At 68.8% G+C, this 57,174-nt stretch carries 52 protein-coding genes (1 of these 52 only partly in view); 23 read left to right on the top strand and 29 right to left on the bottom strand.

The window, feature by feature from the left end; genetic code table 11:
* Window positions 1–391, bottom strand: partial view of a histidine phosphatase family protein gene (locus tag NF4_RS26240; protein WP_063130055.1) — the 5' portion only. It extends 113 nt beyond the left edge of the window; the window shows 391 of its 504 coding nt (coding positions 1–391); the start codon lies at window positions 389–391; the stop codon falls past the left edge of the window.
* Window positions 392–735: 344 nt separating this feature from the next.
* Here NF4_RS26240 and NF4_RS26235 point away from each other — a divergent pair, with 344 nt between their 5' ends.
* Complete coding sequence (locus tag NF4_RS26235; protein ID WP_063130054.1) at window positions 736–3,117, top strand: LuxR C-terminal-related transcriptional regulator; 2,382 nt, start codon at window positions 736–738, stop codon at window positions 3,115–3,117.
* Window positions 3,118–3,671: 554 nt separating this feature from the next.
* A complete protein-coding gene (locus NF4_RS36890; protein WP_198165491.1) occupies window positions 3,672–4,859 on the top strand; it encodes a threonine ammonia-lyase in 1,188 nt (395 codons plus the stop codon).
* A 95-nt stretch (window positions 4,860–4,954) separates the two neighbouring features.
* Here NF4_RS36890 and NF4_RS26225 read toward each other — a convergent pair whose 3' ends face one another.
* From NF4_RS26225 to NF4_RS26215, 3 genes are read right to left on the bottom strand one after another with little or no spacing between them, the layout of a single operon-like run.
* Complete coding sequence (locus NF4_RS26225) at window positions 4,955–5,863, bottom strand: polysaccharide deacetylase family protein (RefSeq protein ID WP_063130052.1); 909 nt, start codon at window positions 5,861–5,863, stop codon at window positions 4,955–4,957.
* A 4-nt stretch (window positions 5,864–5,867) separates the two neighbouring features.
* Complete coding sequence (locus NF4_RS26220; RefSeq protein WP_084533472.1) at window positions 5,868–6,632, bottom strand: sensor histidine kinase; 765 nt, start codon at window positions 6,630–6,632, stop codon at window positions 5,868–5,870.
* 7 nt (window positions 6,633–6,639) lie between these two features.
* A complete protein-coding gene (locus tag NF4_RS26215) occupies window positions 6,640–8,055 on the bottom strand; it encodes a hypothetical protein (RefSeq protein ID WP_232330662.1) in 1,416 nt (471 codons plus the stop codon).
* Window positions 8,056–8,178: 123 nt separating this feature from the next.
* Here NF4_RS26215 and NF4_RS26210 point away from each other — a divergent pair, with 123 nt between their 5' ends.
* The 3 genes from NF4_RS26210 to NF4_RS26200 all read left to right on the top strand — a co-directional run bounded on the left by NF4_RS26210 (window position 8,179) and on the right by NF4_RS26200 (window position 10,222).
* Entirely contained in the window at window positions 8,179–8,850 is a 672-nt protein-coding gene (locus tag NF4_RS26210) for a glycosyltransferase family 2 protein (RefSeq protein ID WP_063130049.1), read from the top strand.
* A 62-nt stretch (window positions 8,851–8,912) separates the two neighbouring features.
* Complete coding sequence (locus tag NF4_RS26205; RefSeq protein ID WP_063130165.1) at window positions 8,913–9,581, top strand: TIGR04282 family arsenosugar biosynthesis glycosyltransferase; 669 nt, start codon at window positions 8,913–8,915, stop codon at window positions 9,579–9,581.
* Window positions 9,578–10,222: a methyltransferase domain-containing protein gene (locus tag NF4_RS26200; RefSeq protein ID WP_063130048.1), complete on the top strand. Its 645-nt coding sequence runs from the start codon at window positions 9,578–9,580 to the stop codon at window positions 10,220–10,222. Before NF4_RS26205 ends, NF4_RS26200 begins: the two co-directional genes overlap by 4 nt.
* A 13-nt stretch (window positions 10,223–10,235) precedes the next feature.
* On the opposite strand, the gene NF4_RS26195 is transcribed toward NF4_RS26200, so the two are convergent.
* The 3 genes from NF4_RS26195 to NF4_RS26185 all read right to left on the bottom strand — a co-directional run bounded on the left by NF4_RS26195 (window position 10,236) and on the right by NF4_RS26185 (window position 14,540).
* Window positions 10,236–10,733 (bottom strand): nucleoside deaminase, encoded by a 498-nt coding sequence (locus tag NF4_RS26195; RefSeq protein ID WP_063130047.1) that lies wholly within the window; start codon window positions 10,731–10,733, stop codon window positions 10,236–10,238.
* Between the two features lie 273 nt (window positions 10,734–11,006).
* On the bottom strand, window positions 11,007–12,845 hold the full coding sequence (locus NF4_RS26190; protein WP_084533471.1) for a cutinase family protein: 1,839 nt from the start codon (window positions 12,843–12,845) through the stop codon (window positions 11,007–11,009).
* Window positions 12,846–12,947: 102 nt separating this feature from the next.
* Window positions 12,948–14,540 carry a putative glycoside hydrolase gene (locus NF4_RS26185; RefSeq protein WP_084533470.1) on the bottom strand — a complete coding sequence of 531 codons (1,593 nt, stop codon included), beginning with the start codon at window positions 14,538–14,540 and terminating at the stop codon, window positions 12,948–12,950.
* Window positions 14,541–14,658: 118 nt separating this feature from the next.
* Here NF4_RS26185 and NF4_RS26180 point away from each other — a divergent pair, with 118 nt between their 5' ends.
* Window positions 14,659–15,678, top strand: a complete 1,020-nt coding sequence (locus tag NF4_RS26180) for a polysaccharide deacetylase family protein (RefSeq protein ID WP_063130046.1) — start codon at window positions 14,659–14,661, stop codon at window positions 15,676–15,678.
* A gap of 192 nt (window positions 15,679–15,870) precedes the next feature.
* On the opposite strand, the gene NF4_RS26175 is transcribed toward NF4_RS26180, so the two are convergent.
* The 3 genes from NF4_RS26175 to NF4_RS26165 all read right to left on the bottom strand — a co-directional run bounded on the left by NF4_RS26175 (window position 15,871) and on the right by NF4_RS26165 (window position 19,861).
* Complete coding sequence (locus NF4_RS26175) at window positions 15,871–16,743, bottom strand: aldo/keto reductase family oxidoreductase (protein ID WP_063130045.1); 873 nt, start codon at window positions 16,741–16,743, stop codon at window positions 15,871–15,873.
* A 173-nt stretch (window positions 16,744–16,916) separates the two neighbouring features.
* Window positions 16,917–17,114, bottom strand: a complete 198-nt coding sequence (locus NF4_RS26170; protein ID WP_063130044.1) for a DUF8691 family protein — start codon at window positions 17,112–17,114, stop codon at window positions 16,917–16,919.
* 113 nt (window positions 17,115–17,227) lie between these two features.
* A complete protein-coding gene (locus tag NF4_RS26165; RefSeq protein WP_157120604.1) occupies window positions 17,228–19,861 on the bottom strand; it encodes a winged helix-turn-helix domain-containing protein in 2,634 nt (877 codons plus the stop codon).
* Between the two features lie 225 nt (window positions 19,862–20,086).
* Here NF4_RS26165 and NF4_RS26160 point away from each other — a divergent pair, with 225 nt between their 5' ends.
* From NF4_RS26160 to NF4_RS26150, 3 genes are all read left to right on the top strand, one after another.
* Window positions 20,087–20,461 carry an SHOCT domain-containing protein gene (locus NF4_RS26160; protein WP_063130042.1) on the top strand — a complete coding sequence of 125 codons (375 nt, stop codon included), beginning with the start codon at window positions 20,087–20,089 and terminating at the stop codon, window positions 20,459–20,461.
* Entirely contained in the window at window positions 20,458–21,693 is a 1,236-nt protein-coding gene (locus tag NF4_RS26155; protein WP_084533469.1) for an AI-2E family transporter, read from the top strand. Before NF4_RS26160 ends, NF4_RS26155 begins: the two co-directional genes overlap by 4 nt.
* 85 nt (window positions 21,694–21,778) lie before the next feature.
* Window positions 21,779–22,204 carry a DUF7144 family membrane protein gene (locus NF4_RS26150; protein ID WP_063130162.1) on the top strand — a complete coding sequence of 142 codons (426 nt, stop codon included), beginning with the start codon at window positions 21,779–21,781 and terminating at the stop codon, window positions 22,202–22,204.
* A 409-nt stretch (window positions 22,205–22,613) separates the two neighbouring features.
* Here NF4_RS26150 and NF4_RS26145 read toward each other — a convergent pair whose 3' ends face one another.
* A complete protein-coding gene (locus tag NF4_RS26145; protein ID WP_063130041.1) occupies window positions 22,614–23,516 on the bottom strand; it encodes a LysR family transcriptional regulator in 903 nt (300 codons plus the stop codon).
* Window positions 23,517–23,704: 188 nt separating this feature from the next.
* On the opposite strand from NF4_RS26145, the gene NF4_RS26140 reads away from it, so the two are divergent.
* The gene (locus tag NF4_RS26140; protein ID WP_063130040.1) at window positions 23,705–24,010 is read left to right on the top strand and encodes a DUF1330 domain-containing protein; all 306 of its coding nucleotides are present in this window, start codon (window positions 23,705–23,707) and stop codon (window positions 24,008–24,010) included.
* 169 nt (window positions 24,011–24,179) lie between these two features.
* Window positions 24,180–25,064 (top strand): CPBP family intramembrane glutamic endopeptidase, encoded by an 885-nt coding sequence (locus NF4_RS26135; protein ID WP_157120603.1) that lies wholly within the window; start codon window positions 24,180–24,182, stop codon window positions 25,062–25,064.
* A 126-nt stretch (window positions 25,065–25,190) separates the two neighbouring features.
* Here NF4_RS26135 and NF4_RS26130 read toward each other — a convergent pair whose 3' ends face one another.
* Entirely contained in the window at window positions 25,191–26,204 is a 1,014-nt protein-coding gene (locus NF4_RS26130) for a sigma-70 family RNA polymerase sigma factor (protein ID WP_063130039.1), read from the bottom strand.
* Between the two features lie 159 nt (window positions 26,205–26,363).
* Here NF4_RS26130 and NF4_RS26125 point away from each other — a divergent pair, with 159 nt between their 5' ends.
* From NF4_RS26125 to NF4_RS26100, 6 genes are all read left to right on the top strand, one after another.
* Window positions 26,364–27,086: an SDR family NAD(P)-dependent oxidoreductase gene (locus NF4_RS26125; protein WP_063130038.1), complete on the top strand. Its 723-nt coding sequence runs from the start codon at window positions 26,364–26,366 to the stop codon at window positions 27,084–27,086.
* A gap of 21 nt (window positions 27,087–27,107) precedes the next feature.
* On the top strand, window positions 27,108–27,911 hold the full coding sequence (locus NF4_RS26120) for an SDR family NAD(P)-dependent oxidoreductase (RefSeq protein ID WP_063130037.1): 804 nt from the start codon (window positions 27,108–27,110) through the stop codon (window positions 27,909–27,911).
* A gap of 267 nt (window positions 27,912–28,178) precedes the next feature.
* On the top strand, window positions 28,179–28,436 hold the full coding sequence (locus NF4_RS26115; RefSeq protein ID WP_157120602.1) for a hypothetical protein: 258 nt from the start codon (window positions 28,179–28,181) through the stop codon (window positions 28,434–28,436).
* Entirely contained in the window at window positions 28,433–28,633 is a 201-nt protein-coding gene (locus NF4_RS26110; protein ID WP_063130035.1) for a DUF6186 family protein, read from the top strand. The genes NF4_RS26115 and NF4_RS26110 overlap by 4 nt, the downstream gene beginning before the upstream one ends.
* 398 nt (window positions 28,634–29,031) lie before the next feature.
* Window positions 29,032–30,855 carry an alkyl/aryl-sulfatase gene (locus NF4_RS26105; protein WP_063130034.1) on the top strand — a complete coding sequence of 608 codons (1,824 nt, stop codon included), beginning with the start codon at window positions 29,032–29,034 and terminating at the stop codon, window positions 30,853–30,855.
* A gap of 80 nt (window positions 30,856–30,935) precedes the next feature.
* Complete coding sequence (locus tag NF4_RS26100; RefSeq protein WP_063814719.1) at window positions 30,936–31,337, top strand: DUF7144 family membrane protein; 402 nt, start codon at window positions 30,936–30,938, stop codon at window positions 31,335–31,337.
* Window positions 31,338–31,344: 7 nt separating this feature from the next.
* Here the strand turns inward: NF4_RS26100 and NF4_RS26095 are convergent, their stop codons facing one another.
* The 10 genes from NF4_RS26095 to NF4_RS26050 all read right to left on the bottom strand — a co-directional run bounded on the left by NF4_RS26095 (window position 31,345) and on the right by NF4_RS26050 (window position 42,697).
* Entirely contained in the window at window positions 31,345–32,064 is a 720-nt protein-coding gene (locus NF4_RS26095; RefSeq protein WP_063130032.1) for a response regulator, read from the bottom strand.
* Window positions 32,064–34,607 carry a sensor histidine kinase gene (locus NF4_RS26090; protein WP_063130031.1) on the bottom strand — a complete coding sequence of 848 codons (2,544 nt, stop codon included), beginning with the start codon at window positions 34,605–34,607 and terminating at the stop codon, window positions 32,064–32,066. Before NF4_RS26090 ends, NF4_RS26095 begins: the two co-directional genes overlap by 1 nt.
* 28 nt (window positions 34,608–34,635) lie before the next feature.
* Window positions 34,636–35,580 carry a potassium-transporting ATPase subunit C gene (locus NF4_RS26085; protein ID WP_063130030.1) on the bottom strand — a complete coding sequence of 315 codons (945 nt, stop codon included), beginning with the start codon at window positions 35,578–35,580 and terminating at the stop codon, window positions 34,636–34,638.
* A 1-nt stretch (window position 35,581) separates the two neighbouring features.
* Window positions 35,582–37,729: a potassium-transporting ATPase subunit KdpB gene (kdpB, locus tag NF4_RS26080; RefSeq protein ID WP_063130029.1), complete on the bottom strand. Its 2,148-nt coding sequence runs from the start codon at window positions 37,727–37,729 to the stop codon at window positions 35,582–35,584.
* The gene (gene kdpA, locus NF4_RS26075; RefSeq protein ID WP_063130028.1) at window positions 37,729–39,399 is read right to left on the bottom strand and encodes a potassium-transporting ATPase subunit KdpA; all 1,671 of its coding nucleotides are present in this window, start codon (window positions 39,397–39,399) and stop codon (window positions 37,729–37,731) included. Before kdpA ends, kdpB begins: the two co-directional genes overlap by 1 nt.
* Complete coding sequence (locus tag NF4_RS26070; RefSeq protein ID WP_063130027.1) at window positions 39,400–39,489, bottom strand: potassium-transporting ATPase subunit F; 90 nt, start codon at window positions 39,487–39,489, stop codon at window positions 39,400–39,402.
* A complete protein-coding gene (locus NF4_RS39485) occupies window positions 39,486–39,671 on the bottom strand; it encodes a hypothetical protein (RefSeq protein WP_063130026.1) in 186 nt (61 codons plus the stop codon). Before NF4_RS39485 ends, NF4_RS26070 begins: the two co-directional genes overlap by 4 nt.
* 527 nt (window positions 39,672–40,198) lie before the next feature.
* Window positions 40,199–40,630 (bottom strand): PASTA domain-containing protein, encoded by a 432-nt coding sequence (locus NF4_RS26060; RefSeq protein ID WP_232330655.1) that lies wholly within the window; start codon window positions 40,628–40,630, stop codon window positions 40,199–40,201.
* 172 nt (window positions 40,631–40,802) lie between these two features.
* Complete coding sequence (locus tag NF4_RS26055) at window positions 40,803–42,128, bottom strand: bifunctional o-acetylhomoserine/o-acetylserine sulfhydrylase (RefSeq protein WP_063130160.1); 1,326 nt, start codon at window positions 42,126–42,128, stop codon at window positions 40,803–40,805.
* 224 nt (window positions 42,129–42,352) lie between these two features.
* Complete coding sequence (locus tag NF4_RS26050) at window positions 42,353–42,697, bottom strand: YnfA family protein (protein WP_063130025.1); 345 nt, start codon at window positions 42,695–42,697, stop codon at window positions 42,353–42,355.
* Window positions 42,698–42,809: 112 nt separating this feature from the next.
* Here NF4_RS26050 and NF4_RS26045 point away from each other — a divergent pair, with 112 nt between their 5' ends.
* The 3 genes from NF4_RS26045 (at window position 42,810) to NF4_RS26035 (ending at window position 45,515) form a co-directional block, all read left to right on the top strand.
* Window positions 42,810–44,030, top strand: a complete 1,221-nt coding sequence (locus tag NF4_RS26045) for a cytochrome P450 (RefSeq protein ID WP_063130159.1) — start codon at window positions 42,810–42,812, stop codon at window positions 44,028–44,030.
* A gap of 103 nt (window positions 44,031–44,133) precedes the next feature.
* Window positions 44,134–44,757: a TetR/AcrR family transcriptional regulator gene (locus NF4_RS26040; protein WP_063130024.1), complete on the top strand. Its 624-nt coding sequence runs from the start codon at window positions 44,134–44,136 to the stop codon at window positions 44,755–44,757.
* A gap of 23 nt (window positions 44,758–44,780) precedes the next feature.
* Entirely contained in the window at window positions 44,781–45,515 is a 735-nt protein-coding gene (locus NF4_RS26035) for a maleylpyruvate isomerase family mycothiol-dependent enzyme (protein ID WP_063130023.1), read from the top strand.
* 162 nt (window positions 45,516–45,677) lie between these two features.
* On the opposite strand, the gene NF4_RS26030 is transcribed toward NF4_RS26035, so the two are convergent.
* From NF4_RS26030 to NF4_RS26010, 5 genes are all read right to left on the bottom strand, one after another.
* A complete protein-coding gene (locus NF4_RS26030; protein WP_063130022.1) occupies window positions 45,678–47,318 on the bottom strand; it encodes an FUSC family protein in 1,641 nt (546 codons plus the stop codon).
* A 74-nt stretch (window positions 47,319–47,392) separates the two neighbouring features.
* Window positions 47,393–48,370: a glycine betaine ABC transporter substrate-binding protein gene (locus tag NF4_RS26025; RefSeq protein WP_063130021.1), complete on the bottom strand. Its 978-nt coding sequence runs from the start codon at window positions 48,368–48,370 to the stop codon at window positions 47,393–47,395.
* Entirely contained in the window at window positions 48,367–49,146 is a 780-nt protein-coding gene (locus NF4_RS26020) for an ABC transporter permease (protein ID WP_063130020.1), read from the bottom strand. The genes NF4_RS26025 and NF4_RS26020 overlap by 4 nt, the downstream gene beginning before the upstream one ends.
* Window positions 49,143–50,324 carry an ABC transporter ATP-binding protein gene (locus tag NF4_RS26015; RefSeq protein ID WP_063130019.1) on the bottom strand — a complete coding sequence of 394 codons (1,182 nt, stop codon included), beginning with the start codon at window positions 50,322–50,324 and terminating at the stop codon, window positions 49,143–49,145. The genes NF4_RS26020 and NF4_RS26015 overlap by 4 nt, the downstream gene beginning before the upstream one ends.
* On the bottom strand, window positions 50,317–50,967 hold the full coding sequence (locus NF4_RS26010) for an ABC transporter permease (RefSeq protein ID WP_063130158.1): 651 nt from the start codon (window positions 50,965–50,967) through the stop codon (window positions 50,317–50,319). The genes NF4_RS26015 and NF4_RS26010 overlap by 8 nt, the downstream gene beginning before the upstream one ends.
* 981 nt (window positions 50,968–51,948) lie before the next feature.
* On the opposite strand from NF4_RS26010, the gene NF4_RS26005 reads away from it, so the two are divergent.
* Window positions 51,949–53,172 carry an FAD-dependent monooxygenase gene (locus tag NF4_RS26005; RefSeq protein ID WP_232330654.1) on the top strand — a complete coding sequence of 408 codons (1,224 nt, stop codon included), beginning with the start codon at window positions 51,949–51,951 and terminating at the stop codon, window positions 53,170–53,172.
* 105 nt (window positions 53,173–53,277) lie between these two features.
* A complete protein-coding gene (locus NF4_RS26000; RefSeq protein ID WP_063130017.1) occupies window positions 53,278–54,084 on the top strand; it encodes an aminoglycoside 3'-phosphotransferase in 807 nt (268 codons plus the stop codon).
* A 55-nt stretch (window positions 54,085–54,139) separates the two neighbouring features.
* Here NF4_RS26000 and NF4_RS25995 read toward each other — a convergent pair whose 3' ends face one another.
* Window positions 54,140–54,958 carry an APH(3'') family aminoglycoside O-phosphotransferase gene (locus tag NF4_RS25995; RefSeq protein WP_063130016.1) on the bottom strand — a complete coding sequence of 273 codons (819 nt, stop codon included), beginning with the start codon at window positions 54,956–54,958 and terminating at the stop codon, window positions 54,140–54,142.
* Between the two features lie 499 nt (window positions 54,959–55,457).
* Here NF4_RS25995 and NF4_RS25990 point away from each other — a divergent pair, with 499 nt between their 5' ends.
* Complete coding sequence (locus NF4_RS25990; RefSeq protein ID WP_157120600.1) at window positions 55,458–55,868, top strand: hypothetical protein; 411 nt, start codon at window positions 55,458–55,460, stop codon at window positions 55,866–55,868.
* 493 nt (window positions 55,869–56,361) lie between these two features.
* Here NF4_RS25990 and NF4_RS25985 read toward each other — a convergent pair whose 3' ends face one another.
* A complete protein-coding gene (locus NF4_RS25985; RefSeq protein ID WP_063130014.1) occupies window positions 56,362–56,949 on the bottom strand; it encodes a TetR/AcrR family transcriptional regulator in 588 nt (195 codons plus the stop codon).
* Window positions 56,950–57,174: the final 225 nt, after the last annotated feature.

The following is a 57,174-nucleotide window of genomic DNA, read 5'->3' as shown; positions in this document are numbered from 1 at the left end:
AGCCAGGCGTGAGACCGGCACAGTCCAAGGAAACCCTTTTGTGGACAGAGCCGGGGAGAGTCCGGTCCGCCAGGCCGAGGCGCGCGCTGCATCCGTCTCCAGCTCCGTTGTTGTGGGTCAGAGGCCTGGCCGCGTAAACGGTTGGGCGGCCGAACCAGAGCCGGTAGACCGCAGGCATCGGCATCGCCTGCTGGAAAGCCCAGCTGGGGCCAGAGCATCCGAGCCCGATCAGCGCTCGCGCGATGAACGTGCCGTGACCGGCGATGATGACGGGTCGACTCCGAAGGCCGTCGACGATATCGGTCAGGGTGCGGACCGCACGCTCGGTGAGTTCGTGCAGGATTTCGGCACCCGGGCGCGCCCACGGTGGGTGGGGGCCGGCTCTGCGCATAATGGCGCCGCGAGGGGATCGAATCCTGCCGGTTCTGGAGGCAGTAGCGGAGCTGGCCGAGCATCATTGTGGTTGTGAGGAGGTCTCCTCCGGCAGGCGACAGGCTTCATATGCCGGGGCTATTCTCACCTCTCGTGGAAGTACCACCCCCCGGCCGCCCGCCCGCTCCCGATTCGGCATTCATAGGTCGAGAGCGGGAGGTGCAACTGGTGCGGACGCTGCTACGGGGAACAGCTCGGTTGGTAACCCTTACGGGTCCGGGTGGTATCGGAAAGACCCGGTTGGCTGTCGAGGCCGTCCGGGGCCGCCCATGTCGGCGCCCTGGGCACCTATGTGTTTTCTGGGTGCGGTTGGCTCGTCTGCCCAGGGGGTGCGAGATCGCCGCACTGGAAGAGGAAATCGCTCATTCGGTGATCGGTGGGGACTTTTCCGGGCGATCGACCTGGACTGCCCTCTTCGATGCCCTCACCCGTACCGGACCGGGCCCTCGTATCCCGCGCACCGTGTTGGTGCTCGACAACTGTGAGCATGTGCTCACCGCCGTGGCAAGCGTGATCACCCGGCTGCTCGAGAGCGCCCCGGAGCTGGCCGTACTCGCCACCAGCCGTGAGCCGATCGGTTGGGTCGACGAGCACCTCGTCAGGGTTCCGCCTCTGTCGCGTCGGCACGCGTTGACTCTGTTCCGGCAGCGGGCCGAGCTCACCGGCTACCCCATTACCGGTCCGGATCAGGCCGATACCGCCGCCACCATCTGCCACCGTGTACACAACTACCCGCTGTACATCCAGTTGGCGGCCGCACGCCTCACCCATCGGCCGCCGACGATGATCTTGCACGGCCTCACCGGTCGTATCGACGATGCTCGCCTGCGCTGGTCGCACGGCTACCGATCCGGTGCCGACTCTCGGCATCGAGGGGTCGGCGACGTTATCACCTGGTCCTATGAGTTGTGTACCGACAAAGAGCGTCTGTTGTTCGACCGCCTGTCGGTCTTTGCGGCGGGCTACGACACGCACCCCGATGACGCCGTCGATCCTCTTGTGGACGTGGGTGCGGATCTGGATGCAATCCGAACTATCTGCAGCGACGACAACGACGCGGTCGATAGCGATGCCACAGACGTGACCCTGACCCCGGACGAAATCGAGCATCTGCTCGAACGACTCGTCGATCACGCGCTCGTATGGGTACACCGAACATCGACCACGGTCCGCTACGCCCTGGTGGAAACCCTACGGGTATACGCCCAGGACCGCCTACACCGACGCAGTCGCATCGGGATCGACGAGCCCGGGATGCTGGCCGACCGGCATCTACGCTACTACCGGGACCGAATCTGTTACGCGGCGGCGCACTGGCCCGCATCGGAGGGACAGCATCTGCTCGGCTCTATTCGAACCGACCGGGCGAACACCCTGATCGCGCTCGAGACCGGCGTCACCACCCCCGATCGAGCCACCCTGGGCTTGGAAATCTGTATCGGCCTGTTCACCATGCAGAACTATGTCGACGGGTCGATCCGAGAGATGCGCAGCTGGACCCAACGCAGCCTGGACGCTACTCGGGCACTGGAGGTCCAGCCCATCGCTCTTCAGGTCGCAGGCTCGGCGGCCATCGCCGGGCTCGCCCTCAATCAGGGCAGGTCGGAGGACACCGTCCGGATACTCGAGGACTGCGTCACCGCCTGTATCGATCACGCGGAGATCAGGACCGCCTGGAGGGACACCGCCGAGACGGATATCGGACTCCCCGCCGCTGTCGAATACGCATGGGGATATGAGCTGCTGTTCGCCCAGCGCGATGTCCGCGCCGTCGACGTGTTCTTGCGTGCCCGGGACAAATTTCTCGCCGTGCACAACTACGGCTCGGCAGCCCTGAGCGAACTGCATGCCACCCTTGCCGCAAGCCTGCTGGGAACCGCCGCTCGAGCGCAGGAGATCACCCGACGCTACTTCGACCGTGTCGACACCCCCGCAACACCGTGGGAGAAATCCTGGGCGGGGCTCATCAGAGCGATCGCGCTGACTCGGTTCGGTGACCCCGGCGAGGCCCTGAAGCTCGAGCGGACCGCGTCGGCCTTTCTGCTCAGTGCCGGTGACCGGTGGGCCGGGATGTGGGCGGTGCAGGTTCGTATCTGGATACTGGCGCGCCTGATCACCGATCAGCTCGCTGCCGACGGCTCCGCGCACAACAGGCTGGTAGCGCTTGCCGCCGAACTCGCTCAGCTGGCGGGGGGTGCGGCAACCGTGGCCGATGGTTTCGGTGTTGTCGGCGATGCGATGGGACCGTTGACGGATAGGTCCGCCAACGCGGTGGCGGTCGCCCGTAGAGTGTTGGGCCCTGCGGCATACGCCGCGGCGGAAGCCCGCGGCAGGCGCCGGCGTCTCGAGGGCGAGGAGACACAGCAGCCAGCGCAGACTACTTCGACCGTCGGAGCCTTCGCGAGCACTCGGCCGGCTGAGCGCGAACCCTTCTCCCACTGGAGGGATCTGAGCCGGGCCGAACGTGAGGTGGCCGTTCTGGCCGCGGCCGGTTGGACCAATACCGCCATCGCCGATCGCCGGGGGAAGTCCACCAGAACCATTGACGCTCAGGTAAGCGCTATCCTTCGAAAACTGGCGATCGTGTCGCGCGAGGACATCATCGAACATATCCCACGGGAGATTATCGACGACGTGCGCATCGAAGCCGCCCACGGTCCCGGCGGAAGAAGCCGCAAGACATAGCGTTGTTCTGCTGTTCCGAACTGAGGTGCCTGGGGCACCTCTCGCGTTGCAGGAAACCGATCAGGCCGGTTCCGTTCACGGGCAGAGTGGACGGTATCGGTTATGCAGTAGGTAGGCATATAGGTATGCCCTACGACTATACGGATGCCGGATCATCTCGATTAGCAGACGATTACTGTTTGTGAGGGCCGAAAGATCTAGGGCCGGAAAGTTTTCTTATAGAGGGTGCCCGCTCCGCACACGTAGCGAATCTTTGCCGCATCGGCGTTATATCTTTCGCCCCCTTCACGCCGCTCGGACTCCTGAGGGGAATGTCGATCGCGGTGACCGATGTGTCGGCACGCAGGGGAGCGATCAGCGGGATACCACTATCCAAGAAATAGGATGAACCAGAATTTGAACGAGCTCGCGCAACGTATCGAAAGAATGTGTTATTCGACCACGAAACGGAATTCTTGCTCCCCGTTCGGCCCTCCGAGCAGAGTTTTCGGTGGTATGTTCGGCTGTCCCCGGGTGGCAGGTATCATTCGCTCACGGGGCGTGATATGGCGCCGATGAGCGACGGCATAGTTCGAGCGGTTCTGGAGGCTGCCACCCGAATGCGCGAAGCTGCGACCGGAGCGGCGAGTATCCTCGGGTCCCGCATCAGAAGGGGGACAGCCGATCCGCTGAGCGTTGCTGCTGCCTCGCATCGGGAGACCGAGGCCGTTGCCCGCGAGAAGATACCATCGGTGCAATTGCTCGCCCCGACGATCGGTCAGCGTTGGGAGGCGCTGAGACTCGTTGCCGAATCCGGTCTTCCACTGACTCGAATAGTCAGTCTGAGTAGGGATCTCGACTGGCGGACTCCGGTGGATCTGCACCTCGCGCTGGAAAACTTTTCTCCGGACACGGGCTCGATCAAGGATCGGGCCGCACGTCTGCTGCGTCATCAAGTGGCGGGCCTGGCACCGGGGACGCGATGTGTTATCGCATCTTCCGGTAACCATGGCATTGCTTATGCCAGATCCTGTCAGCAGTCCGGGACGCCGTTGACTGTGGTAGTACCACGCGGCACTTCTCAACTCAAGGTCACCAAGCTCGAACACTACGGTGCGACCGTTCTGCGGCACGGCGAGACTTGGGACGAAGCCTACGATCATGCCAAACAGTTCGTCCGCGAAACCGATTCACATCTCTTGGATGTCGACGCACCGGATTCGGTCGCCGCCTTGGGAACCGTTGTGCACGAAATGCTGACTCAGCACCCCGATGCCCACGCAATCGTGTTGCCCGGCGGGGGTGGAACCATCATGACCGGCGCGCAGGTCGTCCGCGAGTTCGAGCAATTGTCGGGTCGTCGATATCTGGTACTGGGCGCTTGCCCCGCCGACTCGGCCACCCTCGCGAGGTCGCTACAGGCGGGTGCGCCGCGCACCGCCGAAGCCACCACAATCGCCGAGGCCATGAAAGTCGAGACCGTACCCGCTCACCTGTTCGACCAGATAAGGACCGGGATCGACGACATCATCACGGTTTCGGATTCCGATATCGCACGCGGGGTGGTCCTACTCTCCGATGCCATGGGTCACCCGGTGGAAGCAGCCGGCGCCGTGGGACCGATGGCAATTCTGCACAACGACGGAACGGTACGAGGAGTTTTCGACGACTACGACCTCCGTGGCAAGAAAGTTCTCACGGTCGTCACCGGTGGCAACATCTCGCACAAAGCGATCGATTCCTACCTTCACGAGCACTTTTGACACCATGCGGTGCGACCCCGGCCAACGACATCTCGTGCGCGAGCTCGCCACCTCCGGTGCCCGGTTGCAGACGACCGGACCCATGACCGACGCGTTCACCGGCCGACACATTCCGGCCGGTCCGGGCGCTCGAATGGATAGCGCGCGCGGAATTCAGCCGCCGCCTCGGCCATCGTGACGAACTCGACGCCGTCGAAGCCCGCCCAGCGGTCCAGCAGGCGTTCCAGCACGAGCAGTACCTGCGGCCGCCCGGAAACGTCGGGATGCAGAGTGACCGGGATGACGGCGTAGTCCAGTTCCCGGTACACCCAGTCGAACTGGTCGTTCCACATCTGCTCGATCGCGCGCGGCGCGACGAATCCGTGCGAGTTGGGATGTGCCTTGATGAACATCATCGGCGGCAGGTCGTCGACGTACCAGTTGCCGCAGAACTCGACCAGGTCGATCTCGTGTCCGTGCACGAGCGGTTTCATCCAGGCCGCGGCGGGACCGGAGGTGTCGATGGGCGTCCAGGTGTCACCGACGCGGGCGTAGAAGGGAACGAAATCGTTGTAGTTCTGCGAATGGTCGTAGGAGAACCCGTAGTCGGCGAGGATGGACGCGGTGTGCTCGCTCATCTCCCACCACGGCGCGACATAGCCCAGCGGCCGGCGGCCACTGAGTTGTTCGATGAGCTCCACACATCTGGACATGACATCGCGTTCCTGCTGGGGCGTGAGCGCCCGCGGGTTCTCGTGGCTGTACCCGTGGGCGCCGATCTCGTGTCCCGCCTCGACACACCGGCGTGCCTGCGCGGGAAAGGTCTCGAGGGAATGCCCGGGCCAGAACCAGGTGGTCCGGAGACCGCGTCGCTCGAACAGCCGCAGCATGCGCGGCACACCGACTTCGCCGGCGAACACGCCCCGCTGCATATCGTTGGGCGAATCCTGGCCCCCGTAGGAACCGAGCCAGCCGGCGCAGGAATCGACATCGATGCCGAGGGCCACCTGAATCTTCTTGTCCATGCGATCAACTCCATCCGGTGGTCGGTGCCACGCCGTCGTACGGTTCCGGCCGGACCCGCCGGTTGCCTCCCGGGGGCGGGTCGTCGGCGGCGGCGGGCCGTGGCGGGGCGGGCCGGCTCGCGGGGGAACCGATTCCGGCGCGATCGGCGGTGGCGCGCTGGGCGGGGTAGATCTCGTCGATGAGTTCGTGCAGGTCCAGCGGTTCGAGGTCGCGGCGCGGGACGCTCGACGAGCTCTTCGATATCTCGAACAGATCGTCGGCCATCCGGGACAGCCGCTGGATCTCCCGGCCGATCCGCTCGGCGTACCGGGCGATATCGGCCGGGTCGGCGACCGCCTCGTGGTCGAGGGCCTCGGCCACGGCCCGGATCGTGCCGAGTGGGGTCCGCAGATCGTGGCTCACCCAGGCCAGCAGGGCGCGCCGCGACTGTTCGGCCGCGTGGGCTTGTTCGCGAATCAGATTCTCCCGCGCTCTCTTCCGAGACCAATCCCGGCCCAGTAGCACGGCGGCCGGTACGGTGACCGCGGCGACCAGCAGCAATACGATGGAGGTGCGCCGGAACTCGGCGGTGACCGTCAGCCCGCTCGCCCCGGTGATACCGGCCAGCGCGGCCAGGGTCGGGAGGAGCGCCAGTACCGCCGTACTCGCGGTGAGCGAACGATCGCGGAGCACGCGTAGCGCCAGGACGCCCGCTGCCACCACGGGTAGTGCGCAGGCCAGTGTGGAGCCGATGGTCTCCGGCAGGTCATCGAGCACGGGTATGCACATGGATGCCTCACCAATTCGTCAGCAGCAGATGGATCAGCAGCAGGGCCCCGGCGGCCTGGACGGCGAGCCAGGGGCGGACGTGCTCGCGCGGCAGGAACGCCGTCGCCGCGAGCAGCCATATATCGAACGGCAGCCAGATCCGTTCGGTCTCCGCCTTGCTCAACCCGCTGAGGTCGGCGGCGGCGACAGCGCAGACGGCGGCGGCGACCAGCAGTGCGGCCGGATCGAGTGTCCGTAGCCGGGAGGGCGACAGCGCCCGCGCGAGCGCCGCCGCCGTCGCGAGCCCGACCGCGCAGACCGTGGCGGCGAGATTGCCCCACCACCAGTACCCGTACGGGCGAGTGGTGGCGATCCCCTGGTAGTAGCGTTCGACCACCAGGTGATAGCCGTCGAGCCACCAGAATCCGGCGGCCGTGAAACCGGTCACCACGACCAGCGCGCCCAGTACGGCGGGCAGCAGCGGCCGCGCCGTGCGGGCGCCGAGCAGCACCGCGACGGCGAGCAGGCCCATCAGGATCAGGCCGTAGTTCAGGTAGATCCCGAAGCCGAACAGCACCCCGGCCGCGAACGCGACCGGTATCGCGGTCCGGCGGGCCGTAAGGGGAGCGGGCCCCGGAACGGGCGGCCGGTCGATCCCGGGCGCCGGTGCGCTCCCGGCGAAGTGGGCGCATCGCGTGCCCGCGGCGACGGCGAGCAGCGCCACCGCCCACGCCGTGACCCCGGCGAAGAGGGCGTCGGCGGATACCGCGATCCAGATGGCCGCCGGCGCGAGCACCAGGAACGGCAGTGCCCGGCGGGCGCGGTCCTCGGCGCCCAGAGCGCGCAACGCGACCGCCACCGCGATCGGCGCGCTGCATCCCGCCAGGACACAGACGATCCCCGCCCAGGTGGGTCCACCCAGGCCTATCCGGTCGAGCACGACGAAGAACAGCAGCGCGCCGGGCGGATGGCCGGAGACGTGCGTGGTCCAGGAGTCCGGTTGTCCGTCGACGATCCGGCCGGCGAACGAGTCCAGCATCGCCGGGATATCGGTCACTCCGGGCACCTCGGCCGGATACTCGTGGCCGTCGGCGAGCCGCGCGGTGAAACCCCGCCGCCACCCATCCACCAGGGCGAGTGCGAACGCCCACCCCACCGCGGTGAGATAACCGACGGTGAGCAGCCGCCGCCAGGGGAGCCGGCCGGCCAGCGCCGGGCCCTGGGCGACCACCACCGCCGACAGCATCAGTGCGGGGAGGGTGCCCCAGCCGATATGCGGCGACCAGTGGCCGAAAATGGGCGCGGCGGCGGCGAACAGACTGCGGCGCCACGATTCGCCGGCCAGTTGCGGAACGGTGAACGCGATTGCCACCAACAGCGCCGCGCTCACGGCGCCGAGCAGCTCGCCCCGGAATCGGGTGCGGTGGTCGGCGATGTCGATCAGCTCCGGCACAGAGGTCACCCTAGGCCGGTCCGGTCCGGGGTCAGCGTATTGACCAGCAAATTCGGAGACGACGTCATGGTTTTGTCACCGGATTTCCGCCGCTGTGGGCTTAGCGTGGCACCCATGCCGACAGAGCATCGCGAACCGGCCGGTGTCACCGTGGTCATCCCGTGCCGCAACGAAGCCGAGGCGTTGCCGGCGGTGCTGGCGGCGCTTCCGGCCGGGTATCAGCCGATCGTCGTCGACAACGGGTCGACCGACGACACCGCCGCCGTCGCGATCGGATACGGCGCCCGGGTGATCACCGAACCGCGCCCCGGTTACGGGGCCGCGGTGCAGGCCGGTATCGCCGCGGCCCGCACCGAACTGGTCGCCGTCCTCGACGGTGACGGATCGATGGATCCCGGGGAGCTACCCCGGCTGGTGGCCGAGATCCGCGCCGGCGCCGATCTCGCGGTGGGCCGCCGCCGTCCGGTGCGCGGCGGGGTCTGGCCGTGGCACACCCGGCTCGGCAACCGTGTCGTCGCCGGTCGGCTGCGCCGCCGCTACGGGCTGCCGGTGCACGATATAGGCGCCATGCGGGTCGCGGGCCGGGAGCGGCTGGAATCACTGGGCCGGTTGCACGATCGCTTCGGATATCCCCTGGAACTGCTCGTCCGCGCCGCCGCGGCGCAGTGGGACGTGCGCGAGGTCGATATCAGCTACCGGGCGCGCGCCGGTGGGCGGTCGAAGATATCGGGGACGGCGCGGGGATCACTGCGGGCGACCCGTGATTTCCTGGCGGTCCTGCGGTGAACCGGGCCGCCCGGCCGCCCGCGCCGGTGCCGGACGGCGACGGCCGCCCCGGTGGTGCGCCCGTGCCGGTGGCAGTGCTGGTGGTGGCCAAGGCACCGGTCGCCGGATACGCCAAGACCCGGCTGACCCCGCCGCTGACGCCGGTGCAGGCGGCCCGGCTGGCGGCCGCCGCACTGCTGGACACCCTCGACGCGGTGCGCGCCTGCCCGGTCACCCACCGGGTGGTCGCGTTCACCGGCGACCTCGACGCCGCGGAGTTCGGCGGCGAGATAGCGCGCAGCCTGGCCGATTTCGAGGTGGTTCCGCAGCGTGGCCCGGGTTTCGCGGTGCGGCTGGCCAACGCCCACGCCGACACCGCGCGGGCGGGCCTGCCGGTGTTGCAGATCGGGATGGATACGCCCCAGCTCGGCCCGCGAGTGCTCACCCACGCGGTCCGCACCCTGGCCGCCGGGGCCGACGCGCTGCTGGGCCCCGCCACCGACGGCGGCTGGTGGGGGCTGGGGCTGTCCGATCCGCGGGCCGCCCGGCTGCTCGCGGAGGTGCCCATGTCCACGGCGGCTACTGGCGACCGCACCCGGGGCGTCCTGTGCGCCCACGGATATCGGGTCGGGTTACTGCCCGCCTTCACCGATGTCGACCACTACGCCGACGTCCTGCGGGTCGCCGCCGGCTGTTCCGGGCGGTTCGCCGCGGAGGTGGCGGCACTCGGCGCGGCGCGGGCCGCCCGGTGATCGGCCGGTTCGATCCGGCCCTGACCGGCCGCGACTGCTGGATCCGTTCCACCGACGGCGCGCGCACCCGGCTGCCGACCCGCCGCTGGCTCGGCGGTGCCCGGATCACCGCCGCCGACCGGTATGTGGATTCGGCCCTGGTCGGGTGTTGTGACGGACCGACGGTCGATCTCGGCTGCGGGCCGGGACGGTTGGTGGAGGCGCTGTGCCACCGCGGTGTCATCGCGCTCGGCGTCGATATCTCGCCCACCGCGGTCGCGGTCACCCGCCACCGGGGCGCCCCGGCCGTGGCCCGCGATATCTTCGGCCCGCTGCCCGGCGACGGCCGGTGGCACTACGCGCTACTGGCCGACGGGAACATCGGGATCGGCGGCGACCCGCATCGCATCCTGCGCCGTGTCGCCGGCCTGCTCCGTCCGGGCGGCCTGGCCGTTGTCGAATTCTCCGGTCCCGGCACCGGTATCGGTATCCGGCAGATCCGGCTGGAAACCCGCACCGAGGCCGGGGACTGGTTTCCCTGGGCGGTGGTGGGTATCGATCACGCCGCCGGGCTGGCGGGGGAGACCGGGTTCGATCTGCTCACCACGGCCGATATCTCGGGACGTCATATCGCCTGGTTGCGCAGCGGCGCGCGCCGCTGAGCCGGACGGCGGATCACCGCGCGGCGGGCTCGTCCGGGGCGAAACACCGCTGATAGAGAGCACGCATCTCCGGCTCGAACTCGGGGGCCGGACCCTCGGCGACCACACCGGGAGCCACCTCCGCGATCGGCAGGGCGGCCACCGGTGCCGCCGGGGCGCCCCACTCGCGCAACCATTCGGCGAGCCGACCGCTCGAGGTGGCGAACACAATGCGGCCGAGTCCGACCCAGCCGTGGGCGGCCGAACACATCGGGCAGTGTTCGCCCGAGGTGTACACCGTGGCCGCCGCGCGGTCGGCCGGGGTGAGGTGGGTGGCCGCCCAGCGGCAGATCTCGAATTCCGGATGCCGGGTGTGGTCACCGCCGGCCACGCGGTTGCGATCCTCGAACAGCACCTCGCCGGTGGCGGCGACCAGGAGCGACCCGAACGGCTCGTCCCCGGCGGCCAGCGCCTCGCGGGCGAGGTCGACACAACGGCGCAGGTACGCCTTGTCGTGCGCGGAAATCGTCATGGGCTTCATCCTCGCCGATGACGCCACATCACGGCAGTAGCGGTGGGCCGGACACAGGTATCCAGCCCTCCGCTCCCCGTTCGGCCGCCTGGGCACTGCGGTCGAGGACCGGCCGGCAAATCTCGACCACCGAACGGCGGCCCTGCCCGGAACGTGTGTGGCCATGGGTCGTCGTCCAGGGCCCGGCTTCCCTGCCCGGGTCAGCGCAGCGTGACGGCCGGCTGTCCGGTGCCGGACGGCATCGCACCGGGGCCCGGCCGGTGCGCCGACGAATCAAGGCGCCGGTACGGCCGTGGTGGTGGTCTCCTGCGGGGTCGTGCTCGACGGGGATGCCTCCGAGCTGCTGTTCACCGCGACCTGCGGGGGCGTGGGACGGGTCGTCGCCACCGGCGGAGTCGCCGCTTCGGGGGTGGCCACAACGGTGCCGGTCTCCGTCGCCTCCGGCGTGGTGCTGGGTGCCTCGGTGGTGGTCCCGGTGGCCGACGGCGCCGTGGTCGCGGGATCGGTCGTGGTCGTGGTCGTGGTCGTGGTCGTGGTAGCGGGGGCGGTGGTGGTCGTGGTAATGGGGGCGGTGGTGGTCGGGCCGGTGGTGGTCGGGGTACCGGTCGCCGATTGCGTGGTCACCGGGGCGGTTCCGCTCGTCGTCGGCGCGGCCGTGGTGCCGGTGACCGCCGCGCTGGTCGTGGGATCGGTGGTGGTCTCCGCTGCCGCCCGGTAGGCGTCGTCGAGGTCCTCGGCTGTCGGGGCCGACTTCGTGTCCACCGGTTCGCCGGCCTGCGCCTGCTTCGCCAGATGGGTGAGCCAGGCCGCCGCGTATTCGGCGGAGGTCAGCGTTTTGCCGTTCCCCGGGTCGGCATCGCGCCAGTAGTCGAAGTGGTGACCGGTGGCGTTGGGGCCGAGCGTGAGCTGGTAGGGATCGGACAGGATCACCGGGATCGTGTTCTGGTTCGTGACGATCAGGCCGACGATCTCGTTGAGGACCTTCTGCGGCAGATAGGCCAGCGGGGACATCTGATCGGTCGAGATGGAATCGGCCGGGGTCGCCGGTGCGGTCGGCGCACCGGGTTCGTAGGCCGGATCCGAGACCCGCAGCAGCACCTCGAGGAAGGTTTCGTCACTGGCCATCCAGTTGGGCTGCGACTGGATATCGGCCAGCGCCAGCAGCGTGACCCGGCTGAGGACCACCGCGACATCCTGCCCGGTGGCGGGCGTGAGGCCCTCGCGTTCGAGGGCGTCGACGTTCACCTGCCGCGCCACATTGACCACCAGTTGCAGCAGCGCGATATTGTCCGGCGCCGCGCAGGTGAGGTCGCCGTCGGAGCAGAAGGAGGCGATCTTGCCGTTCAGCGCGCCGAAATCGCCACCGGTCCCGGCCACCGCGCCCTGGCCGGGGACCGGCGTGCCGCCGTTCTGGTAGAGCTGATCGAAATTGTCCGGGTTGCCGTGCGGGTTCTGGGCGCCGGGGAACGGCCCGTCGCCCGCCGAGCGGCCGGAGTCGGCGAGGATGACCACACCGGTGACCTTGCCGGGGTCGACGATGGCGTAGCCGCCGTCCTGCTGCTCCTGGTGACCGATCTCCATCGCCACCCGCCGGACCACATCGGCGCCCTCGCTGTACCCGACGATCGCGAATCGGGTATCCGGGCAGGCCTGGGCGATCTCCCGCATCACCTGCTGGGTGTTGGCGACACCGGTGGTGACGGCGTCCTCGTAGGTGGCCATATTCGCGGGGTAGGCGATGTAGACGGCGGCATACGAGCCGGGGTCCACGTCATCGGCGGGCGCGTTGACCACCGGGTCGACCCATTCGCTGCTGTGGTCGCCGGACAGCGCCGCGGGCAGCGGGTTGCCGTTGGCGTCCACCAGCAGTTTCGTGGTGCCCTGGGCAGGTGTGTCGCCGCGGCCGGCGACCGAGATGGTGACCATATCGTGGCATTCGGTGACCGACGCCTTCAGCTGCGTCTCGGCCTGCTGGGCCGGTGTGGTCACCGAGTAGGTCGCGGCCACCGCCGCCACCACACCGAGAGTGGCGGGGGCCGCGATCGCCGCGGCGAGCCGGTGCTGCGTCAGGTAGGTGCGGGCGCGCACCAGGTGATCACTTCGGAAAGCCATGTCCCGAGCTCCATTCGACTACTGGTAAATGGACGGACAGGCCCCCCGACGGGCCATTGCGTCACCGGAGAAGTCGCGGCCCGGGTGCGCGGCGTTACGGTCTCACTTCGGGTCCAGTGCCCCCTCGTGATAGGACACCGACGGACTCCACAGGAAGAAGCTGTCGATACCGGTCCGGTAGGTCGCATCGATCTGCGCTCTGACCTGGGCGTCTCCGTAGTCCGCCCCGAGGCTGAAGTCCTGTAGCCACGGGATAACCTTCGCGTTCGTGCCCTTGGTCACGGCTTGGAAGTCGCGGAGCGCGGCCGCCACTATGTCGTAGGGCTGGTTGTTCGGATCGGCGACTCCGTACTCCCCGGTGTTCCAGTGCGAGGGGTAGATCATCGGCGCCACGAAATCCACCTGTTCGGCGATGAGCGGAATGTCCTGGGCGATCTGGTCGGGCCGGGAGGCGGCGATACCGTAGACCGCCGCGCTGAGATGGGCACCGGCGATGTGCACCGGTTCCCGGGCCTGCCCCAGGAATCCGGCGACGGCGCGGGTCGCCGGTCCGGTGAGCCCGGGGAATCTCATACTCGAGAGGCTGCCGTCGGGCCGGCGGACGTAGTCGTACATGATTCCGTCGAAGCCCAGATCGGCGGCCTCGACGGCGAGCGCGATGTTGTAGGCGCGCACCTCGGGATGGGCGAAATTGGTGAACGCGATGGCGCCGTAGTGGCTGGAATAGGGTTGACCGGCCGGGTTCTGGACCACCCAGTCGGGCCGCTGGTTGCGCCAGGCCCAGCCGGCCAGGGTGGGGTCGCGGAAGGCCACGATCCGGCCGACCACCTGCACCCCCATATCGTGCAGCTCCCGCAGCGCGTCGCGGGCCCGGTAGATCGGGGTGGCGGCGCCGGTGGTGCGTGCCAGCGGGACCTGCGAGTCGTAGCCGACGACGCCGTCCTCGTCCTTGATATCGAGCTGGACGGTATCGATCCGGCCCTGCCGGGCCATGTCCAGCACCGCTTCGCGCATCCCGTCGTGTGACCAGGCATGGGCGGTGACGTGCACCGCGCGCATCCGTGGCAGATCGATCCCCGCGGCCAGCGGCCGGGTCGTCTCGTTACCCGCCGCGTCGACGGCGACCACCGCGGCACCGGAGGGATGATGCGGCAGCTCGGTCTCGAAGCTGCCGTCGGGTCCGGGGGTGACCTGCCGGGTGCCGATCGAGACGCGCACGGCGTCGGGCGCCCGCCCCCGCACCGTGACGGGGTCGCGGTAGGAGGCCACGGCCGGCGGTGGCGCCACCTCCAGTGCCGGGGCGGTGGTGTCGACGGTGAAGGTCGCCGACGCGGCGGGTTCGCGGCGCAACCACCCGAACGCCCCACCGGCCGGGATCCGCGCGGTGAAGGTGTGCTCGCCGTCGGTCGCTCCCTCCGGGCGGTAGAGCACCGTGTCGCCCTCCACCCGGCCGGTGACCGTCTCGCCGTCCATGGCGAGTTCCACCGCCTGCGGGTCGTACCCGGCAGCATCCACCCGCAGCACCAGATCCTTCAGGGTGGCGGCACCGACCGGACCCGGTGGTAGGCCGCTCAGCGGCAGGGCGGGTGCCGGCGAGCGACCGGCTCCGACGCCGACCGCGACCAGCAGGACTGCCAGGACAACACCGAAGGCCGAGACCACCAACCGTTTACGATCGGCGGCCCGGAACCGCATGAGCACAACGCATCAACTCCCACGAACACTGTCCCGTCAATATGGACAGATGGCGCCCCGCTCAATCGCTTTCCCGGAGACAGAACGTAAATCGTTGTCGGCACGTAACATTCGGGTGATGGTGCGGTTCCCCCGAGCAGTTGTACGGGCGGTCGTGGCGGCGGCGGTGTGCGCGGCGGCCACGGCCTGCGGGGGCTCACCCGGTGCGCAACCGCCGCAGACCACCCCGGCGGCCCCGCCGCCGCCGGCGGTGACCACCCCACCCGCGCCGGACCCGGCGGCCGTCGGCGCCGACGAACTCGGCATGGTCCCGATCCTGATGTATCACCAGCTCTCGCCACAGCCGGGCGGCGAATACGACCAGACGCCCGCCGAGTTCCGCGCCGAGCTCGACCGGCTCTACCGGGAGGGGTACCGGCCGATCACCGCCGCGCAGTACGCCGCGGGAACAGTGGACATCCCGGCGGGAACCCACCCCGTGGTGCTCACCTTCGACGACTCCACCACCAGCCAGCTGCGATTCACCCCCGACGGTGTACCCGCTCCGGACTGCGCGGTGGCCGTCCTGGAGGAATTCGCGGCCCGGCATCCGGATTTCCCCGCCCGCGCCACCTTCTACGTCACCGACGATCCCTTCGGCGGTGATCCGCGCGCCCTGCCGTGGCTGGCCCGCCACGGCTACGAGATCGGCGCGCACACCGCGACCCACCAGGACCTCGGCTCGCTGGACGCCGCGGGTGTGCAGCGGGAACTGGCGCAGAACGTGCGGACGATCGGCGCCGCCGCCCCGGGCACCGAGGTGCGCACCATGGCTTTGCCGCTGGGCTCGTCCCCGGCCGATCCCGCTCTCGCGCTGGCCGGGAGCTGGGGCGGTATCGGCTACCGGTTCGAGGCCGTGATGCTGGTCGGTGCGAATCCCGCGCCCTCACCGTTCGGCACGGTCGACCCCGCCGCGGTCCCGCGGATCCGGTCCGGTCTCGGGCGGGTACCGTTCGACTCCGCCTACTGGCTCGACGAACTCGCGGCGAACCCCGAGACACGTTTCACCTCCGACGGCGACCCGCAGCGGATCTCGTTCCCCCGCGGTTCGGCCGGTGACCTCGCCCCGCGCTGGGCCGAGCGGGCCGCCCCGTACTGACGTGCGGCGAGTGCACCCGCCCCGACCGGGCAACCCCGGGCGCAGTTTCCTGTTGCTGTGATCGGCGTCCGTGTTCGCCGTCGGTCGTCGCCGCCGCGTGATGCCGATTCGCCCCCACCGCGCCGGTATCGGTGGTTGCGACCAGTTGCGGTAATTCGGCGGGTCGGTGTTACCGGGGACCAGTCGCGTTGTTCAGCGGCCGATGGTGTCCAATTCGGCCACGTCTTCGTCGGAGAGCACGAGCCCCGCGCCGGTGACGTTCTCGCGCAGATGCGCTGTCGACGATGTGCCGGGAATGAGCAGGATGTTCGGTGAGCGCCGCAGCAACCAGGCCAGCGCGACCGACATCGGTGTGGCGCCCCGCCGGGTGGCGACCCTCGAGAGCGTTTCGGACTGTAGCGGTGTGAAGCCGCCGAGCGGGAAGAACGGCACGTAGGCGATATCGTCGGCGGCGAGGCGGTCGATCAGGTCGTCGTCGTGCCGGTGGGCGAGGTTGTACATGTTCTGCACGCAGACGATCGGAGCGACGGCCCGCGCCTCGGCGACCTGTTCCTCGGTGACGTTGCTGACCCCGAGGTGCCGGATCAGGCCCTGCTGCTGGAGATCGGCGAGTGTTCCGAATGCTTCGGCCAGCGACCCGGGCCGGGGACCTTCGGCGTCGCCCATGCGCATGTTGACCAGGTCGAGTACTTCGACACCGAGGCGCTGGAGGTTCTGGTGGACCTGCTTGCGTAGGTCTTCGGGTCGCCGGGCCGGGGGCCAGCCGCCCCGGGCGTCCCGGTTCGCGCCGACCTTGGTGGCGATGAACAGCGACTCCGGGTAGGGGTGCAGTGCTTCGCGGATCAGCTCGTTGGTGAGGTACGGCCCGTAGGCGTCGCTGGTGTCGATATGGGTGATGCGGAGGTCGACGGCCGCGCGCAGCACGGCCAGGGCTTCGTCGTGGTCGGCGGGCGGTCCCATCACCCCGGGCCCCGCGAGTTGCATCGCGCCGTAACCGAATCGGGTGACGGTGGAGTCGCCCAGAGCCCAGGTACCGCCGGGGAGGGAGGTGGTGGGTGTGTTCACGGTGGTGCCCTTTCATCGTGTAGCGGGGTGGCGCCGCCGGCCTCCCCGCACGATTATCGGAGGGCTACTTCCTTTCGGGGAGTAGGCACTTGAAAGTGCGTATGCCACCTACGGGTGCGATGGGAAATCACTGCCGACGACGAAGGGCGCCGAGAGGGCGGTCGGCCGGCCCCTCAGTCCGGAAGCCGGCGCATTTCGAGCACGGTGAGTCCGAGATTGTCGATCCGGGCCAGGATGGCGCGGACCCCGGTCGGATCGGTGACCGCGCCCGACAGCACCGTGGTGCCGTGGTCCCGGTCGCCGTCGAGTTCCGGGAAGGCGGCCAGCGCGCGTTCGGAGAGTTCGCCGTCGATGGTGAACTGATATCGCATCGCCGTCTCCTGACTTCCGGACCGGTCCGACGGCGGTGCCGTCGTCGCGGATTCGAGTGTGCGCCGGTCGCGCGGTGTGGCGCATCGTCCGCACCGGGTGAACCCGGCCCGCGTCAGAGCAGACCGGTGCGGCGCGCCTCCTGCAGGGTTTCCATCCGGGAACTGGTGCCGAGTTTCGCGTAGATGCCGCGCATATGGGTTTTCACGGTGTTGATGGAAACGCCGAGGTCGTCGGCGATGTGCTGAGTGGTCCGGCCGGAGGGCAGCTGGCGCAGGACCGTCAGCTCCGTCGCGGTGAGCGCGGGATGGTCGGCCCGCCGGCGGACCTGATGTCCGGCGCGCACCGAATCGGCGAACGCGCTGCGATGCCCGAAGCAGCCCGCGTAGTAGTCGAGCAGTTCGATGGTGCCCGGAACGTCGAAGAACGGACGGGTGATCCGGTGGGTGGCGGCGATGCACAGGCCGTTGTCCACGGCTTCGCGGGTCTTGGAATCATTGCCCAGCTGGTGGTGGGCGCGGGCGTAGAGCAGCCAGCCGGTCAGCTGGGTGACCGGGTGCAGGTTCGGGGTGGCCGTCAGCAGCGGTTCGACCTGAAGCACGACACCGTGATGGTTACCGGAGGCGGCGGTGAGGGCGGCGCCGGACAGGACGGTATCGGGGGTGCGGCCCAGCACGGTGCGGGCGCGTTCGGTGAGATGCTGCGCGGTGGCGGTTTCACCCGCCTCCAGCAGTGCCCATACCGCGGCGCCGACCAGGCCCCCGCTGAGCGCGGGCGGCGGGTCGGCGTCGAGCAGCCGGCCGATACTGCGGCGCAGCCGTTCCGCGGCGGCGCCCCGGTCTGCCGAACGCCGGCAGTCCAGCAGACTGCCCACCACATGCGGGAGCCAGCCGGCCACCGGCCCCGGCGTACCGTCGCGCCGGATGTGCTCTGCGCACAGAATCCGGATGTGCCCGGGCTGCGGTTCGGTGCCCTGCAGATAGGCGCCGTAGGCCTCCAGAGCGGTGGCGTGCACGGTTTCCGGCAGGTCCAGCAGATCGTGGTCGCGGGCGATGGCGCAGGCCCGTTCGGCGCGCTGGCGCATGGTCGTGATCGATCCGGCCAGGCCCGCGGTGACCGCGAGCCTGGTCACCGCGATGAGCCGGAGCCGGGGATGGCAGCGGGACCTGGTGCGGCTCAGCGCGATCCGTAATCGTTCCTCGCCGCGGGCCAGCTCGCCGCGCAACGCCAGCGCCGTGCCGGTGGTCACCGCGAGGTAGCCGTCGAGATCGGGCCGGTCGGCGGGCGGCATCCGGTCGGGGAACACACCGGTTTCGGTGGAGCTCCCCGTCGCCACCGCAAGTTCGGCGTCCACCGCGGTGGTCAGCGCCTCGAGCCGGTGCGGTCCGGCCAGCGAGAGCGGGTCGTCGTCGGCGAGCCGCCGGGCACTGTCGCGGTAGGCCTGTGCCGAACCGCTGTCCCCGTGCAGCAGCGCATCGGTGACCTGCAGCAACCGCAGATACGGGTCGGCCAGGACATCGGGGGCGGTATCGGCCAGCGAATCGAACAGTGCCGCACCGTCGCCCGCGAACACCAGGGCCAGCGCGTGCTCGGCGAGGAAACCGGCCAGCGGCCGGTGATCGGCCACCGTGAGCAGATGGGGCAGCGCGGCGCGCAGTTCCCCGGCCGACATCAGCTGACGCGCGGCGCGCAGCCGCAGATCCGAGCACAGGTCGGTGCCGAGCCGGTTCGCTTCGGCGAGGAAGTACGCGCGCAACATCGGATGGTAGGTGTGCCAGACCTTGCCGCCCCGCGTCAGCGAGGTCATCGGGAAGTTGATCCGGTCCAGTTCGTAGAGGCAGTGCGCGGAACCGCCGCCCACCATGGCGTCGGCGAGTTCCTCGGTGAACTCCTCCACGATGCTGGTGCAGGTCAGGAACTGGCGCAGCGCCGGGGAGAGGGTGTCGATGAGTTCGCCCACCAGCAGGTCGGTGAACGCGTGCGGCGGCCGGGCGAGCGCGGTCAGGGCGTCGCGGTGCGCGCCGTCGTGGGCGGCGAGATAGATCGCCGCGATCCGGACCAGCGCGGCCCAGCCCCGCGTGAGCGACATCAGCGCGTCCAGCGACTCCGGGTCCAGCGCGCAACCGTGCTCGGCGCACAGGCCGGCGGCCTCCTCCGGCGACAACGCCAGGTCCGGGCCGCTCCACCGGGTCAGCCGGGAGTGCAGTTCCAGCAGATGCCACCGGATCGGGGGCTCGAACCGGGCGCACACCACGGTCGTCACTGTCGGCGGCGCGTACTGCAGGAAGTATTCGAGCCCGGCCAGCGCGAGCGGGTCGGTGATCAGGTGGGCGTCGTCGATCACCAGGACGGTGGGCGCGTCCTCGTCGGCGAGTGCGGCGATCACCGCCTCGGCCTCACCGACTCCCGCCGCGGGATGTCCGGCGCCCGGCCCGGAACTGCCCAGCCGGGCGCGCAGCTCGGCCCACAGCCCGGTCTGCTCGCGGATCGTGACCCACGCGATCCGCGTGTCGTGATGGGAGCGGGGCAGCCGGCGTGCGGCCCAGTCCGCGACGGCCACGGTTTTGCCTATCCCCACCGCGCCGCAGATCAGCAGGACCCCGCCGTTGCCGCCGTCGGCCACCGCGTCCAGCGCCGAGTGCAATCGTGGCCGGGACACCGGGGTGAAGGGCAGCACCGGGATGGGCGAGTGGGCCCGGGCCCGCGATACCGGGCGACCCGTCAGATCCAGTGTTGGCGAAGTGGTCACGGTGCCTCCCGAAGACGTCGTCCGAAACAGCACTAGCACGCACTCGGCCAAAGGCTACCGGAGCCGCGAGGGCTTCCAGCCGGTCGTGAACCAACCTGTTACCAGGGCGTATCCGGGTGAAATCATCCGCATCGGGTGAGCCGGGCGGCTCGGCGGCAGCCATAGCGTGGACAGGTCCCCGGTGCTTGGCGGGGACTCTGTCTCCGACAGCGAACGAGGTGCACGATGTCCTTCTGGGAAGTGCTCTGGCTGATCGTGGTGAGTTTCGCGTTCGTCGCCTATCTGCTGCTGCTTTTCTACATCATCGGCGATCTGTTCCGGGACAAGCACACCTCGGGCTGGGTCAAGGCGATCTGGGTGGTGCTGCTGATCGTGCTGCCGCTGCTGACCTCCCTGGTGTACCTGATCGTGCGCGGCCGGGGCATGACGGAGCGCTCGGCCGCGGAAGCCGAGCAGATCGAGGCGGCGCAGAAGAAGTACATCCAGCAGACCGCCGGTACCAGTCCGGCCGCCCAGATCGCCGAGGCGAAGCGGCTGCTGGCCGAGGGCACGATCACCGAGAGCGAATTCGAACGGCTCAAGGCCAAGGCCATGTCGTGACCGGACCCGCTCCGGGCTCCGGCGATCCTGTATCGAAGGGCGCCGGGCCGGGGCCGGAGGATGCAGGCTCGGGACCCGAGGGGCCGGGGCCGGCACCGGAGGCCGCGGGGCCCGGACCGGAAGGCGCCGGGCACGGACCGGAGAGTGCCCGCCCGGCGCAGTGGGCGATCCCCCGCGGCCTGATCGTGCTGCTCGTCGCGGCGGCCACGGTGGTGGCCGTCACCGGAGCGAAGGCGTTCTCCGGTGTGCTCGGCCCGGTGTTCCTGGCATTGATGTTCGCGATCGCGGCGCAGCCCATCCAGACCCGGCTGCAGCGCCGCGGCAAACCGGCCTGGATGGGGATGATCGCGGCCCTGGCGGTGGTGTATTCGGTGCTCCTGGGGCTGGTCGCGGCGCTGGCGTTGTCGGCCGCCCAGCTGGCGACCGCGCTCCCGGACTATTCCGACCAGTTCTCCGCACTGTTCGATCAGTTCCGCTCGCTGCTGGAACGGTTCGATGTGGACCAGGACCGGATCCAGCAGGCATTGAGCGGTTTCGACTTCGGCAAACTGGTCGAGGTGCTCGAGGGCGCGCTGCGCGAACTCGCCGGGGTTTTCTCCAACCTGCTGTTCGTGCTGGCCCTGCTGCTGTTCATGGCATTCGACGGAACGACCATCGGACGCCGGATGGCCGTGGTGGCCGGAATGCGGCCCGATATCTCGCACGCGCTGGGCACCTTCGCCGCCGGTACCCGCAAATACCTGATCGTCTCGACGGTGTTCGGGCTCATCGTGGCGGTACTCGACGGTGTGGCGCTGTGGTTGCTCGCGGTCCCGTTCCCGGTGCTGTGGGGACTGCTGTCGTTCATCACCAACTACATCCCGAACATCGGATTCGTGATCGGGCTGATCCCGCCCGCGCTGCTGGCCCTGCTCGACGGCGGTTTCTCGCGGATGGTGTGGGTGATCGTGCTCTACTGCGTGTTCAACGTGGTGGTGCAGTCGGTGATCCAGCCGAAGTTCGTGGGCGACGCGGTCGGTCTGAGTGTCACGGTCACCTTCCTCTCCCTGGTGTTCTGGTCCTGGGTGCTGGGCGCGCTCGGGGCGCTGCTGGCCATTCCGCTCACGCTGCTGGCGAAGGCGCTGCTGTTCGATATCGATCCGTCGACCCGTTGGATGGACGTTCTCATCAGTGACCGGGCACCCGACACCGAACCGGACGATGAGGCGCCGGCCGCCGGACCGGCGTCCTGAACCCGGTTTTCACCCGCGACGGGTGAGGTGAACCCCGCGCGCCCACGCGAGAGTCGACGCACACCTGCGCTCGGAAGGAGTGGAGATGACAACTGCACGGGAGCCGATGACCAGCACCTCCGGCCCGTCCCCGGTCCGGCAGGGCGTCGCGGCCGGTACCTCGATCGCCGCGGCGATTCTGCTGCTGACCGTCGGCGCGCTGTCGGTACTGGAAGGAATCGCCGCCGTCGCCGAGGACGAATTGTTCGTCGTCGGCGTGAACTACGCCTACGAATTCGATATCACGACCTGGGGTTGGATCCATCTCGTCCTCGGGATCGTGCTGATCATCAGCGCGCTCGGGCTCCTCACGGGAACGACCTGGGGTCGCGGCCTGGCGATCGGTATCGCCGCGCTCTCGATCCTGGCGAATTTCCTGTGGCTGCCCTACTACCCGTGGTGGTCGGTTCTGATCATCGCCCTGAACATCGTCGTGATCTGGGCGATCGCGACCTGGCAGCCGCAGACCTGAGACCGGTGCGTGGTGGTCCTGGGTGATCTGCTTCCGTTGGCGGTGGGAGTGGCGATCTCACCGATCCCGATCGTGGTGGCCATATAGGTATCCCCCCGGGATGAAGCCGCCGCAGAAGGCGCTGATCTCGCAGCCGGCGACGAATACCACCTCGGCGCCCGCTTGCCGCAGTTCCTCGGCGCGCCGGGCGCAGTCGGCGAAGAACGGGAGCATCTGGTCGGCGGGGAAGTCGGCCGCGGTGTACGACTCGGACCGGACCCGGGGCCATCATCGGATGCTGATCCGCCGGTGTAGCGAGGTCGTGTCGGATATTCAGCAAGACCGCCGTCGTCATCACCGCGAAGTCCGCCGGGTGCAAGGTCTTCGGCCTCGCCACCGCAGACGTCCGTCTCGCTTGACCTCTCGCGCGTCAGTCCGGCAGCCAGTGCAGCTCGTGCGCCAGGGTTTTGGCGACGGCACGGATGCGGCGGTGTAGTGGCGACTGCTCGCGTGGGAGGACCAGGTGGAACGTCAGGCTGGGCGCGCCCCGCAGCGGTCGCCAGGTGAGACCGGCCGGTTGTGCCGTGGCCGCGGTTTCTCCGGCCGGGGCGAGGGTGACCCCGTCGCGCAGGTCGCGCTGAGACATGTCGAAAGATACTGCGGGCGTGTGGAATCGGGGGTGTGGTCGAGTGTCGCGGAACAGTGCGGATAGCTGATCGTGGATCACGGGGTTTGCCGCACGGCCCGGGAGTCGCAGCGGATACGCGGCCGCGTCGGCGATCTCGATCTCCGGGTGTTCGGCCAGCGGATGGTGCTGCGCCAGCTGGACCCCGACGCGCTCACTCCGCAGCAGGAACCGGCGCACGCCACGGCCCGGCTGTTCACCGCGGGTGATCCCGGCATCGATGCGGCCGTCGGCGACCGCGGGAGAGATCTCCGGTGTCGCCATCGGGACCGCGCCGAGCTCGAGTCCGCTGTTGCCGCGAATCAGCCTGTTCACCAGGGCCGGTGCCGTCTCGGCCCCCGCGCTGAGGCTGTATCCGATGCGCAGCGTGCCCAGTTCACCGGCCCCCGCGCTCCGGGCGGTGTCCCATGCCCGGTCCAGCGCCGCCAGCGCGGACGGCGCGGACTCCGCCAAAGCCGCACCGGCCGTGGTCAGTACAACGCTACGTGTGTTTCGGACCAGCAGGGCCGTACCGAGTTCCGCCTCCAATCGGCGCATCCGGGCACTGAGTGCGGGCTGTGCGATACCGATCCGTGCGGCCGCGCGGGTGAAGTTCAACTCCTGCGCCAGCACCAGAAAGTACCGCAGGCTCACCGTATCCGGCGCCATGTGCTCTCCCTGCCGATTGATAACGATCCGTTCTGAGCCTATCCCGTACCGGTCTTTCCCTCGACCGCACATCAAGCCCTAACCTGCGCATATGACGATTCAACTGACCGCAGTACCGGTCGCCGGGATCGATCGGTCCGAGTGTCGATTCGAAGTCGGACGTGTCCGGCCGAACACAGGAGATTTCCATGGCCAAGGGCTACTGGGTCAGTGTCTACCCCGCCATTTCCGCCCCTGAGAGGCTGACTGCCTACGACAAGCTGGCCGGTCCGGCTGTCCAGGCTGGGGGCGGGCGCACCCTGTCCCTCCTCCCGTCCCGTGGCGGTCGGGTCGTCGCCCACGAGGCCGGAATCACGCAGCGCGTCGTTCTGATCGAGTTCGACAGCTTTGAACAGGCCGTCGCGGCATACGAGAGCGAGGCATACCAGAAGGCGCTGGTGGCCCTCCCCGACGGCGTCGAGCGCGACTTCCGCATCATCGAAGGCATCGACTGACCGGCGGGCTCAGCCATTGGTCTCGAACGGTGCCGGACGTTTCCCGGTCACCGGCTCGATACCTGGCACCGACGGCGCCGGCGGCAAAACTATTTGCGGTAGCGGGGGTGGCGCGGAGTCCTCCCATCGGAGGACGCGCACTGGCGGACGCCGACTATACGGTCGGCATATGGAGACGCCGACCGCCGACCGTCCGACCCGCGCCGCCGTATCCGCTGGAATTCTCCTGGTATTCGCGGCTGTCACCGGTTGGTGGATGCTGCTCATCGACGGGGTGGGCGCAGTCACCGGTACCGAGTACACCCGTGGCGCGCATATCGTGCGGGCCGTGGGGGCGACGCTGTTCGTGATCCCCCTGATCGCGCTGATGCTGCGGTTCCCCGTTCGGCTCCGCTGGTCCGACCTGGGGCTCACCGGGTGGCGGCTCGGGGGGAAACAGTTCGTATCCGGTGCCGCCTGCTGGGCGGTCCCGGCGTTGCTCACGCTCGCTGTGCTGGTAGGGGCAGGATGGGCCGAGTTGACCGCACGGGCGCCGGTGGCCGAGATCGCTGTCACGCTGCTCGGACTCACCACGCTCGTACTGCTCTACGAGGCGATACCCGAGGAACTGGTGTTCCGCGGATACTTCTTCGCCGTCCTGGCGGGCCGTTTCGCGCCCGTCTGGGCGGCCGTGGGACAGGCGGCGTTGTTCACCGCCTGGGGCGCGCTGAACGGCGGCCAGGTCTCGGTCGATCGCACGGTGCTGTTCGCGCTGTTCGCCACTGTGCTGGGTGCGCTTCGCGTGGTGTCCGGCAGCCTCTGGTCCTGTATGGGCTTCCACACGGCATTCCAGGTGACGGCCCAGTTCTTCAGCGGAGCCTGGACCCAGATGGAGTTGCACGATCCAGACCTGACCGTCACCGCGGTGGCTTTCGTCGCCGTGCCGTTCGCCTCGACCGCAGTGCTGCTGTGGTGGCAGCGCCGTTCTCGGAGAGTATCTGCCGTCGTCGCCGAAGCCACCAGCACCGCCTCCGCGGCCGTCGCTGCGGAGGCGGAGCTACCGAGCAAGCGATGAGATAGCTTCCCGGCTCCGCGTTTCAGGATTCCACCGTCCTACGGTTTTCGGTTTCCGAGGCGTGTCTGATCGTGCGTGGCCATCATTATTGATCCGGCTTTCGTGGGAGGCGGCTGATGGCAGAAATCAGCGGTGGGGAAGGGATCGGGGGAGCCCGAACCACGGGAATACGCTGTTGTCGAAACGGGTCACGGCACTGATCCGGTCGCCGGCAAGCGTGAGGACGAGAAGTCCGGTCCCGCGTCGGATGCCGTCGGTTGCCGAGCGCAAATAGGCCCCGAATGCCGGTTGGCTGTTGGCCCGCGTAGGCACCATGTGGTACGTCCGGTCGGCGCTCATGAGCGCGGCGTAGAAGCCGGCGACGGCGTCGCGGCCGACATATTCGAGGGGCATGGGCGGCATGGAGATGCGAACGTCGTCGGTGAGTAGAGCGACCAAGGCATCTACATCACCGGATTCGTAGGCGCGGGCGAACCTCGCTACGAGTGCCTGTTCGGCGGGTGAGGCGGGCGAGGGAAGCGAATCGGCGTCCGTACTCGACGGGAGTCGCCGTTGCAGCGTGGCGCGTGCTCGTTTGAGGGCGCTGTTGACCGATTCGACCGTCGAGTCGAGCATGTCCGCGACCTCGGCTGCCGGGTATCCGAGCACCTCGCGCAGGATCAGAACGGCGCGCTGGCGCGCGGGGAGGATCTGCAGCGCGGTGATGAAAGCCAACGAGATGGACTCGGCCTGCTCATAGCGGGCTTCCGGGCCGAGCGGCATAGCGATCGCAGGGGCGAGGAGCGCGTCGGGATACGGCTCCAGCCACACCACCTCGCCACGCCGGGTCGGCTCCGGGGGTTCGATCTCGGGCACATCCCACTCCTTTGCCGGGCGCCGGGCGGCCGAGCGAAGCGCGTTGAGACATTGATTGGTGGCGATCCGATACAGCCAGGTACGGATCGAGGAACGCCCTTGGAACCGGTCGAGACCGCGCCACGCCGCGAGCAGCGTGTCCTGGAGCACGTCCTCGGCGTCCTGGAACGAGCCGAGCATCCGATAGCAGTGTCGGTGCAGCTCCCGGCGGTGCGGCTCGGTCAGCTGTCGGAACGCCTCGTCGTCCCCGGCCCGCGCCCTCGCGATCAGGTCGCTCGCGGTCACGTGTCATCACCCCTACCTGGTGTCAGGCTCGCCGCTGTCGGTCTTCTCTGTGTGGTGACACTGCCCGGGCCGCAAACTGGGCGCTCCATGCCCGCCCATTTTCTCGAGGTCGGGGTGTCTGCACCATCGACGGTTCACATTCGCCTGATAGGAGAAGACATGACTCTCGCGGACAAAACGGTTCTGGTGACCGGAGCCAACCGAGGCCTCGGACGGGCTTTGGTCGACGAAGCCTTGAGCAGGGGCGCCACACGGGTCTACGCAGGCACACGGCAGCCCCTGACCCACCCCGACGAGCGCGTCACGCCCCTGGCCCTGGACGTGACCGACGCCGAACAGATCGCCGCCGCCGGCGAGGCCGTTGCTTCGCTCGATGTCCTTGTCAACAATGCGGGCCTGGGAGGCTACGAAGACTTCGCTGATCGCGCCGCCCTGGAGCAGTATCTCGCAGTCAACCTCTTCGGCCCGTACGGCGTTACACAGGCCCTCCTGCCCCGGCTCATCGAGTCGCGGGGCGCGATCGTCAACGTGGTGTCGATGGCGGCGTTGGCGGCGTTGCCAGTCAGTCCTGGTTACTCGATCTCCAAGGCCGCCGCGTTCTCCATGACACAGTCCCTGCGTGCCACCCTCGCCGGTCAGGGCGTACACGTCCATGCCGTGCTGGCCGGTCCCGTGGACACCGATATGGTGCGCGATCTCCCGATCCCGAAGGCGTCACCATCGTCAGTTGCCCAAGCCATATTCGACGGAGTGGACAAGGGCCACGACGAAATCTTCCCCGACCCCTTCTCGCAGGCGTTCGCCGACAGCTGGAACGGCGGCACGGTCAAGGCGCTCGAACGCGAGAACGCGGCGCTGATTCCCGCGGCACAGAACCTGTAACGGAAAGGGCGGACCACATCAATGAGCACGAATTTGCTGCTCGAGGACAAGAACGCCGTCATCTACGGAGCCGGCGGCGCCATCGGCCACGCCGTCGCCCGTACGTTCGCGCGCGAGGGGGCCCGGGTCTTTCTCGCCGGACGTACCGCCTCGAAGGTGGAGACAGTGGCCAAGGAGATCGCCGCCGGAGGCGGCGCGGCCGAGGCGACGCAGGTCGACGCTCTCGACGAGACGGCTGTGGCAGAACACCTCGACGCGGTGATCGAGAAGGCGGGCGGCGTGGACATCTCGTTCAACGCCGTCGGGCTGCGCAACACCACGCTGCAGGGCGTTCCGCTCGTCGATCTCGCGGTCGAGGACTTCATGCGGCCAATCACCGAGCACGTGCGCGCCAACTTCCTGACCGCGCGCCTTGCCGGCCGGCACATGACGGCCAAAGGCTCGGGCGTGATCATGACGGTGACCTCGATTCCCTCGCGCATCGCCAATCCCCTTATGGGCGGCGTGGCGGTGGCCATGGCGGCCGAGGAGGCACTGATCAGGGACCTCTCGGTCGAGTTTGCGCCGCACGGCGTCCGCGTGGCGGGCGTCCGGACGCAGGGCATGCCCGACAGCGGCACGATCGAAGAGGTCTTCGGCATCCATGCCAAGGCGCATGGCGTCACCCGCGAGCAGTTCCAGCACATGGTCGCGGAGCGAACTCACCGCAAGCGCCTGCCAACCCTTCAGGAAATGGCCGAGGTCGTGGCGTTCATCGCCTCGGATCGGGCAAGCGGCATCGCCGGGACCATAGCCAACATGAGTCTCGGAGCCATTCCTGACTGAGCCCGACCTCACCAAGGAAGATGAAGAACCAACGATGATCCCCCGTCATGGGGTCGCGGTAGTAACCGCCGAACCATTACTACGGCGACCCCGGGTCGTAGACTGCGAAAAGTGACGGCTGAGCCGACCCCTGCGCCCCGCGGGCAGTTCGTTCGGTGGGCCGTGCCCGTTGTCAGCTGTCTTGCCCTCGCCACACTCGCTGCCCAAACCCGCCCGTTCGGCTGGGCAGCGACAGCACTGGTTGCGGCACCGTCGATTCTCCTGCTTGTGCATGCCCTCCGACGCCCCGACGAGCCGTTACCCGCGGATCCGCGGCTACGCAACGGCTTACTACTGTGGTCCCCATTGGCCCTCGCGATATCGGTCTGGGAGCTGTTCGCACTGTCCCGGCAGTCGTCGTGGCGCGTGCCGGACCCTTCCCATCCCACCTTGTCCACACTGCTCGACACCACGCTGGAACAAGGCCCGGGGCGCTGGGCCGGCTGGCTGCTGTGGCTGGCCATCGGGTGGTGGCTGCTGCGATGACCGACCGGTTGGTGATCATTATCGGATTCGCCGCCCTCGCTGCCGTCGGGCTGGCGGCGGAGCTCATTGCGCGCTGCCTACCCACCCGCCTCACCCCGCTCGGGCAGACGCTCCGTCTGCTGCTGCGATCGCGGGCGCTGCGAGTTCTGGCGGTTCTTGTATGGGCATGGCTGGGCTGGCATTTTCTGGCCCGTTAGGGCCGGGCCGCGCAGTTCGGGTGTCTGCCCGGTTGTCAACCGGGCGCGAGGGCTTGGGTTCGCGGTCGGTCATCACATCCTCCGGTGGACAGTCGGTCGCGACACTGCGCAGTCTCCGCCGCGGCCGGGCCGCGGGCATCACCCGCCGGGGATGACCCCGGACCGGCGACGAGCACCGGGCCTCCTCGCCCACTCCCGCCTCCGCCGCGCGGGTCGTGCGGCCCGGCATATGAGCCGAGCGGGCAGTTCACCCGTCGTAGGTGATACAGCGGGTGGCCGCGGGTGCCTAGCGTGGGTATTCCGGTGCGCCGACACCGCCGTTGGAGCCCGGACCTCCGCGGCGGCGGAACTCTGCCGCGCCGGAAACCGAGAGCCGGCCGACAGATCGCGAGGTAACGATGACCACGGAACTGGACTTCGACGACACCGCCGACTTCGGCAACGCGACGCGCGGGTTCATGGCCGAACTCGATCCGCCGGTGGTGACGGCCGCGGACGGCTCGGTGGTCTACGACATCGGCGCCTACGAATTCTTCGACGGCGACTGCCCGGACACCGCGCACCCGAGCCTGTGGCGGCAGGGGCAGCTGTGCAGCAAACAGGGGCTGTACGAGGTGACCGAGGGCATCTACCAGGTCCGTAATCTGGACCTGTCGAATATGACGCTGGTCGAAGGGCGCGACGGTGTCATCGTGATCGATCCCTTGCTGTCGGAGGAGACCGCGGCCGCGGGCCTGGCCCTGTACCGCGCGCAACGCGGTGACCGGCCGGTCACCGGCATGATCTACACCCATTCGCACGCGGACCATTTCGCCGGCGCGCGGGCGGCGGTGCCGGCCGGTCATCCGCCGGTGCCCATCCTGGCGCCTGCCGGATTCCTGGAACACGCGGTGAGCGAGAACGTGTACGCCGGCAATGCCATGAACCGCCGGGCCGTCTTCATGTATGGCGCGGTGCTCCCGAAGGCGCCCGACGGTCAGATCGGGGCCGGACTGGGGATGACGACCTCCACCGGGACCGTCACCCTGATCCCGCCCACCGTCGATATCACGCACACCGGCCAGGAAGAGGAGATCGACGGGGTCCGGATGGTGTTCCAGCTGACCCCGGGCACCGAGGCCCCGGCCGAGATGAATTTCCTGTTCCCCGATCGGCGCGCACTCTGTATGGCCGAGAACGCGACCCACAATATGCACAATGTGCTGACCCTGCGCGGCGCGGTGGTCCGCGATTCCCGGGTCTGGGCACAATATCTCGACGAGGCCATTGCCCGGTTCGGCGACAAGGCCGATGTGGCGTTCGCCTCGCACCACTGGCCGACCTGGGGCCGGGAGCACTGGACCACCTGGCTGGCGAACCAGCGCGATATGTACGCCTACCTCCACGATCAGACACTGCGCCTGACCAACGCGGGCTACACCGGGCCGGAGATCGCCGAACGGTTCGAATTCCCGCCCGCGCTCGACAAGGTCTGGGCGAACCGCGGGTACTACGGCTCCACCAGCCACAACGTCAAAGCGATCTACCAGCGGTACATGGGCTGGTACGACGGTAATCCGGCGCATCTGTGGGAGCATCCGCCGGTCGCGCTGGCGCAGCGGTATGTCGCCGACTACGGCGGGATCGAGGCGCTCGTCGCCAAGGGGCGGGAATACGCCGACGCCGGTGACCTGCGGTTCGCGGCCACCCTGCTCAACCACGCCGTGTTCGCCGAGCCCGGCCACGAGGATGCCAAGGAGACACTGGCCCAGGTGTACGACCGGCTCGGCCACGGCGCCGAGAACGGCACCTGGCGCAACTTCTATCTGACGGGCGCCCAGGAACTGCGGAAGGGCCCGACCCCGACCCCGATCCAATCGGCGAGCCCCGAGATGATGACCGCGCTGACACCGGAGATGATCATCGACTCCCTCGCGGTCCGGATCGACGGCCCGCGCGCCGCCGCGGCCGGATTCACCATGGACTGGGAACTGACCGACGAGGACGCCGTCCACCGCATCACCCTGTCCCACGGCGCGCTCACCCATCGCGCCCCGACACCCGACGCGCCCGCCGTCGGACCCGCGGACCTCACGCTGACGCTCACCAAGGAACAGCTGCTGAACGCGGTGAGCGGAAGAGGATTCGACGGTGTGACGATCACCGGTGACCGGAGCCTGCTCGACACGTTCATCGAGTTGCTGGAGGCTCCGGATCCGCAGTTCCCGATCGTCACACCGTGAGCGCGGCGTGGCGGGGGAACCAGATCGTGCCGGACCGGGCGGTCCCCACCCGGTACAGCGGCGAAGACAGGAGTCGCGCGATGGCGCATACCGCAGTTCCCAGTCGGCGATCGGTGGCCGCGGCCGGCATGGTATCGCTCGCGGTGCTGTTTGTCGTCATTTCTGTGCTGTGCGCGGCCGAAGGCGTTGCGGCCCTGAGCAGCGACCCGTATCCGGCGTCTCCGCCGTACTACTCCTATCGGATGACCCCGGCGATCTGGGGATGGGTGCACCTCAGCTACTGCATCGTGCTGGCGACGGTCGGTATCTCGCTCATCGTCGGCGCCGCGTGGGCCCGGACGGCGGCGGTCGTCATCGCGGCGGCGACCATCGTGGCCAATTTCCTGTGGCTACCGCATTCGCCCGCCTGGGCCGGTGTGATCATTCTGGTGTGCGCGGTAGCGATCTGGGCCGTGGCGACGTGGCGACCCGCCGAGCGGTAGGCCGGCGCTACTGGCGGAAGCGGTGCCCCATCCCCGGTTCGGTGAGCAGATGCCGTGGACGGGACGGGTCGTCCTCGAGTTTGCGCCGCAACTGGGCCATATAGACGCGGAGATAGTGGGTTTCGGTCTGATACGCCGGCCCCCACACCTCGCGCAACAGCTCGGTGCGGCCGACCAATTTGCCGCGGTTGCGCACCAGCATCTCCAGCACCCCCCACTCGGTGGGCGTCAGATGCACCTCGGCGCCGCCTTTCACGACCTTCTTCGCCGACAGGTCGACGGTGAACGAATCGGTCACCACCACCGGTTCGTCGGTTTCCGCCGAGGCCGCCGCCCGCCGCAGGGCGGCGCGCAACCGGGCCAGGAACTCGTCCATGCCGAACGGTTTGGTGATGTAGTCGTCGGCGCCGGCGTCGAGCGCGTCCACCTTGTCGGCCGAATCGGTGCGGGCGGAGAGCACGATCACCGGCACCCGGGACCAGCCACGCAATCCGGCCAGCACCTCGATACCGTCGATATCGGGCAGCCCCAGATCCAGGACCACCGCGTCGGGCCGGCGTTCGGTGGCCGCGCGCAGCGCGCCCGCGCCGGTGGACGCGGTGACCACCTCGTATCCGCGCACCGACAGGTTGATCCGCATGGCGCGCAGGATCTGCGGTTCGTCGTCCACCACGAGAACGGTCGCGTCCGCTTCCGGTCCGGCATCCTGCTCCGGGGGAGTCTTCATCACCGCACCTCCGTCGCCGGTATGGTCTCGTCGACGGTACCGGGCGCGGCCGCCAGGTCGACGGTGACGGTCAGTCCACCACCGGGGGTATCGGTGGCGGTGACGACGCCGCCCATGGCGAGCGCGAAACCCCGCACCACGGAGAGCCCGAGCCCCAGACCGCTGGTGTTGTCCCGGTCGCCCAGCTGCTGGAACCGATCGAACACCCGCTCGGTATCGATGCCCGGCAGACCGGGTCCGTGGTCGACCACCCGGACGATCACCCGCCCGTCGGCCGTGGTGGCGTCCACTTTCACCGCGGACTCCGCGCCGTAGCGGAGGGCGTTGTCGACCAGATTGGCCAGGATGCGCTCCAGCAGGTCGGCGTCGGCCCGGACCGCCATCGAGCCCACCTGGACCGTCACCCGGTCCAGGGAACTGCGCCGGGCCCCGCGCGGGCTGACACCCACGCTGACCAGCGCCCGGTGCACGACCTCGTCCAGGTAGACCGGCCGAATCCGCGGCCGCACCACCCCGGCGGCCAGCCGCGACGAATCGAGGAGATTGCCGACCAGCGAGGTGAGTTGATCCGCCGATTCCTCCACCGTGGCCAGGAGTTCGGCACGGTCCTCGGGAGAGAACTCGACATCGTCGGAGCGCAGGCTCGACACGGCGGCCTTGACCGCGGCCAGCGGCGTGCGCAGGTCGTGGCTCACCGCGGAGAGCAGGTCGCGCCGTAGCCTATCCGCCTCCGCGAGCGCGGCCGCCTGATTGGCCTCCTCGGCGAGCTGCTGCCGCTGCACCAGCCCTACGGCCTGGTTGGCGACCGCCTCCAGAACGCGCCGGTCCCGGGCGCGCAGGGTCGGTCCGCCCAGGAGCAGCCAGTAGTCGCCGTCGCTCACCTCCACCGCGGTATCGGCGGTATCGGCGCGTTCGGGTGGATCGGTGCCGACCGTGGCGATCACCCCGTCGGTGCGGTGCCGCAGGCTCACCGCCCGCTGGGCATAGGTCCGGCGCAGGCGGTCCAGCAGCGCGGTCAGATCGGCGCCGCGTAGCACCGAACCCGCGAACAGGGTCAGCAGTTCGGCCTCCCGGGACGCCTGACCGGCCTGTTCGGCCCGCCGGGCGGCGGTATCGACGAGCACCGCCACCGCGACCGCGACGACCAGCAGCAGCACCGCGGGCAGGAAACTGTTCGGTTCCTGAATGGTGACGCTGTACCGGGGATCGGTGAACAGGACATTGAGCAGCAGCCCGGCGAGCAGCGCGGCGGCGATCGCCGGCAGGACGCCCCCGAACAGGGCGACCGCCAGCACCGCGACGAAGTACAGCGCGCTCTCGCTCACCAGATCGAGGTAGCGGTCGAGCCAGGCCGCGAGCAGCACCGAGATCGCCGAGGGCACCACGAACGCGGCGATCCAGGCCGTCGTGCGCCGCGACCGGGGCCGCGGCCGCCGCCGGCGCCGCCGTCCCGCCGCCTCATGGGTCACCATGTGCACGTCGATCTTGCCGGAGCGCTGCACCACCTCCGCGCCGATGCCCTCGTCCACCATCCGCGCCCAGCGGGAGCGCCGGGAGGTGCCCAGTACCAGCTGGGTCGCGTTGACCGTGCGCGCGAAATCGAGCAGGGCGGCGGGGACCTCGTCACCGACCACCGTGTGCAGTTCGGCTCCCAGATGAGCGGCGAGTTCCCGGACCGCCGCCATCTGCGGCGCCGCCACACCGGTCAACCCGTCGCCGCGGACCACATGGAGCACGAGGAGTTCGGCACTGGACTTGGCCGCGATCCGTGCGGCCCGCCGGACCAGCGTCTCCGATTCCCGGCCACCGGTGACCGCCACGACCACCCGCTCCCGGGTCTCCCAGGTGTCGGTGATCCGGTGGTCGGCACGGTACTTCGCGAGGGCCGCGTCCACCTGGTCGGCCAGCCAGAGCAGCGCCAGCTCGCGCAGCGCGGTGAGATTGCCGCGCCGGAAGTAGTGGGCGAGTGCGGCATCGGCCTTATCGGGTGCGTAGACATTGCCGAGGCCGATCCGCCGCTGCAGTGCCTCCGGGGCGATATCGACCAGTTCGATCTGGTCGGCGGCCCGGACCACCGAGTCCGGTACGGTCTCGCGCTGGACGACGCCGGTGATCTGCTCGACCACATCGTTGAGACCCTCCAGGTGCTGGATGTTCACCGTTGAGACGACATCGATCCCGGCGGCCAGCAACTCCTGCACATCCTCGTAGCGCTTACGGTTCCGGCTGCCCGGGGTGTTGGTGTGGGCCAGTTCGTCCACCAGCACCAGTTCCGGTTGCCGCCGCAGCACCGCGTCCACATCCAGCTCGTACTGCACCGTCCCGCGATAGGGGATCGCGATGCGGGGCAGTTGCTCGAGGCCCTCGAGCAGTTCGGCGGTCTGCGCGCGCCCGTGTGTCTCGACGATCGCGGCCACCACGTCCTGGCCGCGGCCGAGCCGGCGATGCGCCTCGCCGAGCATCGCATACGTTTTCCCGACCCCGGGGGCGGCGCCGAGATAGATGCGCAGCTCACCCGGGGTGCGGTCGTGTGTCGTGCTCACGACGGCATCATGTCATCCCGTACCCGCATCATGCGCCGCCCGCGGCGGGAGCGGGATAGCGGCGGTCCAGGTCGAGGTTGAGTTCGAGCACGTTCACCCGGGGTTCGCCGAGGAATCCCAGTGTGCGGCCCGCGGTGTGCGCCGCCACGACCTCGCGCACCGCCGCCGGATCGACGCCTCGGGCCGCGGCGACCCGGCGCACCTGGATATCGGCGTAGGCGGGGGAGATGTGCGGGTCCAGGCCACTACCGCTGCCGGTCACCGCGTCGGCGGGGACGGCCGGATCCGCGGGGGCGTTCCCGGCGATCGGCACGATGCGCCCGGCCGAGTAGTCCTCGCCGTAGCGGGCGCATTCGACCCGGACGCCCTGGTACTCGGTCACGAACACCACGGTCGCCGCGCCCCGGCGCGTGGGGCAGGGCTCGTTCACGCTGACCACTCGTTCGGGTGTCACCGTGCCGTCGTGGTGGAAGGTTCCCAGCACGGCCAGTACCGCCCCGACACCTTCCGGCGTACAGAACGGCCGTGCCCCGTTCACGTCCTCCCGCGCGCCGACCTCCCGGCTGCGGGTACACACCTGCGTCAGCAGGCTCGGCGCGAAACCGGCTGTTTCCGGATCGTCGCCGGCGGCGAGCAACGCCGGGTCGGCGGGGGTGTCGACGACGTCCTCCGGGCCGAGGTTGCCCGGGCTGGAGGCCAGCCCGTCGTAGCCGTCGCCGGCGGCGGAGGGCCGACTCTGGAAATACCAGGCGATCGGCTTTCCGTCGGCATCGGTGAACGACTGGCCGATCAGCGAACTGCCGGCGATCCGGCCCTCGGTTTCGATGACCGAACCGTCGGCCTTGTCGTTCAGCCCGGGAAGCCGGCCCACCGCCCAGACGACGGCCGGATAGAGCAGACCGGTCACCAGGGTCAGCACCAGCAGTGCGCGCAGTGCCGCCAGATGCTGCCGGATCAGATCGGAAAGAGACATATCAGGACATCCCGGGGAGGTATCGGACGAAGAGGTCGAGGATTTTGATCCCGAGGAACGGCGCGATGATCCCGCCGAGCCCGTAGATCGACAGATTGCGGCTGAGCAGGCCGGCCGCGCTGCCGGGTGTGTACCGGACACCGCGCAACGCCAGCGGGATGAGTGCCACGATGACCAGGGCGTTGAAGATCACCGCGGACAGGATCGCCGATTGCGGACTGGCCAGGCGCATGATGTTCAGCAGGTCCAGGCCGGGGAACAGCCCGACGAACAGGGCCGGGATGATCGCGAAATATTTGGCGAGATCGTTGGCGATCGAGAAGGTCGTCAGTGCCCCGCGGGTGATGAGCAACTGTTTGCCGATCTCCACGATTTCGATCAGTTTCGTCGGATCGGAATCCAGGTCCACCATGTTCCCGGCTTCTTTGGCTGCCGCGGTGCCGGTGTTCATGGCGACCCCGACATCGGCCTGGGCCAGGGCGGGCGCGTCGTTGGTCCCGTCGCCGGTCATGGCGACAAGCCGGCCGCCCGCCTGCTCACGTTTGATCAGCTCCAGTTTGTCTTCCGGCGTCGCCTCGGCCAGGAAATCGTCCACGCCCGCCTCGTCGGCGATGGCCTTGGCGGTGCGCGGGTTGTCGCCGGTGATCATGACGGTGCGGATACCCATCCGGCGCATCTCGGCGAAACGCTCCCGCATGCCCTGCTTCACCACATCCTTGAGGTGGATGACGCCGAGTACCCGGGCGTCGCCGCCGACGATCTCGCCGACCACCAGCGGAGTGCCGCCCGCGGCCGAGATCCCGTCCACGATGGTGCCCAGTTCGGTGGGTACGTTGCCGCCGTGGCCGCGGATCCATTCGGCGACCGAATTGGCCGCACCCTTGCGCAACCGGTGTCCGTCCACATCCACCCCGGACATCCGGGTGGCAGCGCTGAACGCGACCCACTGCGCGTGGGTGAGTTCGCCGGCGGTGCGTTCCCGCAGCCCGTACGCCTGTTTGGCGAACACCACGATCGACCGGCCCTCCGGGGTCTCGTCGGCGAGGCTGGAAAGTTGCGCGGCGTCGGCCAGCCGGTCGGCCGCGACGCCGGTGAGCGGGACGAAATCCGCGGCCTGCCGGTTGCCGAGGGTGATGGTCCCGGTCTTGTCCAGCAGCAGCGTGTTCACATCGCCGGCGGCCTCGACCGCACGCCCCGACATGGCCAGTACATTGCGCTGCACCAGCCGGTCCATTCCCGCGATTCCGATGGCCGACAGCAGCGCGCCGATGGTGGTCGGGATCAGGCACACCAGCAGCGAGACCAGCACTATCCCGGTGATTCCGTAGCTGCCCAGCGCCGGGCCGTCCGGCACGCCCGGGTTGTTGTCCCTGGAGTAGATCGCCAGCGGCTGCAGGGTGACCACCGCGACCACGAAGATGATGGTCAGGGCCGCCAGCAGGATGTTGAGCGCGATCTCGTTCGGCGTCTTCTGCCGGGCCGCGCCCTCCACGAGGGCGATCATCTTGTCGATGAAGCTCTGGCCGGGCTCCTGGGTGATCCGCACGACGATCCGATCCGACAGCACCGTGGTACCCCCGGTCACCGCCGACCGGTCGCCGCCGGATTCCCGGATGACCGGGGCGGATTCACCGGTGATGGCCGATTCGTCCACCGAGGCGATCCCTTCGACCACATCACCGTCGCCCGGGATGACCTGCCCGGCCTCCACCACCACGTGGTCTCCGCGTCGTAGCTCCGGCGCCGGGACCGGCTCCTCGGTACCGGTCGCGCCCGGTGACCAGTCGGGCAGCCGCCGGGCGACCGTATCGGCTTTGGCCTTGCGCAAGGTATCGGCCTGCGCTTTTCCGCGGCCCTCGGCGACCGCCTCGGCCAGATCGGCGAACACCACGGTCAGCCACAACCAGGCCACGATCGCCCAGGCGAAGAAGCTGGGTTCGGCGATCGCGAGCACGGTCGCCCAGACGGCGCCGATCTCCACGATGAACATCACCGGATTGCGCCACAGCGTGCGCGGGTCCAGTTTGCGCACCGCCTGCGGTAGCGAGGCCAGCAGCAGCTGTGGATCCAGCAGTCCGCCGCGTATCGGTTTCTTCCCGGACCGCGGTCCGGCCGGGAGGCCGGCGTGTTCGAGAGTGGGAGTGGACATCAGCGGAGCCCTTCGGCGAGTGGCCCGAGCGCCAGCGCGGGCAGGAAGGTGAGAGCGACCAGGATCACGGTCACGCCGACGACGAGGCCGACGAACTGCGGTCGATGGGTCGGCAGGGTGCCTTCCGATACGGGGGTGGCGCCCTGCCGCGCGAGAGACCCGGCCAGGGCCAGGGCCAGGATCATCGGCAGGAAGCGGCCGAACAGCATGGCCAGGCCGAGCGCGGTGTTGAACCATTCGGTGTTACCGGTCAGCCCGCCGAACGCCGAGCCGTTGTTGTTACCGGCCGAGGTGAAGGCGTAGAGCACTTCCGACAGCCCGTGCGGCCCGGAATTGAGCATGGACGCGCGCTGCCCGGGCAGGGCCATGGCGGCGGCGGTACCGGTCAGCACGATCACCGGGGTGACGAGGAAATAGCCGGCGGCGAGTTTGATCTCGCGGGGCGTGATCTTCTTTCCGAGGTACTCCGGTGTGCGCCCGACCATCAGCCCGGCGACGAACACCGTGATCACCGCCAGGATCAGCATTCCGTACAGCCCCGACCCCACACCACCGGGCGCGATCTCACCCAGCTGCATGTTGAACATCAGCATCATGCCGCCGAGGCCGGTGTAGGAATCGTGCGCCGAATCGACGGCGCCGGTGGAGGTCAGTGTGGTGGCCGCGGCGAAGGTCGCCGAGTTCGCGACCCCGAAGCGCTGTTCGACACCCTCCGTCGCTGCGCCGACCGCGGCCGGCACGGTGCCGTGGTGCTGGAGCTGGAAGAGGATGACCAGACCGATGCTCAGCAATGCCAGCACGGTCATGACCGCGGTGATGGCGAACCCTTGCTTCGGGCTGTTCACCATGCGGCCGAAGGTGCGCGGGAGCGAGAAGGCGATGACCATCAGCAGGAAGATCTCCAGCCAGTTCGTCCACGCGACCGGATTCTCGAAGGGATGCGCGGCGTTGGCGTTGAAGAACCCGCCACCGTTGGTGCCGAGATTCTTGATGGCCTCCTGCCCGGCGACCGGTCCGCCGGGCAGGGTCTGAGTGGCGCCACCGAGGGTGGTCGCGACCTGATCGTGCAGGTGGAAATTCTGCACGACACCGCCGGCGATGAGCACCACGGCCGCCACACCCGCGATCGGGAGCAGGATACGCAGCGTGCCACGCACCAGATCGACCCAGAAATTACCGAGTTCACCGGTCCGCGAGCGTGCGAAACCGCGGACGAACGCCATGGCGACGGCCATGCCGACCGCGGCCGAGACGAAGTTCTGCACCGACAGGCCCGCCGCCTGGACCAGATGGCCGAGCGTGGATTCGCCCGCGTAGTTCTGCCAGTTGGTGTTGGTGACGAAACTGACGGCGGTGTTCCACGCCAGCGCCGCGGTCATGGGGGTGCTCGGGTCGGCGGGTACCAGCGGCAGCTTGTCCTGGACCAGTAGCAGGACGAACAGGAAGATCACGCTGATCGCGGAGAAGGCCAGGGCGCTGCGGGCGTACCCGCCCCAGGTCTGCTCACGGCCGGGGTCGGCGCCGATGATCCGGTAGATCCCCCGTTCGACGCGGGAATGGCCGGTGCGGGTGTAGACGCGATACATGTAGTCCCCGAGGGGGACGTGCACCAGAGCCAGCGCGATCACCAGGGCGGCGACGAACAGCAGCCCGGCGGTGGTGGTACTCACTCAGAACCTCTCGGGAAACAGCAGGGCGGCCACCAGGAACGCGGTCACCGGAACAGCGAGGACCAGCCCTACGGCATTGACGATGTTCACAAGCGCTCCACCATTCGCTGCACGAATCCGAGCACACCGAACACCGCGACCGTGACCACGAGAAAGGCCAGGATCGACACTTTCGCCTCCGTTCCGAGAACCTGGGGCAGCGCGACGCGGCCGAGCGGCCGCTGCTGCCGAACCGGATCGAAACTACGAGCCGCGCGGTGCCGGGTCCGCACCCGTTGACGGGTCCTTTACGGGCCGCGTGCCTGCATTGACGCCTTCCTTGCGCGTGTCGCCCGCCTGTTGTGACGGGTATCGCCACCGGTGGTGTCTGCTCGGAGAAGTGTTGTGTTCCGCTCTGTGTGTCGTCACCGGCAAGCGGGCCACCGAACGATCGATTTCGCTACCGAGAAGTGCTTCCCGCCTGGTCGGTCGCGCGGGCAGGGCGGTATGTGAAGCCTGTGCGCAGCTGTATCCGCGAACCTGCCCGCCACACGGCGCCGAAGGCGCACGCTGTAGGGGAAGCGCATGTGTTCGCCACGCCCGGCTGATCGGATCTGCCCCGGCACGGACAACGGAGGATCGCTCATGCACCCGTTCGCCTATCAACCGCTCGAACTCGTCCAGGCCGTCATCCTGGCCGTGCGGTGCGTCCTGCACGTGTATTCGTCGGGCACCCCGTGCGTACCCATCTGATGGCGTCGGGAGCGCCGCGGGCCTGCCGCTTCCCGGCCGGAAGCGGCAGGCCCGCGGCGCGTCGTGCTCAGTAGCAATCGGTCGGTTCGCCCACCTTGACCACCGACAGCACCGCATCACCTTCGCCGATCGGTGTGCCGGGCGCCGGTCTCTGCGCGACCACCACCCAGTTGCGGTCCACCACCTGCGACCGGCCCCGGCCGGTGGCGTCCTCGCTCCGGGAGTAGAAGACGCCGGCCGTCTGGATGAGGTCCTGTGCCGCCTGGAGGTTCATACAGACGACCGCGGGCATCGTTGCCTCGCTCGCGGTTTCCGCGACCGGAGGCGCCGTATCGGTTCCGGCCGATTGCGGCGCGGGCGCGGTGAGTGTGACGGTGGTGATCCGGACCGGGACCGCCGACGCGACAGCCGTGTACGACTCTGTATCCGGCTCGGGGGAAACACATGCGGCCAGGACCGCCGCGGCCGCCATGATCACGCACACGCAGAGTGTCTTCATGAGCATCCTCTCGACCTTCGATGAAGTGGTGTGGATCACTCACAGATCGATCGGCTATCGATAGTTGTTACGCGCGGCGGGAATCGGCGGTGCGGGTATGCGGCCGGAGAGAGCGCAAGGGCCGGACCCGCCGAGTCGCGGATCCGGCCCCGGGGAACTCGGGCCCCGCGAATTACACTGCGGCGGCGGCGAACCCGGCCCGCAGATCGGCGAGGATGTCCTCGATCCCCTCGATACCCACCGCCAGGCGCACCAGTCCCGGCGTGACACCCGAGCTGAGCTGCTCGTCCGGGGTCAGCTGGGAGTGGGTGGTCGAGGCGGGATGGATGACCAGCGAACGGACATCGCCGATATTGGCGACGTGGCTGTGCAGGGTCAGCGCGTCCACGAACTTCTTGCCCGCGTCGACACCGCCCGCCAGTTCGAAACCGACGACCGCGCCGGTGCCCTTGGGCGCCAACTGCTTACCCCGCTCGTACCAGGGGGAGGACGGCAGCCCCGCGTAGGACACCGAGGTGACTTCCGGCCGCTCGGTGAGGAATTCGGCGACCGCCTGCGCGTTCTGGACGTGCCGTTCCACCCGCAGGCTCAGCGTCTCCAGGCCCTGGCTGATCAGGAACGCGTTGAACGGGGCGATCGCGGTACCGAGGTCGCGCAGCAGCTGGACCCGCGCCTTGAGCGCGTAGGCCGGGGCGCCGAGGTCGGCGAACACGGCGCCGTGGTAGCTCGGGTCGGGCTCGGTGAAACCCGGGAAGCGGGGGCCGTCGGCGCCGCCGACCGTCCAGTCGAAGGTACCGCCGTCGACGATCACGCCCGCGATCGCGGCACCGTGGCCGCCGAGGTACTTGGTCGCCGAGTGGACGACGATATCGGCGCCGTGCGCCAGGGGCTGGATCAGATATGGGGTCGCGACCGTGTTGTCGACGATCAACGGCAGGCCCGCGCCGTGCGCGACCTCGGCGATACCGGGGATGTCGAAGATGTGGTTCTGCGGATTGGACACCGTCTCGCCGTAGAAGGCCTTGGTGTTCGGCCGGATGGCGGCACGCCACTGGTCGAGATCGTCGGGGTCCTCGACGAAGGAGACCTCGATACCCAGCTTGGGCAGCGTGTAGTGGAACAGGTTGTAGGTGCCGCCGTAGAGCCGGGGGCTGGAGACGATGTGGTCACCGGCGCCGGCGATGTTCAGGATCGCCAGGGTCTCCGCCGCCTGCCCCGAGGACACCAGCAGGGCCGCCACCCCGCCTTCGAGCGCCGCGATCCGCTGTTCGACCGCGTCCTGGGTCGGGTTCATGATCCGGGTGTAGATATTGCCCGGCTCCGCCAGCCCGAACAGCGCCGCGGCGTGCGCGGTGTCGCGGAAGGTGTAGGAGGTGGTCTGGTAGATCGGGAGGGCCCGGGCGTTGGTGCTCGCGTCGGGGTCCTGGCCGACGTGGATCTGCTTGGTCTCGAAGCTCCAACCGGCTGACGGGTCGGCCGGCGGGGTGGTTTCGGTCATCGCGGAGTTCTCCTGTAGGTAGGTGAGGAACGGGGACGAGCGCGCCGGACACAGCGAATTTGCCTCGGGCAGCACGCATTTCCGGCCTGCCGCGGCCGGATGCGCCGCTGCGGCCCGTTCACGCTAGAGGGACCGACCGGAAATAACCATGATTATGTTCGCGCGGATTCCAATCATGCCGTGACGGCGGACCGCGCGCGGCGCTTTCCGATCGGCCGGTGCGCTCACGCGGCCGCGGCGCCGCGCGGTGCGTACATGATGATCGCGACCCCGGCCAGGCAGAACAGTGCCCCGGTGATATCCCAGCGATCCGGCCGGAACCCGTCGAGCGCCATGGCCCACAGCAGCGAGCCGGCGACGAATACCCCGCCGTACGCGGCGAGGATCCGGCCGAAGTTCGCGTCGGGTTGCCCGGTGGCGACGAATCCGTACAGCCCCAGCGCGATCACGCCCGCGCCGATCCAGGCCCAGCCGCGATGTTCGCGCACGCCCTGCCACACCAGCCACGCCCCGCCGATCTCGGCGAGGGCGGCCACGGCGAACAGCAGGATAGACCGGATAACGCTCATGAGGGCCGAGCCTACGAGACCCCCGGGTGCCGCGGCGCGGGCCGGGTTCGAGAGATACCTGTTCCGGTCAGGGCAAGACAAAACTAATGATATGTCTTACCGTCGATACATGATGGAAGATACGTATCAAGATCGTGCGCGGTTCGAATTGCGCTCCGGCGAGACCTGGCGCGAGCCGTGGAGCATGTACGCCGCGCTGCGCGACCACGATCCGGTGCACCGCGTCGTCCCCGCCGACCACCCGGACAACGACTACTGGGTGCTCACCCGGCACGAGCACGTCTACGCCGCCGCCCGGGACACCGGCACCTTCTCCTCGGGCGCGGGGCTGACAGTGGAATACGGTGAGCTCGAACAGATCGGGCTCACCGGGAACCCGCCGATGGTGATGCAGGATCCGCCCGAGCACACCGAGTTCCGCAAACTGGTCGGCCGCGGCTTCACTCCGCGTCAGGTCACCGAGGTGGAGCCGGTGGTTCGCCGGTTCGTCCGGGACCGGCTGGACCGGCTGGCCGCCCGCGGCGGCGGCGATATCGTGGCCGACCTGTTCAAACCGCTGCCGACCATGGTGGTCGCGCACTATCTCGGGGTTCCGGTGGAGGACCGCTGCCGATTCGACGGTTGGACCGATGCGGTGGTCGCGGCCAGTACCCAGCGCACGACGGACGCACAGGCCGCGTCGATGGAGATGCTGGGTTATTTCGCCGAGCTCATCAAGCGCCGGCGTACCGATCCGGGCGACGATACGGTGTCACTGCTCGTCCAGGCCGGTATCGGCGCCGACGACGCCGATGTGGACGGCCTGGTCCAGATCCTGGCCTACACCTGGACCATGGTCGCCGGCGGTAACGACACCACCACGGGCCTGCTCGGCGGTGCGGTGCAGTTGTTGCAGCGCTACCCGCGGCAGCGCGCGGCGCTGGCCGCCGATCCGGAGGGCATCCGGGTCGCGATCGAGGAATTCGCCCGTCTCACCTCTCCCGTCCAGGGCCTGGCCCGGACCACCACCGGTCCGGTGGAGCTGGACGGCGTGACGATTCCCGCGGGCCGTAAGGTGCTGCTCGTGTACGGCTCGGCGAATCGCGACGAACGGGTCTTCGGCGCCGATGCCGCCGAACTCGATATCGAGCGCAACCCTCAGCGCATCATGACCTTCGGGCACGGCCCGCATCACTGCCTGGGCGCGGCCGCGGCCCGCATGCAGGCACGGGTCGCGCTGGAGGAACTGCTGGCGCGTTTCCCGGACTACCGCGTCGATATCGACGCGGTCACCTACGCGCCCGGGCCGTACGTCCGGCGGCCGACCAGCGTCCCCTTCCGGTGTGCGGCGTGACCGATCGACGCGATGACCCGCTGTTCCGGATCGGTGTGGTGGACGGTCCCCGCGCACCGGACGGTGACCGGAGACCCGGCGCCGGGCTCGCCGGAGCCGCGCGATGACCGGTGACTGGCTGGCCGCCGGGCGGACCGAACTGGCCGCGGAACGGATCCTCGACGCGGTGCGTGCCCTGGTCATCGACAAGGGCGCCGGGACGGTCGGCATGGCCGAGGTGGCCGAGGCGGCGGGCTGTTCCCGGGCGACCCTCTACCGCTACTTCGCCAACCGGCAGGCGTTGTACGTCGCCTTCGCCGGCCGGGAGGCCACCCAACTCCTCGCGCGGGTCTGGCGTGACCGGCTGCCGGACGGCCCGGACCGGGCCGAACTCCTGCTCGACGGGCTGACCGCCACCCTGGCCGAGGCCCGCGGAACCCCGCATCTGGCCGTCTGGTTCGAACCCGCGAACGCGGGAATCGTGGCGCGCCTGTCGGATTCGTCGGAGGTGATCGACGAATTGGTCGCGGTCTTCGTCACGCGACTGCGTCCGGATCTGTCCGCGGCGGCGGCGGACCGGCTGGGCCGGTGGGCGGTCCGGGTGATGATCTCCCTGCTGACCCTGCCGCCCGCGACCGCGGACGAGGAGCGCGCCCTGCTGCGCGATTTCCTGCTCCCGTTCCTGCTGGGTACGGCTCCGGCGCCGGATGACGTGCGCCACCCCGTGCGTTCCAGCGCGCCGACGTAGGCGTGGCGCGGTAGCTTTGCGCCATGGACGCGATCTCCGGTCTCGACTATCCGCTGCTGCTCGCCGATTTCCAGGGCGAATTCCTGGCGTCGATCCCGGATGCCGATCCGGCGGCGCGGATCCCGGGTTGTGGCGACTGGACGGTCCGCGAACTGGTGGAGCATCTGGCCTTCGTCCACCACTGGGCCGCCGCGAACGCCCGCGCGGAGAAGGCCGAACCGCTGGGGGAGGGCCCGTTCGACCTCGCCGCCCACTACGCCGCCTGCGCGACCGAACTCCGCGAAACCCTGGCGGCCCTGGCCCCGCAGGCCCAGGGCCGGATCCTGGCGCACCCCGAGCCCACGGCGCCGGGACCCGCATCGTTCTGGCGCCGCCGGCAGGTGCACGAAACGCTGATCCACGGGCACGATCTGCGGGCGGCCATCGCGGGGAAGGCGGCCCAGGGCCTGATCCGGGCGGTACCCGAGGTGTGGGCGGATACGGTGGACGAGGTGGTGGGGGTGTTCTATCCGCGGCAGGTGGGGCTGGGCCGGCTGGAGCCGCTCGAGGCGGCACTGCGGCTGGTGGCCACCGATCTCCCCGACCCGGTCGAGTGGGTGCTCGGCGACTCGGAGTCGACGGCCGGCACCGTGTCGGGGACGGCCGAAGGGCTGGCACTGCTGCTGTGGGGCCGGGCGAGTGCGGACGAAGCGGGCGTCCACATCTCCGGCGACACCGACCAGGTCGAGGAAATCCTGAGCCGGCCGATCGTGTCCTGACAGCCATCGTGCCCTGAGAGCAGGGCGATGCCGCCTCCGCAGCGGGCTACGCCCGGGACGACGACCGGCTGGGCCGGCCTCGCGTCCATGCGCTGCCCGGGTTCGCCGGAGGGCAGGCGACGAACCAGGCGCCCGGGCGCCATTGGCACTGTCACCGGGCGGCTATGCCAGCTCGGCGAGACTGCGTGACCAGCGGGTCAGCTGCGCGGTATCGACCGGTTCATACCCCGGATCATGCCGGGTCGCGGCGAGAACCTCATGGCCGAGCCGCCGGATGCGCTGATGCCGAGTCCAGTGCGCCCGCGCCCATTCCGGCTCGTTGTGGGCGGCGTCTATCGCGCCGAGAGTGGAACCCATCAGTTCGAACTCCAGTTCGCGCCGTAGCGCCCGGATCCCGGGTGCGGTATCACGCCGCGCGCCGGGAAGTGTCTGCTGTGGTGGACCGTCCAGGAGCTGACCGAGAACTTCGAGCACCCGCTGATCGTTGCGCAGCAGAACCCGCCGGTGGGCCCGCCGGTCGACCGCCCACAGCGTGGCCAACCCGATCACCACACCGATCACGCTCTCCAGCAGGCGGTCGCGCAGCACCGGGAAGATATCGCCGTACTGCCCACCCCCGCCCATCAGCAATGCCAGCGGCGTGATGAAGACGACCGCGAGCCCGTAATTCCGGGCGACGAACATCTCGATCGCGAATTGCAGGGCCATCAGGATCAGCACCAGCGCCCAGTTCCGGGGCTCCAGCGCGTAGAGCGCGGCGAACAGCACCAGCCCCAGTGCGGTACCGCCGATCCGATGCACCCCACGGTAGGTGCCGCGTACCCGGTCCGGGCCCTGGTGCAGCAGCACTGTGACCGTGAGGACCGCCCAGTCCGGGCGACCGAGATCCAGCGCGACGGTCGAACAGCCGGCGAGTAGCGCGGCGAACCCCATCCGGTTCGCCGAGACCACCGCATGGCTGTCCGGCGACAGCGACCGCAGTAGCCGGTAGCGCAGCGACGGCCGCGGTGTCGGCGCGGGACGGCCGGTATCGAAGAGCAGATCCGATTCGTCGTCGGTGGTCCTGTTGCGGTGCAGAGCGTCGGCGAAGGTGCGCTGGGCGCCGGTGAGCGTGGTGGCGAGACCGTCGGTGCCGGTGCGCCGGGCGTCGTCGAGCAGTGCCCACGCCGTCTGCACCTGCATCGCGGTCGCGTAGCGCGCGTCCACCAGGTCCGCGTCTCCGGGGGTGCGGGCGGCGTAGTCCTCCACCGCGGCGATCGCGGCGGCCACCGCCCGCTCCTCGGGCGGGTGGGCTCGCGTCAGCGCCGCCGACATACCGACCAGCAGGGCACTGGCCCCGCCGATGGCCGTCCACAGGGCCACCTGCCCGGGTGGGACGCCGTGCCCGGTGATCAGCGCCCCGACCCCGGCGGCCAGGACGAAGAAGAACCCACCGGGCGGCCCCAGCCGCAGCGCCGAGTTCACGAAGGTGCCGGTCACCGCGACCGCCGACATCAGCAGCACCAACAGCAGCTGCCACCAGTGTGTGCCACCCGAGTCGAGCCGCTGGTGGATCAGTTCCCCGGTGAGGCCGCCGGCGAACGCCGAGATCGTGAGCGCCAGCGCGGCCGCGCCGACGATCCGCCACCGGCGCCGGTAGACCTGGCCTTCACCGAAGATGACCGCCAGCGCGCCCGTCGCGGCCATCAGACCCTGTTGTTCGTGTCCCAGGGCCACCGCGACCAGCGCCGGTGCCCCGAATGCCAGGGCCGCGCGCGCCGCCCCGGGCAATCGGCGACCGGCGGGCGGCAGGCCGAACAGCACCGAGCGGGCCGGAGCCGGTGAGGGGAGCGTCTATCCGTCCGGAGCCACCATTCACCCTCTCCTCACCTGGCCGTTCACTCTTCGGTGACAAAACCTTGCGCGACCATCCAGTCGCGTGCCACCTCCGCGGGCTCCCAGCCCTCGACATCGACCTGCCGGTTCAGTTCCGTGATCGACTCGTTGGTCAGCAACCGCGAGATGGGTGCCATGACCTCGGCGATCCGCGGATGCGCCCGGGCGAAATCCGCGCGCATCACCAGAGCGGCATTGTACTTGGGGAAGAAGGAGCGATCGTCGCGCAGCAGGACCAGGTCGAGTCCGGGGATACGACCGTCGGTGGCCGCGACCGAGCCGAATCCGCACTGTGCGGCGTCGGCGGTCGCCTGATAGACCACCGCATCCTGGACGATCCGCTTGGGTACCTGCCCGCCGTCGATGCCGTAGGCGCGGGTGAGTCCGGGGAAGCCGTCCTGGCGCACATTGAACTCGGTGCCCACGCAGATACTCGCCGCGGCGGGGTCGGTGGCGGCCAGGCGCGCGTAGTCCGAGAGGGTCCAGGTGCCGGTGCGCATCGCGGTGCGCCGGGCGGTCGCCAGCGCGTAGGTGTTGTTCATGGGCGCCATCGCCGTCCACACCATGTCGTGCGCGGCCAGGTCCGCATCGCGCACGGCCGCGAACTGGCCCTGTTCGTCCGGGACCGGTTTCTCGTTGCCGAGATAGTTGACCCAGCCGGTGCCGGTGTAGTCGTAGGCGATATCGATCAGGCCGTCGACCTGGGCGTCGCGCAGACTGTTGGAGCCCTGGATATTGGTGAGGTCCCGGACTTCGGCCCCGGCCGCGACCAGCGCGTATTCGATGATGTAGCCGAGAATGTTCTGTTCGGTGAAATCCTTGGAGCCCACCGTGACGGTGACACCCGCCAGCTCCGGGACCGGGCGGATACTGCCGGGCCCGACCGGTAGCGGGACCGCGCTTCCCGCCTGGAGACCACATCCGGCCAGGAGCAGTACCGCCGCCAGGAGCAGCAGTCGTGACGAGCGGACGGTTCTCATCGCAGCCCCCGCGGGCCGAGGAACCGTTCCGCCACCGCGCCCAGCCAGTCCACCAGCAGCGCCAGTGCCACCGCGAGCACCGCGCCGACCACCAGTGTGACGTTATCGCGCAGTTTGTAGCCGGTATCGATCAGAATTCCCAACCCGCCCGCGCTGACCAGGAACGACAGCGTGGCGGTGCCGACCGCCAGCACCAGCGAGGTCCGTAGCCCGGCCAGGATGTAGGGGACGGCGAGCGGGAACTCGATCCGGCGCAGTACGGTCGCGGCCGACATCCCCTGTCCGCGTCCGGCGTCCACCAGCATCGGATCGACTTCCTGATAGCCCAGGATGGTGTTGCGCAGGACCGGCAGCAGCGAATAGAACGCGATCGGCGCCACCCCGATCCAGAACCCGGTGGTGCGGGTGGCGAGATAGAACAGCACGATCAACCCGATCGCCGGTGCGGCGGCTCCGATATTGGCGATACCGATTACGAAGGGCGCCAGCCGGCGATAGCCGGGGCGGGTGAGCAGGGTGCCCAGCGGGACCGCGACCACGACCACGAGCAACACCACCGTGGCGGTGATCAGGATGTGCTGCCAGGTGACGGTGGCGATATTGCCGGCATTGAGGCTCGCCTGCTGGGTGACGGTCAGGTCGCGCCGGAACGCCCACCCGAGGACCCCCGCGGTGAGCAGCGCGACGAGCACCGGCTGGACGAGCAACCGGAGGCGTTCGGCGCGCCATTGCGACGAACGCCGCCCCGGTGCGGCGGGCGCCACCAGGGTGGTCATGCCGGCACATCCGTCGCCGTGCCGGTGCCGGGCTCGGTCCGCAACCCGGCCAGGTGGCCGACCAGAGTGTCGATGGTGACCAGTCCCGCGTACTTCCCGTCCGGCCCGGTGACCACCGCTGTCGCGTTCCGGTCACCCAGCAGCGCCGCCAGTCCCTCCTGGAGAGTCGATTCGGCAGACAGTGTCTCGGCCGCGGTCCCGGCCCCGCCGACCGAGTCGGCATGGGCGAGGTCCGCGGTGGTGATCCAGCGCAACGGCCGCCCCGCGGTGTCGAGCACCAGGGCGCGGGCGCCGTCCCCGATCGCCGCCCGCGCCACTGCCACCGGAGCGTCCTCGGTGACCGTGGCGCATTCCCCGAGCGTGACCTCTCGGATCCGGGTCAGAGTCAGCTGTTTGAGCGCGGCGTCGGAGCCGGCGAATCCGGCGACGGTCTCGTCCGCCGGGTCGGCCAGGATCGCGGCCGGCCGGTCGTACTGCAGGATCCGGGACCGGTCGCCCAGGACCGCGATCCGGTCACCGAGCTTCACCGCCTCGTTGAAATCGTGGGTGACGAAGACGATCGTCTTGCCCAGTTCGGCCTGTAGCCGGAGCAGTTCGTCCTGGAGCAGTCCGCGGGTGATCGGGTCCACCGCGCCGAACGGCTCGTCCATCAGCAGGATCGGCGGGTCGGCGGCCAGCGCCCGCGCGACTCCCACCCGCTGCTGCTGTCCGCCGGACAGCTGGCGCGGATACCGGCGTCGGTAGGTCCCGGGATCCAGCCCGACCAGCTCGAGCATCTCGTCGGTACGGGCGGCGATGCGCTTGCGATCCCAGCCGATCAACCCCGGGACCGTCGCGATATTCCGCGCGACGGTCATATGCGGGAACAGTCCCGCCTGCTGGATGGAGTACCCGATACCGCGGCGCAATCGGTCGGGATCGATCTCGGCGGCGTCGCGGCCGTCGATGGTCACCGTGCCGGAGGTGGGCTCGATCAGCCGGTTGATCATCCGCATGGTGGTGGTCTTCCCGCACCCCGACGGTCCGACCAGTACCACGATCTCACCGGCCGGTATCGTCATCGAGACCGCGTCCACGGCCGGTTCCTGCTGCCCTGGATACCGTTTGGTGACCGCGTCGAGCACGATCCCGACCCCGGACACCGCCCCGGCGGCGGTACGGTTCGCCGAATCAGTCACGAATTCCCCTAGAAATGGTGAAACGTCCGATGAGGACGAAGATCCCGTCGAGAACCAGGGCGAGGGCGACGATCAGCACCGTGCCCGTGAGTGCCTGGGGTACCGCGTTGGGGCTGCCGAGCCGGGCCAGCCCGGAGAAGATCAGGTTTCCCAGCCCGGGGCCCTTCGCGTAGGCGGCCAGCGCCAGAATGCCCATGATCAATTGAGTGCTCACCCGCATCCCGGTCAGGATCGACGGCCAGGCCAGCGGCAGTTCGATCGCGGCGAGCACCCGCAACCGGTTCATCCCCACCCCGCGCGCGGCATCCACCACCGCGGTATCCACCGCGGAGAGACCGACGAGAGTGTTGCGCAGGATCGGCAACAGTGCGTAGAGCACCAGCGCGGTCACCGTCGGCGCGACACCGAGGCCCATGACGGGGATGAGCAGACCGAGCAGGGCGAACGACGGCACGGTCAGAATGGTCCCGGCCGCGGCGGTCGCGGCCGCCGAGCCCAGCGGGCTGCGGTACACAGCGACACCCACGGCCACGGCCACGGCCGTCGCGATCAGCAGAGACTGCACGACCGCCGAAACGTGCAGATAGGAGTCGACGACGAGCTGGTGCCGTCGTTCCACGACGAAGCTCCACCACGTATCCAGGATCCGACCTCCCGTTCCGGCCTGCACCGAGGCTATCGCGACCTCGCCGCGCCCGGACGTGTTTTCCCGGAGCGCGGGCGACCGTCGAGACGGTGCGGATGCGGCGGGCGACGACCGCCGGTTCGGACGGTGAGTGCCCCCGGGCGGGGTGATCGAAACTCGCCGGGTGTGGTGTCCCGCTTCGGAACCTGGACACCCGGATGCCGAATCTTCGCTGGTCAGCGACCTTCGGGAGCCGCATTTGCCAAAAACTTTCGTTTCGGGGACACCCGGCGGGCGGGTTCTTCGGGCCGGCGGTCGGCGAGGAGAGGTGTTGCGTCCTTCGCCACCGGCTCCCTCGGCGTAGTTCGCGGGCATTCCCGAATTGGGCAACGATGGGGAATTCCGCGAATAGTAAATGAGTGAACGCGGTGAATTTCAGAGTTCGGCGCGTAGAATTCAAGCGGGTCGGGACACTATCTGGAGCCCATCATGACTAGAAAGAATTCACACACGAAGTTCGCCCGGTTGGCGGCCGCCGCCGGTATAGCCGCAGTTGCCGCGATTCCGGTCGTCGCAGCCGCGCCGCAAGCGCCTACCGCGCAGGCAACGACGACGCCCACGTCTACAAGCCAACTCGTCGACAACCCCGGTTGGGGGCGTGGCGATGGTTGGGGCAAGGGCGGTGGTTGGGGTCGCGGCGATGGCTGGGGTTGGGGTAATGGCGGCTGGGGTCGCGGAGACGGTTGGGGTTGGGGTTGGGGTAACGGCGGCTGGGGATGGAACCCCGGCTGGTGGAATTGGTGGAACCCATCAGGCTGGGGTGGCTGGGGCAGCTTCTGACGCCGGTGACCGTGCCCGGACACGCATCGCGTGCCGGGCTCGGTGACATCGATTGCCGATCATGTGAAGTGAGGTTCGACCAGCCGGACCGGAGCTGGTAACGAGATGAAAATTGTGTGCGTCGGTGGCGGGCCGGCCGGGTTGTACTTCGCTATTTCGATGAAGCGGCGCGACCCGGCCCATGCCATCACGGTGATCGACCGCGACCCCCCCGGGGCCACCTACGGTTGGGGCGTCGTGTACTGGGACGACCTGCTCGATATTTTGTATTGGAATGACCCCGACAGCGCCCAGGCGGTGCGTGCGGGGTCGGTCTTATGGCGTGAACAGGAAATTCATGTGCGCGACGAACGGATTGCGCATTTCGGGGGTTACGGGTTCAGCATGGGGCGCGCGGCATTGCTCGATGTACTTTCCCGACGGGCGAGCGATTTGGGCGTCGATATCCGGCACGGGCGAGAGGTTCACGATCTTTCCGAATTCGACGACATCGATCTCATCGTCGCCTCCGACGGCGCGAACAGCCGGGTACGGCAGCTGGGTGATCATTCTTTCGGCACGTCCGTCACACTCGGCGAGAATCGATATATCTGGCTCGGTACGGACGAGGTCTTCACCCGATTCACCTTCGCCTTCGAACACACCGCGGCCGGTTGGATCTGGTTCCATGCCTACCCGTCGGTTGCCGAGAAGATCAGCACCTGCATCGTCGAATGCCAACCGCGGACCTGGCATGGACTCGGATTCGACTCCCTGGACAACCTGGAGAACCTGCGTGTCCTGGAGAACATCTTCACGCGCGTTCTCGACGGTCACTCGTTGATCAGCAAGACCCGAGGCGAGTTCGCAAAATGGAGCCGATTTCCCGAGATAACCAACAAGACCTGGTATCACGACAACGTCGTGTTGCTCGGCGACGCGGCGCACACGACCCACTTCACCATCGGTTCGGGTACCCGTTTGGCAATCGTCGACGCCGTCGCGCTCGCACAGAACCTGTACGAGCATGCCGAGATCGCCGACGCGCTGAAGAACTACGATGCGCAGCGGCGCGCCGCGCTGCGCCCGATCCAGGCCGCCGCCCGTACCAGCATGACCTGGTTCGAACACGCCGACCGGTATCTCGACCGTAGCGCGGTCCAGTTCGCCTATGCGATGGCGGCTCGGCACGGGCCACAAATGCCGTGGCGATATCAGCTACACCTGCTCACACAGGTACCCGTTGTGCGCAAGGCCCGGCGTGCCATGGACTCCGGACAGCGGTGGTGGCGGGCGGCCCGCCGGGGGGAACTCGCGATGGCACTGCCCGTGCCACGACGCCCACCCGAACCGATCCCGACCGATCGGCCGCGGCTGCGATCCCCGCACAAGCCACCTTCCTGAGCACCGGCGAGCCACTACCCCTGGACCGGGACGAACTCACCACCGGTGGACCGATGCCCTTCGACTCATTTGTCGCCTGCGTGGAAAACCAGGGACGATCACCCGATGAGCCGTCCTGCTAGCGCTGGGATTCCGATCGGTCCCGTGGATGTCCCCGAGGTGGTCGAGGCGCTTGCCGGTGCCGACACGATAACCCCGGTATGGCGTAATGAGCTCGGGGGCTTGACGTTTCGTCTCGAGGGCGAGGTGGCCCGGTATGCCAAGTGGGTTGCCGCGGGCACACCGGAGATCGATCTGCGCGGCGAGGCGGAACGGCTGACCTGGGCGCGGCGGTGGGTGACCGTTCCTCGGGTCCTCGAGTTCGGGGCCGACGACGCGGGCGCGTGGCTGGTTACGGCCGCGGTTGCCGGACGCTCCGCGGTGGAGCCCCGGTGGGTCGCGGAACCGGTCACAGCGGCGGCCGCGATCGGGGCCGGGTTGCGCCGGCTGCACGACCGCCTGCCTGTCGACCGATGCCCGTTCGAGTGGAGTGTCGAAACGCGACTCGTGCGCGCCGATGAGCGGATCGCCGAAGGGCAGGGACCAGCCGACCGGTCACCCGAGTATCGGCATCTGAACGCAGTGCAAGCGCGGGCACGGATCGGCGACCCGCCCGGGGTCGACCGGCTCGTCGTCTGTCACGGTGATGCGTGCGTCCCCAACACGCTGGTGCACGACGACGGCGGATTCGCCGCGCATGTGGATCTCGGCTCGCTGGGAGTGGGTGACCGGTGGGCCGATCTCGCGGTCGCGGCATGGAGTACGGAGTGGAATTACGGCCCGGGATTCGACGGAATCCTGTACGACGCGTACGGGGTCGCGCCGGACCCCGAGCGCATCGACTACTACCGCCTGCTGTGGGATATGACCTGAACACTCGTGTGTCGAGGCAGTGACGCCGCTACTCTCGCGGGCCGGTCCGGCTTCCTCATCCCCAGGTGAGGGGGTCGAGGTGCAGGTAGAAGTGCAAGCGGTCACGGTCGAGGACCAGGCCGTACCAGTCCGCGAACAGTGCGTCCGCAGCCAGCGCCTGCTCCTCGTCCTCCCAGGTTTCCCGCGCGTTGGCGAGCAGGAGCGCCAGATCGGCATAACGATCGGCGGACCCGAGACGGCCCAGGTCGATGAAGCCGGCCACCTTCAGTGTTTCCGGGTCCACGACGATGTTGGGCAGGCACAGGTCCCCGTGACAGACGACCGTGTCCGCGGCCTCCTGGGCCCGCATCCGCGCGACCTCGGGTTCGAGGCGGGCCAGCAGTTCATCGGGCGGCGTGTGCTGCTGCTCGACGGGAAGGAACTCCGGGTTCACGGCATTGCGGCCGACGACGTCACGCGCCATGGCGACCATCGTGTCCAGGTCGCGGTCGAACGGGCAGCGTTGCGCCGGTAGTTCGTGTAGCCCGCGCACCGCCTCGGCGATGTGTTTCCAGGCCGCGCGGAGGTCGGCAGCCGAGAGTTGCTCCGCGGGAACGCCGGGGACGGCGCTGGTCATCAGCAGTGCCCCCGCCTCGCCGGAGTGCCAATCGAGCACCTGTGGGCCCGGCACGTCCTGGTCGGCCAGCCACTTCACCCGGTCGTGCTCTGCCTTCAGTACGGCGGCCTCCGCGGCCGGAACGCATTTGGCGTATCGGGTGGCGTCCTCGTCGCGAAAGACTGTGGCGCCCGACTCGCCCGTAGTGACAGGTGACCAGTCTTCGATGCGGTATCCCGCACTCGCCAGTATTGCTCGCGGGTCGTGGCGATCACTCATTCCGGCCACTCTAACCAGCCCCGCATCAGCGCTTGTCGGCCCGAAGGCGGCGCCCACGCCTGGTCCGGGCCGCCGGTGGCCACCGGGAATCCCCGGGCCCCGGCCGTGAGCCTTCTTGCGCTGGGCGAAGTAGGGCGACGTAGCTTGTCCGTGATCGACCGATGTCAGCGTGCCTGCCATACAGCGAGCGGAGGTCTGTTGTCGGGCGAGTCGAAGTTCGAGCAGGGGCTGTGCGGGCGCTTCTCCACGGGAGATCGGTGCAGGATTTCGAAAGTCGTGGCGGACCGCCAGCTGACCGACCTGGCTGTCTCCGGTTCGTCTCACGCTGTGGTGGGCGCTGCCAGTCTCAATTCAGTGGCGTTTCCTCATGCATCGTCCGTGGCCCCGACATCTCGCCGCGAACCGCGCCCTACCGCTGGCCGACCAACCTCCGCCGGGTGATCGCTCGATAGGCGGCATTTGCGGACGTGCTCGCCGGGCGCGGTGGTTCAATCGCTCGATGCGTGGTGACGAGATCATCGGTCAGTGGAGTGTGGAGGCTGGATACCACAGCTCGATGGAGGATGAGCAGTTCGTCTTCTGGGGTGATGGCGTGGGGTTGGTGGAGTACGCGCGGCCGGGAGCGAGTGAATGTGTGCTGTTCCGATGGGCGCGGACGGCGATTCGGACGGTGCGGCTCGAACCGCATCGGTGCGTCTGGCGCGACGGCGGTGCGGCTGTGGATGATGATGTGCCCGAGGCGGTCGAGATCGGTTATCGGATCACGCGGGAGAAGCGGCCGTTGATCGGTGAAGTGCTGCCGGTGCTGTATCTGCCCGCTCCGTTCGCGGCAACTCCGGACGGCGGGTACGGGCTGATCACGCGGGAACCGGCGGTGTATTTCACGAACATGCGACGCGCGAGTTCGTGAATCGAGGCATCGTCGAAGTCTGTGCGCACCACCCTTACATCCGCATGGCCTACTCGTAGGCACACTCAGAGACTTCGCGACCGTTCCGAAACCTGGATTCGGTTCAACCGCAACCATTTTCGCTCGAGAGCAACAGGCGGCCCTGTGCCTTGGGGGCGCGCGCCGACGCTCGGTATTCGGCAGTTGGGTGCATTTGTCGGCCGGCGCCGCAGCGCTCACGATCGCGCAGGCCCCAGCATTACGGTGCGTCCGCACCGAAGACGCAGGACCGGCATCCCCTACGGTTGCTGTTGGCAGTGAGTACCGGATTCTTTTCGAATCGCGGTAGAAGGTCTGTTGACGCCGGCGAACGCATCGGGCTTCCGAGGGCGGACGCGGTGCCACCGGGAGACAGCTGGTGCGTTCGTCGTCAGGCGGTCCTTTCCTCGGCGGTGCCAGGTGCTGACTGCGGGCGTTCCGGTCGGGCGCGGAGCATGGGCGAACTACGTCGGGGTCATGTGGTGCTCGTTCTGAGAACGCAGTCGACGGCGGTGTAGAGGGTCTCGGTTTCGGTTCTGAGGATGGATTCGCCGGCGGGGAGCGCACGCTCGATGGAGAGCCCGTTGAGGACGGCGAGTAAAAATCTCACCTGGCGGGTGCGATCCTCGTGAGAAAGCACGCCTTCGTCGGCGAGCATGCCCAGCCAGTACTCGACACGGCCTGCCGACGCCCGTTCGTAGGCGAGGTAGGCGCTGCGGACTTCTTCTGTGGGCTCGGGTGCAATGAACGCCTCATACGCCGCGCCCCAGGCTCGACGTGCCTCCTCACCGACACCGGCGGACGCGAGTACCTGCCGCAGGCAGTTCACCAGCCGGTCCCGGGCGGGCAGTGTCCGATCCCGGATCGCGTCGTCAGGGAACACGTGCTCGTAGATCCGCGCCAGCACGGCGTCCTGGAGCGCGCGCTGAGTGGGGAAATGGAACCGCAGCGAACCCGTGCTCACACCGGCGCGCGCCGCGACCGCCCGGACGCTCAGTGTCGCCATCGTGTCCTCGGCGATCATCTCGGCCGCGGCTCGGAGGATCTTCTCTCGCGATCCCACTGTCACCCCTTCGTCAGGTACGTGCCGTCTACGTTCTCAGCTTACTAGTACAGTGTGTTAGCGTGCGGACTAGCACAGTGTGTTAGTGCGTTGGCACCTGTACTTCGCTTGCGCCACACCTCTGCTCGACATGGCCCGCAGCTGATCACGCAAGGACTCTCAATGACCGTGTCAAGCCGCAGAGGCCACCTGTACCGGGGTGTCGAAGCTGAATTCGCGGCCGTT

The sequence above is a fragment of the Nocardia fusca NBRC 14340 genome, assembly GCF_001618425.1.
Taxonomy (GTDB): Bacteria; Actinomycetota; Actinomycetes; order Mycobacteriales; family Mycobacteriaceae; genus Nocardia; species Nocardia fusca.
The sequence above is the reverse complement of the archived record's forward strand: the minus strand, read 5'-3'. Positions and strand labels throughout refer to the sequence as shown.

What these genes read in the sequence shown, in the direction of transcription:
- NF4_RS36890 (WP_198165491.1), top strand. Translation starts at nt 3,672, where the DNA reads ATGAGCGACGGCATAGTTCGAGCGGTTCTGGAGGCTGCCACCCGAATG.
- NF4_RS26095 (WP_063130032.1), bottom strand. Translation starts at nt 32,064, where the DNA reads ATGAAGACTCCCCCGGAGCAGGATGCCGGACCGGAAGCGGACGCGACC.
- NF4_RS26000 (WP_063130017.1), top strand. Translation starts at nt 53,278, where the DNA reads ATGAGCCGTCCTGCTAGCGCTGGGATTCCGATCGGTCCCGTGGATGTC.
- NF4_RS26035 (WP_063130023.1), top strand. Translation starts at nt 44,781, where the DNA reads ATGGACGCGATCTCCGGTCTCGACTATCCGCTGCTGCTCGCCGATTTC.
- NF4_RS26185 (WP_084533470.1), bottom strand. Translation starts at nt 14,540, where the DNA reads ATGCGGTTCCGGGCCGCCGATCGTAAACGGTTGGTGGTCTCGGCCTTC.
- NF4_RS26140 (WP_063130040.1), top strand. Translation starts at nt 23,705, where the DNA reads ATGGCCAAGGGCTACTGGGTCAGTGTCTACCCCGCCATTTCCGCCCCT.
- NF4_RS26005 (WP_232330654.1), top strand. Translation starts at nt 51,949, where the DNA reads ATGAAGCGGCGCGACCCGGCCCATGCCATCACGGTGATCGACCGCGAC.
- NF4_RS26100 (WP_063814719.1), top strand. Translation starts at nt 30,936, where the DNA reads ATGGCGCATACCGCAGTTCCCAGTCGGCGATCGGTGGCCGCGGCCGGC.
- NF4_RS26150 (WP_063130162.1), top strand. Translation starts at nt 21,779, where the DNA reads ATGACAACTGCACGGGAGCCGATGACCAGCACCTCCGGCCCGTCCCCG.
- NF4_RS26225 (WP_063130052.1), bottom strand. Translation starts at nt 5,863, where the DNA reads ATGGACAAGAAGATTCAGGTGGCCCTCGGCATCGATGTCGATTCCTGC.
- NF4_RS26110 (WP_063130035.1), top strand. Translation starts at nt 28,433, where the DNA reads ATGACCGACCGGTTGGTGATCATTATCGGATTCGCCGCCCTCGCTGCC.
- NF4_RS26125 (WP_063130038.1), top strand. Translation starts at nt 26,364, where the DNA reads ATGACTCTCGCGGACAAAACGGTTCTGGTGACCGGAGCCAACCGAGGC.
- NF4_RS26180 (WP_063130046.1), top strand. Translation starts at nt 14,659, where the DNA reads ATGGTGCGGTTCCCCCGAGCAGTTGTACGGGCGGTCGTGGCGGCGGCG.
- NF4_RS26210 (WP_063130049.1), top strand. Translation starts at nt 8,179, where the DNA reads ATGCCGACAGAGCATCGCGAACCGGCCGGTGTCACCGTGGTCATCCCG.
- NF4_RS26160 (WP_063130042.1), top strand. Translation starts at nt 20,087, where the DNA reads ATGTCCTTCTGGGAAGTGCTCTGGCTGATCGTGGTGAGTTTCGCGTTC.
- NF4_RS26190 (WP_084533471.1), bottom strand. Translation starts at nt 12,845, where the DNA reads ATGGCTTTCCGAAGTGATCACCTGGTGCGCGCCCGCACCTACCTGACG.
- NF4_RS26025 (WP_063130021.1), bottom strand. Translation starts at nt 48,370, where the DNA reads ATGAGAACCGTCCGCTCGTCACGACTGCTGCTCCTGGCGGCGGTACTG.
- NF4_RS26085 (WP_063130030.1), bottom strand. Translation starts at nt 35,580, where the DNA reads ATGTCTCTTTCCGATCTGATCCGGCAGCATCTGGCGGCACTGCGCGCA.
- NF4_RS26220 (WP_084533472.1), bottom strand. Translation starts at nt 6,632, where the DNA reads ATGTGCATACCCGTGCTCGATGACCTGCCGGAGACCATCGGCTCCACA.
- NF4_RS26040 (WP_063130024.1), top strand. Translation starts at nt 44,134, where the DNA reads ATGACCGGTGACTGGCTGGCCGCCGGGCGGACCGAACTGGCCGCGGAA.
- NF4_RS26045 (WP_063130159.1), top strand. Translation starts at nt 42,810, where the DNA reads ATGGAAGATACGTATCAAGATCGTGCGCGGTTCGAATTGCGCTCCGGC.
- NF4_RS26060 (WP_232330655.1), bottom strand. Translation starts at nt 40,630, where the DNA reads ATGAAGACACTCTGCGTGTGCGTGATCATGGCGGCCGCGGCGGTCCTG.
- NF4_RS26020 (WP_063130020.1), bottom strand. Translation starts at nt 49,146, where the DNA reads ATGACCACCCTGGTGGCGCCCGCCGCACCGGGGCGGCGTTCGTCGCAA.
- NF4_RS26135 (WP_157120603.1), top strand. Translation starts at nt 24,180, where the DNA reads ATGGAGACGCCGACCGCCGACCGTCCGACCCGCGCCGCCGTATCCGCT.
- kdpB (WP_063130029.1), bottom strand. Translation starts at nt 37,729, where the DNA reads ATGTCCACTCCCACTCTCGAACACGCCGGCCTCCCGGCCGGACCGCGG.
- NF4_RS26050 (WP_063130025.1), bottom strand. Translation starts at nt 42,697, where the DNA reads ATGAGCGTTATCCGGTCTATCCTGCTGTTCGCCGTGGCCGCCCTCGCC.
- NF4_RS26055 (WP_063130160.1), bottom strand. Translation starts at nt 42,128, where the DNA reads ATGACCGAAACCACCCCGCCGGCCGACCCGTCAGCCGGTTGGAGCTTC.
- NF4_RS26120 (WP_063130037.1), top strand. Translation starts at nt 27,108, where the DNA reads ATGAGCACGAATTTGCTGCTCGAGGACAAGAACGCCGTCATCTACGGA.
- NF4_RS26195 (WP_063130047.1), bottom strand. Translation starts at nt 10,733, where the DNA reads ATGACGATTTCCGCGCACGACAAGGCGTACCTGCGCCGTTGTGTCGAC.
- NF4_RS26170 (WP_063130044.1), bottom strand. Translation starts at nt 17,114, where the DNA reads ATGCGATATCAGTTCACCATCGACGGCGAACTCTCCGAACGCGCGCTG.
- NF4_RS25990 (WP_157120600.1), top strand. Translation starts at nt 55,458, where the DNA reads ATGCGTGGTGACGAGATCATCGGTCAGTGGAGTGTGGAGGCTGGATAC.
- NF4_RS26145 (WP_063130041.1), bottom strand. Translation starts at nt 23,516, where the DNA reads ATGGCGCCGGATACGGTGAGCCTGCGGTACTTTCTGGTGCTGGCGCAG.
- NF4_RS26105 (WP_063130034.1), top strand. Translation starts at nt 29,032, where the DNA reads ATGACCACGGAACTGGACTTCGACGACACCGCCGACTTCGGCAACGCG.
- NF4_RS25995 (WP_063130016.1), bottom strand. Translation starts at nt 54,958, where the DNA reads ATGAGTGATCGCCACGACCCGCGAGCAATACTGGCGAGTGCGGGATAC.